This is a genomic window from Streptomyces sp. CB02400 (genome assembly GCF_001905725.1).
GTDB classification, from domain to species: Bacteria; Actinomycetota; Actinomycetes; order Streptomycetales; family Streptomycetaceae; genus Streptomyces; species Streptomyces atrovirens.
Genome location: NZ_LIWB01000011.1, coordinates 169,526 through 225,133, shown reverse-complemented (window position 1 = coordinate 225,133; position 55,608 = coordinate 169,526). Strand labels below are relative to the sequence as shown.

The following is a 55,608-nucleotide window of genomic DNA, read 5'->3' as shown; positions in this document are numbered from 1 at the left end:
CTGCGGATCGGCGAGGAGGCCGCGGGCCGTCCGCCCGCGGCCCGCGCGGCGGCCCGGCTGCACGAGGCCCGCCGTCTGGACCACGACATCAGCGAGGTCGACGCGGACCTCCGGCAGGCGGAGGACAGCCTGCGGCTCAATCCGCGGGTGCGTGAGGGCCTGCTGCACCGGGTGGTGCTGCGCACCGGCCTCGACACGCTGGAGATCTGCACGGTGGTGCTGCGGGTGCTGGCCCGCACGCTGACCGACCTGGCCAAGGAGCGCGAGCCGGAGCGGCTGTTCGATCCGGAGACGGGCGCCGCCTTCGAGCAGCTGCTGTCCGAGATCGCGGACGCCGTGGTCAGCTTCTCGGTGCTGGTGACCACGAGCGTGAGCGCGAACGCCGAGTCGGCGGAGGAACGGCTCGCCTCCGAGCTGCGGCAGGCGGCCGCCACCCGCGACAGGCTGGCCCGGCTGCTCTTCGAGGAGGCCCGGCGCGACGCCCGCCAGTGGCAGTTGCTGGGCGCCGTGCTGACCGAGGTCAACCGCATCCTCGACGAGATGGACACCGAGCACCGCACGCGCCGGCTGTTCGAGGAGCTGGACCGGCACTCGCAGGAGCAGCGCGAGCGGCTGCCGCGGCTCACCCGGATACGGGAGCGGCTGCGCCGCAAGCGCGGCGGCGCCTCCCACCGTTCCAAGTGACGTACTCGGCCGGAGGCACCCGTGCGGCCGAGCCTCCGCGTCATCCGTCGCCGTCCGTGCGCTGCCGCTGCAGCGCGCGGGGGCAGGAGGCGGCGCTCGCCTGGGCGAGCAGTACGTGCATGCGCTCGGTGAGCTGCGAGACGTCGTCGGCGGGCGCGTGGAACGGCAGGCGTACGTCACCGTCCGCACGGAGGCGTTCGATGCGCAGGGTCAGTCCGTGCCGGTCGACGGCGAGCGGCTGGACGCGGACCGCGCCGTGCAGGCTGCCGTGGTCGACCAGCCGGGTCAGCCGTTCGACCGCGTCGGCGTGGCAGTCGGCGAGGTGGGTCAGCAGCCGGGCCTCGGCGGTGGCGAGCCGGTCGGGCTCGGCGGCGGCGAACTCGTCGACGTCGACGACCAGGGCGCCGGACGGCTGCCGCAGCACCACGCGCGTGGGCTGGAAGACGAGGTGGCCGTCCCGCGCGGCGAACCAGCCGGCCAGCCACAGCCGGGCGCGGATCCGGTTGCGCACGGGGACGGGTGCCACGTCGGCGAACTCCAGCACGGCGGACGGCTCGCCGCGGGGCGCGCAGATCGCGGCGGCGAGCAGGGCGCTGTCCTCGGGCACGTGCAGCAGCACCCGTCCGTCGTCGGTCACGCCGTGCGCGCCGACGAGCTCCTCCCGGGTGCCCTCCGCGGTCACCGCGCAGGACCATGCGGCGGCGAGCACCGAGCGGGCCCGTTCCGCCGCGCCGGGCGCGGCCGTCCAGCCGTGCGTGTCGTCAGCCATCCCCGAACCTCCTCTTAGGTAAGCCTTGCCTAACCTATCGAAGATCGGGGTGCGCGCCAACCGGGTGGCATGACCTTCACGAGACCTTTCAGGGCGCGAGGACGCCCAGCAGGGCGCGCGCGCACAGGTCGCGCACCTGCTCGCGGTCCGGTTCCGGGCCGCGCAGCCACTCCAGGCAGACCGCCGTGGTGAAGGCCAGCCAGCCGCGCACGGCGAGCCGGGTGTCCGGCCGCGCCTCGAAGACGGGACCGAACTCGGGATCCGCGGCGAGCGCCGCCAGGATCTGCCGCTCCTGCGCGGCCAGCGCCCGCTGGTAGACCCGGCGCACCGCCTGGTCCCCCGCCGCGTCGGCACGGTGGAAGGCGCGGTAGCCGTGCGCGTGGGCCTCGACGTACTCCAGGTACGCGTCGAGACCCGCCGTGAGCTGCTCGCGCACCGGGACGCCGGGGACCGCCGCCGTCATCCGCAGCATCCGCTCGCTCTCCCGCTCCACCACCGCCGCGAAGAAGTCCCGCTTGGTCGGGAAGTAGTGGTAGAGCAGCCCCCGGGAGACCCCGGCGATCTCGGCGACCTGCTCGATCCACACATCGTCGTAGGGACTCTCCGAGAACAGCCGCGCACCGACCGACAGAAGCTGCTCCCGGCGCTCCGCGGTGCTGAGCCGGCGGCGCGTGCGCCCGCCCTGGTTCACGGCCATCCCCGCACTTTACTTGACGCCCGTTCAGCGGCAGGACCAGACTGAACCCGCCTTATTGAACTCGCGTACAACACGTCAGCATGTCACCCTCGCGCGCCGGGTCGAAGGAGATCGCGTCATGGCGGAGACGACGACACGGGCCGTACTGCCGAAGGGGTTCCGCAGCGCGGAACACGGCTGGCCGGAACTGCACCGCATCCCCCACCCGCCGTACCGCCTGCCGCTGCTCGGCGACGTCCTCGGGGCGAGCAGGCGCACGCCCGTGCAGGACTCGCTGAAGTACGCCCGCCGGCTGGGGCCGGTCTTCCGGCGGAGCGCCTTCGGCAAGGAGTTCGTGTTCACCTGGGGTGCCGGGCTGGTGGCCGACCTGGCCGACGAGTCGCGGTTCGCCAAGCACGTCGGGCTGGGCGTCGCCAATCTGCGGCCGGTCGCCGGCGACGGGCTGTTCACCGCGTACAACCACGAGCCCAACTGGCAGCTCGCGCACGACGTGCTGGCCCCCGGGTTCAGCCGGGAGGCCATGGCCGGTTACCACCCGATGATGCTGACCGTGGCGGAGCGGCTGACGGAGCACTGGGACCGTGCGGCGGCCGGGGGACGGTCGGTGGACGTGCCCGGGGACATGACCAAGCTGACGCTGGAGACGATCGCGCACACCGGGTTCGGGCACGACTTCGGGTCCTTCGAGTGGTCCCGTCCGCACCCGTGCGTCACGGCGATGGTCGGAACGCTCAGCCACGCCCAGCGGCTGAACAGCGTTCCCGCGCCGCTGAGCCCGCTGCTGCTGCGCCGGGCGGGGCGACGGAACGCGGCCGACATCGCGTGTCTCAACCGCATCGTCGACGAGGTGGTCCGGGTTCGGCGGGCCGGGGGTGGCGGAGGCGGGGACGGAGACCTGCTGGACCGGATGCTGGAGACCGCGCATCCGGAGACCGGGGAGCGGTTGTCGGCGGAGAACGTCCGCCGGCAGGTGATCACGTTCCTGGTCGCCGGTCACGAGACCACCTCGGGCGCGCTCTCCTTCGCGCTGCATTACCTTTCCCGGCATCCCGATGTCGCGGCCCGTGCCCGTGCCGAGGTGGACCGCGTCTGGGGCGACACGGTGGCGCCCGGGTACGAGCAGGTGGCCAAGCTGCGTTATGTGCGCAGGGTGCTGGACGAGTCGCTGCGGTTGTGGCCGACTGCGCCGGCCTTCGCCCGGGAGGCTACGCGGGACACGGTGCTGGGTGGGGAGCATCCGATGCGGCGGGGGGCGTGGACGCTGGTGCTGACACTGATGCTGCACCGGGACCCCGAGGTGTGGGGGGTGGATGCGGAGCGGTTTGATCCGGCGCGGTTCGAGGCGGGGGCGGTGCGGGCTCGGCCTGCGCATGTGTTCAAGCCGTTCGGGACGGGGGCTCGGGCGTGTATCGGGCGGCAGTTCGCGCTGCATGAGGCGGTGCTGGTGCTGGGTTTGTTGCTGCGGCGGTACGAGCTGCGCCCTGACCCCGCCTACCGTTTGCGCGTGACCGAGCGGCTCACGTTGATGCCGGAGGGGCTGCGGCTGCATCCGGAACGGCGGGGGTGAGCACGGGGTTCCAGGTCTCAGGTGCGTTGGGGTGGGGCGGGGGTGGGTCTGCGCGGCCCGGCGCTTGCGGGGTGCCGTCACGCCCACCCGTGCCGCCCCAGCGGCACGACTGCCCGCGGGAACGGCGGGCACGACTGCCCGCGGGAACGGCGGGCACGACTGCCCGCGGGAACGGCGGGCACGACTGCCCGCGGGAACGGCGGGCACGACTGCCCGCGGGGACGCGGCATGCGGCTGCCCGCGGGGACGGCGGGAGGTCCCCGCGGGAGCGGCGGGGGTGTCTGCGGGAGTGGTCAGTCCTTCGGTGGCTCCAGGTGGGTGAGGCGGTTGGGGTCGGTCAGGATGTACATGCCTGTGATGTGGTTGTCGGTGATGGTGACGGACATGATCGACCGGATGCGGCCGTCGACCACGCTGAGCAGGCCCAGGGAGTCGTTGACCAGGGCCATCCGGCCGTCCGCGGTGTAGCGGGCGAACATGATCGCCGACTCGGCGACCGTCTTCGCGCCCCGGAGGACCTTGGATCCGGCCACGCCCCGGACCAGTGCGCCCGCGTCCGCCCGCAGCACCACGTCCGGGTGGAGGACGGCGACCAGCGCCTCGAAGTCACCACCGCGCGCGGCGGCCATGAACGCTTCGAGGACCTGCTTCTGCCGGCCGAGGTCGGGGTCGGACGGAGGGGTCGTGTCCCGTACCCGGCGGCGGGCCCGGCTGGCGAGCTGCCGGGTCGCGGCCGGGCTGCGCTCCACCACCGGGGCGATGTCGTCGAACGGCACGGCGAACATGTCGTGCAGGACGAACGCCAGCCGCTCGTCGGGCTCCAGCGTCTCCAGGACCACCAGCATCGCCACGCCCACCGAGTCGGCGTGCAGCGCCTCCTGTTCCGGGTCCACCTGGGAGAGGGGTCTGATCACCGGGTCCGGGACGAACGTCTCGTCCATCGGCTGCTCGCGGCGCGCGGTGCGCGAACGCAGCAGGTCCAGGCAGATCCGGCCGGTCACGGTGGTCAGCCAGCCGCCGAGGTTGCCGATGTCGTCGGTGTCGGTGCGGCCCAGCCTCAGCCAGGCCTCCTGGACGGCGTCCTCCGCCTCGGTCAGCGAGCCGAGCATGCGGTAGGCGACCGCCTTGAGATGCCCGCGGTGCTCCTCGAAGCGCTCCGCCAGCAGTTCCTTGTCCACGTTCACGGGGCTCACCGGGAGAACACCTCGAAGGCGACCGCGGGCCGGTTCCCGAACCGCTTCCCCGTCTCCTCGGCGAAACCGGTCAGCAGACCGCGGGCGTACGCCTCCGGGTCCTCGTCGGTCAACGCCTCGATGTAGGTCCGGTGTTCGAGCAGCGACGCGACCGCACGCTCCAGCCCGTCCGTCGCGTCCACCGCGTGCGTGGGGCTACTGGAACCGGCGACCGCCACCCAGCGGACGCCGTTCCAGGGTTCGAGGCCCCGCTCGGTCAGCTCCGGGAAGATCCAGCGGTTGCCGGCGTCACCGGCCGCGTCGAGCGTGGCCCGCCCGACGGCCACGTGGTCCGGGGTGTTCCAGTAGGTGCCGCCCCAGGTGTCCCGGTGGTTCAAAGTGATCACCAGCTCGGGCCGGTACCGGCGGATCGCGGCGGCGATGTCCCGGCGCAGCGCGGGGCCGTACTCGACGACCCCGTCCGCGTGGTCGAGGAAACCGACCTCCGAGACGCCGACCACGGCCGCGCTCGCCCGCTGCTCCCGCTCCCGGAGCGGGCCGCACTTCGCCGGCTCCAGGGTGTCGATGCCCGCCTCGCCGCGGGTCGCCAGGACGTAGGAGACCTCACGGCCGGCGTCGGTCCAGGACGCGATCGCCGCCGCACAGCCGTACTCGAGGTCGTCCGGGTGGGCCACCACGGCCAGGGCGCGCTGCCAATCGCCGGGCATGGGTGGGAGTTGACTGATCGTCGGCTCGGTCATGCCCGCAGACTAACCCGCCGCACCGACATCCCACCGGGCCCGCGCCCGGCCCCGGTCTCACACCTCGTCGCGCACCAGGGCGAGCAGCCGGTCCAGGACGCGGGGACCACCGGCCCGGACGCCGTCGTGCTCGAACTCGTCGGTGACCCAGGTGCGCAGGCCGCGGATCGCGCGGGCCGTCCTGAGGGAGTGGGCGGTGTCGACGTACATGTCGTCGTGGTAGACGGCCGCCGCGACCGGGACCTCGTTGACGGCGAGGCGCGCCGGGTCGTACAGGGGCGCCCAGTCGGTGCGCGCGGCGAGCAGTTCGGCGGTCTCGCGCAGCGGGCGCAGCGCGGGGTCGCAGTCGAACATCCACGGGTGGATGGTCTCGCCGGTGAACAGCAGCGGCTCGTCGCCGGCGAGCGTCTTGGCCGCGTCGAACCGCGGGAACTCGGCCCGCACGCGCTCGGCGGACCAGGCGGTGGGCCGGGCGTCCTGGCCGTAGATCGCCTCGTGGACGAGTGCGTACAGCGGGTGTCCGGCGTACGACAGCAGGCCCTGCGCCTGCTCCTGGAAGGCGTCGGAGAGTTCGTGGCCGCCCGGGGTGCGGACGAAGGCGTCCTCCAGGAGGAAGTGCAGCTTGTGGCTGCCCTCGCTGCCGCCGAGCATGATGCCGAGGGACTGGAACGCCTCGACGGTGAACCGGTAGCCGTTCGGGAGGACGACCTCGTGGGTGAGGAGGTGGTCGGCGATGCGGCGGGCTCGTTCGACGTCCTGCGGGTAGCGGGCGTAGTGCGCGGCGACCTTGCGCTCGATGCGCGGGTAGGCGGCCCGGTAGACGTCGTCGGCGTGGGCGTCGAGGGAGGGCAGTCCGCCGGTGATCAGGGCGGTGTCCAGGCCCTCGGGGGCGGTGGAGAGGTAGGCGACGGTGCAGAAGCCGCCGAAGCTCTGGCCGAGGACGGTCCAGGGGGCGCCGCCGGTCACCTCGGGGCGGATGGCCTCGCAGTCCCGGACGATCGAGTCGGCGCGGAAGCGGGTGAGGTGGTCGGCCTGCTCGGCGGGGCCGCCGCGCAGCGGGAGCGTCTGCCGGTTGGCGGGGGTGGAGTGGCCGGTGCCGCGCTGGTCGAGGAGCAGGACCCGGTAGTCCTCCAGGGCCCGGCCGAGCCAGGCGGGCTTCCCGACGAAACGGTTCGCCCCGAAGCCGGGGCCGCCCTGGAGGTAGAGCAGCCAGGGCAGGTCCTGGCCGGCCTTGTCACTGGCGACGACCTCGCGCGCGTACAGCTCGATCGTCTCCCCCGAGGGGTTGTCGTGATCGAGGGGCACGGTGAACCGGCGGTCGGTGAGGACCACTCCGGGCTGGCGGTAGCTGACGGACAACGGGGCTCCAGGGACGAACGGATTGTCGGATCGTGACCCAGTTCAGCACATGTTCGTCCGGCCAACGAGTCCAGGATCATGGAATTTTGCTGAATACCCGTCAGCGGGCCGCCAGGCTGGAGCGCCGGACCACCAGTTCCGGGCGGAGCACGACCCGGCGGTGCTCGTGCGGCTCGGCCGCGTTCTCGCTCTCGGTCTCCTCCAGCAGCAGCTCGGCCGCCAGGGCGCCCATGGTGACCGCGGGCTGCCGCACCGAGGTCAGCGGTACGGCGGCCGCGGCGGCGAACTCGATGTCGTCGTAGCCGACGATCGCGAGGTCGTCGGGGACGCCGACGCCGGCCGCGTACATCGCCTGGAGCACACCGAGGGCGAGCAGGTCGTTGGCGCAGAAGACGGCGGTGGGCCGGTCGGCGAGTCCGAGGAGGCGGGCGCCCGCGTCGCGGCCTGCGGCGACGTCGAGCCGTTCGGTGGGCAGTTCGCGCAGGCAGTCGGGGCCCAGTCCGGCCTCGGCGAGGGCGTTCAGGGCGCCGGTGCGACGGTCCCGGACCTGGTTCAGTCCGGGCGGGCCGCAGACGTACGCGATGGAGCGGTGCCCGGCGTCGACGAGGTGCCGCACGGCCAGCGCGCCGCCCGCCACGTCGTCCACGGAGACCGAGCACTCGGTGGTGCCCTCGGCGACCCGGTCGACCAGCACGAAGGGGATGCCGTGCCGGCGGAACGCCTCGATGTTGCGGCCGGTGGCGTCCGCCGGGGTGAGCAGCACGCCCCGCACCCGCTGCTCGGCGAAGAGGGAGAGGTACTCGGCCTCCTCACCCGGGTTCTGGGCGCTGTTGCAGACCATCACGCCGAGCCCGGCCTCGCGCGCGGCGCGTTCGGCACCGCGCGCGACGTCGACGAAGAACGGGTTGCCCATGTCGAGGACGAGCAGGCCCATGATGCGGCTGCGGCCGGCGCGGAGCTGACGGGCGGACTCGCTGCGCACGTAGCCGAGCCGGTCTATGGCGGACAGCACCCGGGCCCGGGTCTCGGCGGCGACCGTGTCCGGGCGGTTGATCACGTTGGAGACCGTGCCGACGGATACTCCGGCGACGCGGGCGACGTCCTTGATACCCACCGACTGGGCCATCGGGCAGGGACCTCCAGGGAGAGGGGCGGCGCGGCGGGCCATCACACTACCGGCACCGGCCGCCCCGGAGCGGACACGGTCAGGTGGGCAGACGGAAGTCGACGACGTGCAGGGGCGAGGGTGTCGTACCGGTGGACTTCTCCTGGTACATGACCGACAGCACCCCGTCCTGGGCGACGCGGGTCTCGTCAATGACCACCTCGCCGAAGGCGTTCAGGCCGGCGCCGTCGTACAGCAGCTTCCAGTCGGTGTGCCCGGAGGCCGCGGAGGCGGCGGCGATACGGCCGTAGGGGAACACGGCGTAGGCGTTGTCGTACCGGTCCAGGACCAGTTTGGTGCGCTGGCTGGAGTTCAGCGGGACGGGGATCTCGGTCTTCCGCCAGCCGCCGGCGGCGGTGCGGCGGACGTGGAAGGCGCGGCCGTTCGCGGTGCGGTCGGCGACGTAGTCCGTGGTGCACTGGCCGAAGCGGCCGGGGACGTAGGAGATGATCGCGTGCGGCCGGCCGGCGGAGTCGGTGAACTGGCTCTCCTGGTTCATCAGGGAGTGGTCCGGGTTCAGCGGGTCGACGACCAGTCCGGCGTCGGTGACGGAGACCCGGTCGGAGCCCCCGGTCCTGCCGACGACGGTGCCCGCGTCGTTGCGCCAGGTGCGGCCGCGGTCGTCGGAGTAGACGTAGCCGGTGTCGTGGTTGGTGATGCCGCCGCCGCTGCACATCACGGCGCCGTTCTGCTCGCGCCAGGTGAAGAAGGAGTGCAGGCGGCCGTTCCGGTCGTAGTCGATGCCGTGCAGGTACATGTTGCGGGCGGTGGAGGAGCCGTGCTCGCTGCTGTACGTGCCGGTGGAACCGGTCCACTCCCCCAGCGCGGTCCACCGGCCGCCGTCGTACTCGGCGAGGGCGTTGCGGCCGTTGCCGGAGACGCCGGCCCGGTAGCTGAGCTGGAGCCGGCCCTCGGGGGTGGCGACGAACTGCGGGTAGGTGAACCGCGAGGTGAGGGCGAGGCCGTCGAGCGTGGACTGCGGGGCGCCGAAGCGGCTCGCGGTCCAGCTCAGCCCGGTGGGATCGTCCAGGAGCCCGGCGACGGACTTCACGTAGGTGAAGCCGTCGCTGTGGGAGTCCATGTTGAGGTGCAGACGGCCGTCGGTCTTCGAGACACCCATGGAGATGACGTTGTGGGAGTCGTCGTAGCGCAGGGTGTGACCGACCCGCACGGTCTGCCAGCTGCTCGCGCCGAGGACGCGGCGGCCGACGACGGCGTTGCGGTCGGCGGTGTACCAGGCCGCATATTGGTGGCCCTTGTAAGTGAGCAGGCCGTTCTTCTGGAACGCGTTGTTGTTGACCAGGCCGTCGTAGGACACGAAGAAGACGGCCCGGCTGTCGAGCGTGGTGCTGCCGGTGCGGGTGACCGACGGGCCGGGCGCGGCGGCCCGTGCGGTGCCGGCGGCGAGGGCGGGGGCCGCCGCGGTGCCGAGGAGCGCGCCGGCCAGAAGAGTACGTCGTCTCATCGCGGGCTCCTTCGTCAGGCGAGGTGGAAGACCTCGGTCAGCGGTTTCATCGCCTCGTCCGGCCGGGAGCCGTCGAGGGACTCGAAGAAGGGGGACATCTCGGCCTGCCAGCGGGCGTTGACCTCGGTGGCCTCCATGCCGGCCTTGGCCGCCTCGAAGTCCTCGGTCTCCAGGTAGCCGACGAGGAGGCCGTCGTCGCGCAGGAAGAGGGAGTAGTTGTGCCAGCCGGTGGCCGAGAGCGCCTCGCACATCTCGGGCCACACGGCGGCATGGCGTTCGCGGTACTCGGCGATCCGGTCCTGTCGGACCTTGAGCAGGAAACAGACGCGTTGCATGAAGTACCGCTCCTTCTGGGGGAAGTGGGGATCAGAAGTCGAACTGGTCGATGTTCTCGGCGTTGAAGACGGTGGGCTTGCCGAGGTTGATCACGCCGTCCTTGCCGATGGTGTACTCGCCCATCGCGCCGGCCTTGAAGGTCTCGCCCTCCTTGCCGGTGATCTGGCCGGAGGACAGGGCGACGGCGGTGCGCGCGGCCAGCTCGCCGAGCTTGGCCGGGTCCCAGAGCTCGAACGCCTCGACGGTGCCGTTCTTGACGTACTTGCGCATGTCGTTGGGGGTGCCGAGGCCGGTCAGCTTGACCTTGCCCTTGTACTTGGAGCCGGACAGGTACTGGGCGGCGGCCTTGATGCCGACGGTGGTCGGGGAGATGATCCCCTTCAGGTTCGGGTACTCCTGGAGCAGGCCCTGGGTCTGCTGGAAGGACTGCTGGGCGTCGTCGTTGCCGTAGGCGACCTTGACCAGCTTCATGTCCTTGTACTTGGGATCCTTGAGCTCGTCCTTCATGAACTCGATCCAGGCGTTCTGGTTGGTCGCGGTCTGCGCGGCGGACAGGATCGCGATCTCGCCCTTGTAGTCGATCTGTTCGGCGAGCAGCTGCACCTCGGTGCGGCCCAGGTCCTCGCCGCTGGCCTGCGAGACGAAGGCGTTGCGGCAGTCGGGGGTGGTGTCGGAGTCGTAGGTGACGACCTTGATGCCGTTCTTCATGGCCTGCTTGAGCGCGGTGCACAGGGCGCCGGGGTCCTGCGCGGAGACGGCCATGGCGTCGACCTGCTGCTGGGTCAGGGTGTTGACGTAGGAGACCTGTCCGGCGGTGTCGGTGGCGCTGGAGGGGCCGACCTCCTTGTAGGTGGAGCCCAGTTCCTCGACGGCCTTCTCGCCGCCCTTGTCGGCGGTGGTGAAGTAGGGGTTGTTGACCTGCTTGGGCAGGAAGCCGACGGTCAGCCCCTTCTTGGTGGCCGCGTTGGGGTCGGCCTTGCCGGCCGAGGCGGCGGCACCACCGCCCTCGTTCTTGACGTCCTCCTTGGTGGTGCCGCCACAGGCGGTGGCGGCCAGGGCGAGCGAGGTGACGGCGGCGAGTGCCGCACAGGTACGGCGGAGGGATGCCTTGCGCATGGTGGGTTCCTTAAGGGACGGGACGAGAGAGGGTTTCAGGAGGTCGGGGTGGGCGCCTTGGACACCGGTGGCGCGGCGGCCGACCGGCGTCCGGCGCGTGCGACGGCGATCTGCCGGGCGACACGGGGACCGAGGACCGACAGGACCAGCAGCACACCGGTGACGACGATCTGGGACTGCGCGGACACGTCCTGCAGGCTCATCACGTTCTGCAGTGCGCCGAGCAGGAAGACACCGGCGATCGCGCCGCCGAGCGTCCCCTTGCCGCCGTCGAAGTCGATGCCGCCGAGCAACACCGCCGCCACGACGGAGAGTTCGAGGCCGGTGGCGTTGTCGTAGCGCGCACTGGCGTAGTGCAACGCCCAGAAGACACCCGTGAGGGAGGCCATGAGCCCCGTCAGGACGAACAGAACCAGCTTCTGCCGCTTGACGCGGATGCCGGCGAACCGCGCCGCCTCCTCGCTCGCGCCGATCGCGAACAGCGACCGGCCGAACGGGGTGGCGTGCAGGGCGACGACGGCGATGGCGAGCAGCACCAGGAAGGGCAGGAGGGCGTACGGGACGAAAGTGTCGCCGATGCGTCCGGCGGCGAAGTCCAGGTACTGGGTGGGGAAGTCGGTCACCGCGTCGGAGCCGAGCACGATCTGTGCGATGCCCCGGTAGGCGGCCAGCGTGCCGATGGTGACGGCGAGGGACGGCAGCCCGAGGCGGGTCACCAGCAGGCCGTTGACCAGACCGCAGACGACACCGATCACGAGGCAGATCGGGATGATCGTCTCGATGGCCATGCCCTGGTTCCACAGGGCGCCCATCACCGCGCCGGACAGGCCGGCCGTGGAGGCCACGGAGAGGTCGATCTCGCCGGAGACCACGAGCAGGGTCATGGGCAGGGCGATCAGCGCGATCGGCAGGGTGTTGCCGATGAGGAACGACAGGTTGAGCGCGTTGCCGAAGCCGTCGACGGTGGTGAAGGACAGCAGCAGGACGACGACGAGCAGGGCGCCGACGACCGTGTCCCAGCGGACGGCGCGCGTCAGGGACTCAGGCATGGCGGGCGTTCCTCTTCTTCAGGGCCAAGGCCACGCGCAGCGCGACGATCCGGTCGACCGCGATGGCGAGGATGAGCAGGATGCCGTTGATGGCGAGCACCCAGACGGAGCTGACGCCGAGGGCGGGCAGCACGCTGTTGACGGAGGTCAGCAGCAGCGCGCCGAGAGCCGCGCCGTAGACGCTGCCGGAGCCGCCGGTGAAGATCACGCCGCCGACCACGACCGCGCTGACGACGGTGAGTTCGTAGCCGTTCCCGGTGCCGGAGTCGACGTTGCCGAACCGGGCCAGGTACAGGGCGCCCGCGAGGCCGGCGAGGGCGCCGCAGAAGGTGTACGCGGCGAGGATCCTCTTGCGGACGGGGATGCCGGCGAGCCGGGCGGCCTCCGGGTTGGAGCCGAGCGCGTACAGCTCGCGTCCGCTGCCGAAGTGCTTGAGGTAGTACGCCGTCGCCACGAGGACCGCGAGCGCGATCAGCGCCAGATACGGCACGGCCGAGATGCCGCCGGAGCCGAAGTCGACGAATCCGCCGGGGAGGTCGGCGGCAGTGATCTGACGTGAGCCGACCCAGATGGAGTCGATGCCGCGGATGATGTACATCGTGCCGAGGGTGACGACGAGCGCGGGGACCTGGCCGAGGCTGACGAGCAGGCCGTTGAGCAGTCCGAAGCCGATGCCGAGCAGGACGGCGAGGGCGATGGCGACGACCGGGTTCCCGCCGTCCTGGAGGTAGACGCCGGCGGCGAAGGCGCTGATGCCGAGGGTGGAGCCGACGGACAGGTCGACGTTGCGGGTGATGACGACCAGGGACTGGCCGGTGGCGACCAGGACCAGGATGGTCGCGTTCAGCAGCAGGTCCTTGATGCCCTGTTCGGACAGGAACTCGCTGTTGCCGGCCTGGGTGACGGCGATCATCACCAGGAAGACGACGAGGATGGCGAGTTCGCGCATCTTGAAGACGCGGTCCACCAGCCGGGTGGCGCCTGCCTTCGGCGCCTCGGCGACGGGGGCTTCTTCGGGAGCGGCGACCGTCATGCGGCGGCCCTCCCCGTGGCTGCGGCCATCACGGTTTCCTCGGTGGCGTCGGTGCGGGGGATCTCGGCGGCGAGCCGGCCCTCGTGCATCACCAGCACGCGGTCGGCCATGCCGAGGATCTCGGGCAGGTCGGAGGAGATCATCAGGACGGCCACGCCGTCGGCGGCGAGCTGCGACAGCAGCCGGTGCACCTCGGCCTTGGTGCCGACGTCGATGCCGCGCGTGGGCTCGTCGACAATCAGCACCTTCGGCCCGGTGGCGAGCCACTTGGCGAGGACGACCTTCTGCTGGTTGCCGCCGGACAGGGTGTTCACCGTGTCGGCGATCCGGGCGTACTTGACCTGGAGCTTGACGGCCCAGTCGAGGGAGCGGCTGCGTTCGGCGCCGCGGTCCATCAGGCCGGCCTTCACGGTCGTACGGAGTCCGGTGAGGCCGATGTTGCGCTCGATGGACATGTCCATCACCAGGCCCTGGGCGCGCCGGTCCTCGGGTACCAGGGCGAGGCCCGCGGCCATGGCCGTGGACGGGGCGCCGTTGGTGAGCCTGCGCCCGTCGACCTCGACCTCGCCTGCGTCCCAGCGGTCGACGCCGAACACGGCGCGGGCCACCTCGGTGCGTCCGGCGCCGACGAGTCCGGCCAGGCCGACGATCTCACCGCGCCGCACGTCGAAGGAGACGTCGGTGAAGACGCCCTCGCGGGTCAGCCGGCGCACGCTCAGGGCGACCTCGCCCGGCGTCACGTCCTGCTTGGGGTAGAGCTCCTCGAGGTCGCGGCCGACCATGCGGCGGACCAGGTCGTCCTCGGTCATGCCGTCCAGCGGCTCGCTGGAGATCCAGGCGCCGTCGCGGAGCGTGGTGACCCTCTGGCAGATCTCGAAGATCTCCTCCAGGCGGTGGGAGATGAACAGCACCGCGGCGCCCTGTTCGCGCAGGGTGCGCACGACGCCGAAGAGGCGGGCGACCTCGCTGCCGGTGAGGGCGGCGGTGGGCTCGTCCATGATCAGGACGCGGGCGTCGAAGGAGAGCGCCTTGGCGATCTCGACGATCTGCTGGTCGGCGATGGACAGGCCGCGGGCCGGGCGGTCCGGGTCGAGGTCCACGCCGAGCCGCTGCATCAGGGCGGCGGTGGCGTCGTGGGTGGCGCGGTGGTCGATCCGGCCGAGCGCCTTCCGGGGCTGCCGGCCCATGAAGATGTTCTCGGCGATCGACAGGTCGGGGAAGAGCGTGGGCTCCTGGTAGATCACGGCGATGCCGGCGTCGCGGGCGTCACCGGGACCGTGGAAGACGACGGGGGCACCGTCGAGCAGCACCTGGCCGGTGTCCGGCCGGTGCACTCCGGCGAGCGTCTTGATGAGGGTCGACTTGCCGGCTCCGTTCTCGCCGGCGAGGGCGTGCACCTCCCCGGGGAACAGCTCCAGGGAGACGTCCCGCAGTGCGCGGACCGCGCCGAAGGACTTGGAAATGCCCTTCAGCGCGAGAACCGGGGCCGGACCCGTGTCGGACGGGTGGGTCATGAGGGCTCCTCGACGACGCCGGTGGGAGGCCCTCGCGACGTCGTGAAAGGTTTCAACTGGGTTGCCGGGACGTTAGGCGCGCGACGCATGTCACGTCAATGGGTCCCGGTCGAAAAACTTTCGAGAGCTTCAGGTCTCGGCCTGGTCACGGAGGACGGTCTTCGCCGGAGGGGTTGACACCCCTTCGGGAGACCCATAGCTTCCCGTTCTGAATCGTTTCACTCAGTGGTCGTTACGACCCGATGTCACAGGAGCCCTGACGTGACCGAGCTCGCCGCGGTGAAAGCCGCTCTCAAGACACAGGCCGTGGAGACGCCGTCCTGGGCGTACGGGAACTCGGGGACCCGGTTCAAGGTGTTCGCACAACAGGGCGTCCCCCGCACTCCGCAGGAGAAACTGGACGACGCGGCCCAGGTGCACGCGTTCACGGGTGTCGCGCCGACCGTGGCGCTGCACATCCCGTGGGACAAGGTCGAGGACTACGCGGCGCTGGCCAAGCACGCCGAGGACCGCGGGGTGAGGCTCGGCGCGATCAACTCCAACACCTTCCAGGACGACGACTACAGGCTCGGCAGCATCTGCGCCCCGGACGCGGCGGTGCGCAGGAAGGCCGTCGACCATCTGCTGGAGTGCGTCGACATCATGGACGCGACCGGCTCCAAGGACCTGAAGCTGTGGTTCGCCGACGGGACGAACTACCCCGGACAGGACGACATCCGCGCCCGGCAGGACCGGCTCGCCGAAGGGCTCGCCGAGGTGTACGAGCGGCTCGGGGACGACCAGCGGATGCTGCTGGAGTACAAGTTCTTCGAGCCGGCGTTCTACACGACGGACGTGCCGGACTGGGGCACCGCTTACGCGCACTGCCTGAAGCTGGGGCCGAAGGCGCAGGTCGTCGTCGACACGGGCCACCACGCTCCGGGGACCAACATCGAGTTCATCGTGGCGACGCTGCTGCGGGAGGGGAAGCTCGGCGGGTTCGACTTCAACTCGCGGTTCTACGCGGACGACGACCTGATGGTCGGCGCCGCCGACCCGTTCCAGTTGTTCCGGATCATGTACGAGGTGATCCGTGGGGGTGGGTTCACTCCCGAGGTGGCGTTCATGCTGGACCAGTGCCACAACATCGAGGCGAAGGTCCCGGCGATCATCCGTTCCGTCATGAACGTCCAGGAGGCCACGGCCAAGGCGCTGCTGGTTGACCAGGCGGCGTTGGGTGAGGCTCAGCGGGCGGGGGACGTGCTTGAGGCGAACGCCGTGTTGATGGACGCGTACAACACGGACGTGCGTCCGCTTCTTTGTGAGGTCCGGGGGGAGATGGGGTTGGACCCCGAGCCCATTGCTGCCTATCGGCGGTCCGGGTGGGCGGAGAAGATCGTTGCCGAGCGGGTTGGTGGGGAGCAGGCCGGTTGGGGGGCGTGAGCGTCTGCCGGGTTCCTGTTCGTCGCGGGCTGCCGGCCGTCTGTGGCTGGTCGCGCCCGCGCGGCGGTGGCCGCAAATTCAACACAGCCCCGCGCCCCTTCTTTACTCACCCTCTTCTGAGAAGGAACTGAAGTTCATGGCAACCAACGCCGAAGCTGCCGCTCTGCTCGCTCGATCGCACCGGCTCGGTGCTGATCCCCGTAACACCAACTACGCCGGTGGCAACACCTCCGCCAAGGGCACCGAGACCGACCCCGTCACCGGGGGTGATGTCGAGTTGATGTGGGTCAAGGGGTCCGGGGGGGATCTCGGGACGCTCGCCGAGGCGGGGCTGGCCGCGTTGCGGCTGGATCGGCTGCGGGCGCTCGTCGACGTGTATCCGGGGGTCGAGCGTGAGGACGAGATGGTCGCCGCGTTCGACTACTGCCTGCACGGCAAGGGGGGTGCGGCGCCCTCGATCGACACCGCGATGCACGGGCTCGTCGACGCCGCGCACGTGGATCATCTGCACCCCGACTCCGGCATCGCGCTCGCCTGTGCCGCCGACGGCGAGAAGCTGACCGCCGAGTGCTTCGGCGACACCGTGGTGTGGGTGCCGTGGCGGCGGCCCGGTTTCCAGCTCGGGCTGGACATCGCCGCCGTGAAGGAGGCCAACCCCCAGGCCATCGGGTGTGTGCTGGGCGGGCACGGCATCACCGCGTGGGGTGACACCTCCGAGGAGTGCGAGCGGAACTCGCTGCACATCATCCGCACCGCCGAGGCGTTCCTCGCCGAGCGCGGCCGGCCGGAGCCGTTCGGGCCGGTGATCGAGGGGTACGAGGCGCTGTCCGAGGAGGAGCGGCGGGAGCGGGCCGCCGCGCTGGCGCCGTATGTGCGGGCCGTCGCCTCGCAGGACCGGCCGCAGGTCGGGCACTTCGACGACTCCGACGCCGTACTGGACTTCCTGGCCCGCGCCGAGCACCCGCGGCTGGCCGCGCTGGGGACCTCCTGCCCGGACCACTTCCTGCGCACCAAGGTCCGGCCGCTGGTCCTGGACCTGCCGCCGTCCGCCCCGCTGGACGAGGCGGTCGCCCGGCTGAAGGAGCTGCACGCGGCCTACCGCGAGGAGTACGCCGCCTACTACACGCGGCACGCGGAGGCCGACTCCCCCGCGATGCGCGGCGCCGACCCGGCGATCGTGCTGGTGCCGGGTGTGGGCATGTTCAGCTTCGGCAAGGACAAGCAGACCGCGCGCGTGGCCGGCGAGTTCTACATCAACGCGATCAACGTGATGCGCGGGGCCGAGGCGGTCTCCACGTACGCGCCGATCGAGGAGTCGGAGAAGTTCCGCATCGAGTACTGGGCGCTGGAGGAGGCCAAGCTCCAGCGGATGCCGAAGCCCAAGCCGCTCGCGACGCGGGTAGCTCTGGTGACGGGTGCGGGCAGCGGGATCGGCAAGGCGATCGCCCAGCGGCTGGTGGCCGAGGGCGCGTGTGTCGTCGTGGCCGACCTGAACGGGGAGAACGCCGAGCGGGTCGCCGAGGAGCTGGGCGGCTCCGACAAGGCCGTCGCCGTGACCGTCGACGTCACCTCCGAGGAGCAGATCGCCGGTGCCTTCAAGGCCGCCGTGCTCGCCTTCGGCGGGGTCGACCTGGTGGTGAACAACGCCGGGATCTCGATCTCCAAGCCGCTGCTCGAGACGTCCGCGAAGGACTGGGACCTCCAGCACGACATCATGGCCCGCGGTTCCTTCCTCGTCTCGCGCGAGGCGGCCCGGGTGATGACCGCGCAGGAGCTGGGCGGGGACATCGTCTACATCGCGTCGAAGAACGCCGTGTTCGCCGGCCCCAACAACATCGCCTACTCGGCGACCAAGGCCGACCAGGCCCACCAGGTGCGCCTGCTCGCCGCCGAGCTGGGTGAGCACGGCATCCGGGTCAACGGCGTCAACCCGGACGGTGTGGTGCGCGGTTCCGGGATCTTCGCGGGCGGCTGGGGCGCCAAGCGCGCCGCCGTGTACGGGGTGCCGGAGGAGAAGCTGGGCGAGTTCTACGCCCAGCGGACGCTGCTGAAGCGCGAGGTGCTGCCCGAGCACGTGGCGAACGCCGTGTTCGCGCTGACCGGCGGCGACCTCACCCACACCACCGGACTGCACGTCCCGGTCGACGCCGGCGTCGCCGCCGCGTTCCTGCGATGAGCGCCGTGAAGTCCTACGCCGCGGTCGACCTCGGCGCGTCCAGCGGGCGCGTCATGGTCGGCCGCGTCGGCCCCGACAGCCTGGAGCTGACCGAGGCCCACCGCTTCCCGAACCGGCCGGTGCGGGTGCCCGAGGGGCTGCGCTGGGACGTGCTGGGGCTGTACGCCGGGGTGCTGGACGGGCTGAAGGCGGCCGGCGCGGTGGACTCCGTCGGCATCGACAGCTGGGCCGTGGACTACGGGCTGCTGGACGCGGACGGGGCGCTGCTCGGCAACCCGGTGCACTACCGCGACAGCCGTACCGACGGGATCGCGGAGAAGGTGTGGGCGACCGTGCCCGCCGAGGAGCTGTACGCGGCGACCGGTCTGCAGTACGCGCCGTTCAACACGCTGTACCAGTTGACGGCGGCCCGTGAGTCGGCCCAACTGGCGCGGGCCCGGCGGCTGTTGCTGATTCCGGATCTGCTGACGTACTGGCTGACCGGTGAGCAGGGCACGGAGCTGACCAACGCCTCGACCACCCAGCTGATCGACCCGCGCACCCGCGACTGGGCGCACGGGGTCGCGGAGCGGCTGGGCATCGACCTCTCGCTGTTCGCGCCGTTGCGGCAGCCGGGGGACGCGGCCGGGGTGCTGCGGCCCGAGGTGCTGGAGGAGGCCGGGCTGGCCGGGCCGGTCCCGGTGACGGCGGTCGGCTCGCACGACACCGCGTCCGCGGTGGCCGCCATCCCGGCGGACGGCGAGCGGTTCGCGTACATCTGCACCGGCACCTGGTCGCTGGCCGGCCTGGAGCTGGACGCGCCGGTGCTCACCGAGGAGAGCCGGGCCGCCAACTTCACCAACGAGCTGGGGCTGGACGGCACGGTCCGCTATCTGCGCAACATCATGGGCCTGTGGCTGCTCCAGGAGTGCGTACGGGCCTGGGGGCAGCCGGATCTGGGCGCACTGCTGCTCGACGCGGCCAAGGTGCCGGCGCTGCGGTCGGTGGTGGACGCCGGGGACGCGGCGTTCCTCGCACCGGGGCGGATGCCGGAGCGGATCGCCGAGGCCTGTCGGGACTCGGGGCAGCCCGTGCCGGCCACGCCCGCCGAGATCACCCGCTGCATCCTCGACTCGCTGGCCCTGGCCCACCGCAAGGCCGTCGAGGATGCGCAGCGCCTCGCCGGGCAGTCGGCCGACGTCGTGTACATCGTGGGCGGCGGCACCCGCAACGCCCTGCTGTGCCAGCTCACCGCCGACGCCTGCGGGCTGCCGGTGGTGTCCGGGCCGACGGAGGCGGCGGCGCTGGGCAATGTGCTGGTGCAGGCCCGTGCCCACGGCCTGGTCGGCGACCTGGCCGGGATGCGGCGGCTGCTCACCCGCACCCAGCTGCTGACGCGGTACGAACCGCGCGGCGGTACGCAGCGGTGGCAGGCGGCGCAGGCCCGGCTCGCCCGGGGCTGACGGGGTCTCCCCCGGGGCCCCCGCTCCCCCACTACCCTGCATTCACCCGATGATCGATTCACTAGGAGCCGCGATGCGTGTCGCACTGTTCCTGACCTGTGTCAACGACACGCTCTATCCGGACACCGGGCGCGCCGTGGTGAAACTCCTGACCAGGCTGGGCGTCGACGTCGACTTCCCGATGGCGCAGACCTGTTGCGGTCAGGCGCACTACAACACGGGCTACCGGCACGAGGCCGAGCCGCTCGCCCGGCACTTCTCCGATGTCTTCGGGGAGTACGAGGCGATCGTGACGCCGTCCGGGTCGTGCGGGGCGATGGTGCGGGAGCTGTATCCGCGGATGGGTGAGCGGGCCCGGGCGGAGGGCCGCGGGGACACCCTCGCGGCGACGCTGGCGCCGGTGGTGCCGAAGACGTACGAGCTGACGGAGTTCCTGGTGGATGTGCTGGGGGTGACGGACGTCGGGGCGTACTACCCGCACAAGGTGACCTACCACCCGACCTGTCACGGGCTGCGCGGGCTGGGCCTGGGCGAGCGGCCCCTGCGGCTGCTGCGGGCGGTGAAGGGGCTGGAGCTGGCCGAGCTGCCGGGCGCCGAGGAGTGCTGCGGCTTCGGCGGCACCTTCGCGCTGAAGAACTCCGACGTCTCGGCGGCGATGGGCACCGACAAGGTGCGCAACGCCGAGTCGACGGGCGCCGAGGTGCTGTGCGCGGCGGACAACTCCTGTCTGATGCACATCGGCGGAACGATGACCAGGCTGCGGACCGGGATGCGGCCGGTGCACATCGCGGAGATCCTGGCGAGCACGGAGGAGGAGCCGGCCGTATGAGCGGAACGTTCGTAGGCATGCCCGCGTTTCCCGCCGCCGCGCGGGACGCCGTGCGCGACACCACCCTGCGCGGCAATCTGCGGCACGCCACGCACACCATCCGGGCCAAGCGGGCGGGCGCCGTCGCGGAGGTGTCCGACTGGGCCGAGCTGCGCGAGGCCGGCAAGCGGATCAAGGACCACACGCTCCTTCATCTCGACCGCTACCTCGAGCAGTTGGAGGAGTCGGTGACGGCGGCGGGCGGCACCGTGCACTGGGCCACGGACGCCGACGAGGCCAACCGGATCGTCACCGAACTGGTGAAGGCGACCGGTGAGTCGGAGGTCGTCAAGGTCAAGTCGATGGCCACGCAGGAGATCGGGCTCAACGAGGCCCTGGAGGCGGAGGGCATCGCCGCCTACGAGACCGATCTCGCCGAGCTGATCGTGCAGTTGGGCAAGGACCGGCCCTCGCACATCCTGGTGCCGGCGATCCACCGCAACCGCGGGGAGATCCGGGAGATCTTCGCCCGCGAGATGAGCGAGTGGGGCCGCCCCGCCCCCGAGGGGCTGACGGACACGCCCGCCGAACTCGCGGAGGCGGCGCGGCTGCACCTGCGGGAGAAGTTCCTGCGCGCCAAGGTGGGCATCTCCGGCGCCAACTTCATGGTCGCCGAGACCGGCACGCTGGTGGTGGTGGAGTCCGAGGGCAACGGGCGGATGTGCCTGACGCTGCCCGAGACGCTGATCTCGGTCGTCGGCATCGAGAAGACCGTGCCGACCTGGCGGGACCTGGAGGTGTTCCTGCAGACCCTGCCGCGCTCCTCGACCGCCGAGCGGATGAACCCGTACACGAGCACCTGGACCGGCACCACCGACGAGGACGGGCCGCGCGACTTCCACCTGGTCCTGCTGGACAACGGCCGCACCGACACCCTCGCCGACGAGGTGGGCCGGCAGGCGCTGCGCTGCATCCGCTGCTCGGCCTGTCTGAACGTGTGCCCGGTGTACGAGCGGGCCGGCGGCCACGCCTACGGCTCGGTCTATCCGGGCCCGATCGGCGCCATCCTCAGCCCTCAACTCCGGGGCACCGGGAGCGAGATCGACGCGTCCCTGCCGTACGCCTCGTCGCTGTGCGGGGCCTGCTACGAGGTGTGCCCGGTCGCCATCGACATCCCCGAGGTGCTGGTGCACCTGCGGGAGCGGGTGGCTCAGGGCGGGGAGGTGACCCGGGGCGGCAACAAGGTGGTGCTCAAGCCGGCCAAGGGGCACGCCGCCGAGCGTGCCGCGATGCGCGCCGCCCGCTGGGCGTTCGCGCACCCCGGAGCCCTGCGCACCGGCCAGCGGCTCGCCTCGCGCACCCGCCGCCTCCATCCGCGCACCCTGCCGGGACCCGGCCGGGCGTGGAGCGGGACCCGGGACCTGCCGCCGGTGCCGGCGGAGCCGTTCCGGGACTGGTGGCAGCGTACGCGGGGCGGGAAGGGAGCGGCCAAGTGAGCAGCAGGGAACGGATCCTGGGCCGGGTGCGGCGGGCCCTCGCCGACGTACCGCGCGACGACACCCCGTACGAGCGGGCGGTCGCCCGTGACTATCTGCGCGAGCACGGTGAGCGCACCGTCGAGGAGACGGTGGATCTTCTCGCGGAGAACCTGGCCGACTACCGGGCCATCGTGCACCGTACGGACGTGGCCGGGCTGGCCGGTGTCGTCGCCGGGCTGCTCGCGGCGCGCGGCGCGTCGTCGGTGCTGGTGCCGCCCGGTCTCGACGAGGGCTGGCTCGCGTCGACGGAGGTGACGCGGGTGGCGGACCTGGCGGAGAGCACCCCGCGGGAGCTGGACCGGGTCGACAGTGTGGTCACCGCCTGCGCGGTCGCCGTCGCGGAGACGGGCACGATCGTGCTGGACGGCTCCCCCGACCAGGGCAGGCGCCGCATCACCCTCGTCCCCGACCACCACATCTGTGTGGTCCGCGTCCCGGACCAGGTCGTCTCCTCCGTCCCCCAGGCGCTCGAACGCCTCGACCCGGCCCGCCCGCTCACCTGGATCTCCGGCCCCTCGGCGACCAGTGACATCGAACTCGACCGGGTGGAGGGCGTGCACGGACCGCGCGCCCTGGAGGTCGTGCTGGTCGGGTGAGCCCCCTCGGGGGGTGTCCCTGACTACACCCCCCGATACGGGTTCTGCGCCCAATGTGGTGCGGCCGTCTCCTCCGTAGCGTCTTCGGCATGGCACAGGACGTGCCGGACGGAGGAGATGACGATGTTTCGCAACGGCGCACGACGCGACCACGACTCGGGACCCGCCCCCGAGGCACTGCGCCTGGTCAAGGTCACCAAGTCCTACGGGACGGCGGACAGCGCCGTGACCGCCCTCGACGGGGTGACGCTCGGGCTGGCCCGGGGCACGTTCACCGCGGTGATGGGGCCGTCCGGCTCGGGCAAGTCGACGCTGTTGCAGTGCGCGGCGGGTCTGGACCGGCCGGACAGCGGGATCGTGCGGGTCGACGGGACCGAGCTGACGGGCGGCGGCGAGGCGGAGCTGACGAAGTTCCGGCGCGGGCGGATCGGGTTCGTCTTCCAGCAGTACAACCTGCTGGAGACGCTGACCGTCGCGCAGAACACCGTGCTGCCGCTGAAGCTGGCCGGCAGGCGCGTGGACCGGAGGCGGGCGCGGGAGATCCTCACCGCCGTCGGCCTCGGCGACCGGCTCGGGCACCGGCCCGACCAGCTCTCCGGCGGTCAGCGGCAGCGGGTCGCGATCGCGCGGGCGCTGGTCACCGAACCTCGGGTGATCTTCGCGGACGAGCCGACCGGTGCCCTGGACACGCGCAGCGCGCGGGAGGTGCTGCGGCTGCTCCAGGAGGCGGTGCGGGTGCACGGGCGGACCGTGGTGATGGTGACGCACGACCCGGTCGCCGCCTCCTACGCCGACAGTGTGCTGTTCCTCGCGGACGGCCGTCTCGCCGGCCGGATGGACGCGCCGACGGCGGACGCGGTGGCCGAACGGCTGGCGCACCTGGGCGACGACACGATGGCGGGGGTGTGAGCCGTGTTCGTACTGGCCCTGCGGTCGATCCGGCAACGGCCCGGACGGTTCCTCGCGACGCTGCTGTCCGCCTTCCTGGGCGCGGCGATCATCATGACGTTCAACTCGATGCACGACACGGCCGGGCAGCCGGGCGTGGACCCGGTGAGCTCCGACACGCTGGGCACGGCGGCCGGCGTGGTCGGCGGGTACGGCACGCTGCTGGTGTTCTTCGCCGTCGCCTCGACGCTGACGGTGAACGTGCGGCAGCGGGCGGCCGAGCTGGAGCTGCTGCGCTGCTCGGGGGCGACCCCGGCGCAGATCAAGCGGATGGTCGTGGGCGAGGCGGTGGCCGTGGCCCTGGTGGGCGCCGCGCTGGCGATCGGCCCGGCGATGCTCGGCGGGCGGGTGCTGCTGGACATGTTCCAGGACGGCGGCCAGGTCGCGCGGTCGGTCGAGTACTCCTTCGGGCCGATCGCACTGGTCTCCGGCGTGAACATCACACTGCTCGCGGCGGCGGGCGCCGCGTTCCTCGCCGTGCGGCGGGTGACGCGACGCCGCAAGGAGCGTGCCGGGGCCCGGCGGTTCCTGGCCTATGGGGCGCTGGCCGCCGGTGCCACCGGGGTCTGCTCCACCTTCTTGTTCTCCGCGACGGACGAGATGCTGATGGCGCCGCCCGCCCAAGGGGCGATCATGCTCTCGGTGGGGTTCGCGCTGCTGGCGCCGCGGCTGCTGAAGGGTCTGCTCGACCGGCTGGTGCTGAGCGGGGCGAGCGGGTGGCTGGCCGTGCGGAACCTTCGGCAGCGAGCCGGGGAGCTCGCCGGGATCCTGGTGTCACTGATCATGTTCACGGCCGTGTCCACGGCGACGCTCACCATGCAGGCGGTGGAGAGCGACGCCGTCGCGGCCTCGGGTCTGGTGAAGTCGGTCGACGCGAAGAACCTGGAGACGCTCAACCTCACGGTCGTCGGCATCATCGCCGTCTTCGTCTGCGTCATGCTGGTCAACTCGCTGTACGCCGCCACGACCTACCGCTCCCGTGAGTTCGGGCAGCAGCGTCTGGCGGGGGCCACTCCGAGGCAGGTGCTCGGCGTGGTGGGTGCCGAGGGCGCGATCCTCACGGTCGCGGGGGTGTTCTTCGGCACGATGGCCGCGCTGGCCGGGGTCGTCCCGTTCACGGTCGTCCGCACCGACGGGGTGCTGCCGGACCAGTTCCTCGGCACGTGGCTCGCCATGGTGTCGGTGACCGCGGCGGCGACCCTCGGCACCAGCCTGGTCACGGCCCGGCGCGTGCTGCGCACGCCGGCGGTACGGGCGGTCGCGCCGGCCGCGTGACCCCTGCCCGGTCACCAGGGGCGTCCGCCGCGGCGGGCGCCCCTCGGCTGTTTCCCGCGGCCGGGGAACGGGCCCCGGCCGGCCGGTGTGCCGGACTAGTCGGCCTTGGCGTAGTCCTGGGCCATGCCGCCCGCGAAGTCGTGCACCACGACCTGGTCGTCGCCGACGACCCACGCGTCGTGGCCCGGTGCGCAGACGAAGACGTCTCCGGGGCCGACCTCCTGCTCCGCGCCGTCGTCCATGCGGATGTGCATACGGCCCTGGACGACATAGCCGTTGTGGTGGATCTGGCAGCTTTCCGTTCCCGCGATGGGACCGACGGACTCGGACCAGCGCCACCCCGGCTCGAAGGTGGCCACGGCGAAGTCCAGCCCTGTCATATGGACGGCTTCCAGGTGTCCCCTGGGGAAGTCGCGCCTCTCGTCCGGCTTGTCCAGCGTCTTGATCTCGAGCATGACCCTGTTCCCTTCCGACCGTCGCCCTGCGCGGCCGGGTCCGGTCTCCGTCCGCCTCACACGGCACCGGCGGGGGCCGGGCCCCACCACTCCATCGTCCGTCCGTCCACTCGGGGCCGCCATTCGGGTGAAGTCGGCAGGTCAGTCGCCCGGACCGCAGAGCCGGGCGAAGCGGTCGGCGTCGATGTTGCCGCCGGACAGGATCAGGCCGACGCGGGGCGGGAGAGGGCCCGCGCGGCCGGTGAGCAGTGCGGCGAGCGGGGTGGCGCCGCTCGGCTCCAGGACGATCTTCAGCCGCTCGAAGGCGAACCGCATCGCGTCCCTGATCTCGTCGTCCCCGACCAGCACGATCCCGTCCAGGAGCCGCCGGTTGAGGGAGAACGTCAGCTCGCCCGGGGTGTGCAGGGCCTGGCCGTCGGCGATGGTGCGCGGGACGGGGATGCTGACGCGCCGGCCTGCCTCCAGGGACCTCTTGGTGTCGTCCCCGGCCTCCGGCTCCACGCCGATCACCCGGGTCTCGGGGTGCAGGCCCTTGACCGCGGTGGCGCTTCCGGCGATCAGTCCCCCGCCGCCGACCGGCGCGAGCAGTACACCCAGCTCCCCCGTTTCCTCGACGAGTTCGAGGGCCGCCGTGCCCTGCCCCGCGATGATGTGCGGGTGCTCGTAGGGCGGTACGAGGGTCAGGCCCCGCTCGGCGGCGAGGGCCTCGGCGATGGCGACCCGGTCGCCGGTGTACCGGTCGTAGGTGACGATCTCGGCGCCGTACCCCTCGGTGGCCGCCCGCTTCGACGGCGGGGCGTCCTCGGGCATGACGATGACGGCGGTGGTTCCCAGCTCCCGGGCGGCCAGGGCGACGGCCTGGGCGTGGTTCCCGGAGGAGTAGGCGGCGATGCCCCGGGACAGCTCGTCGGGGGTGAGCCGGGAGGCCGCGTTGTAGGCGCCGCGGAACTTGAAGGCGCCCACGCGCTGGAGGTTCTCGCACTTGAGGTGCACCTCGGCGCCGGCGAGCGCGTCCAGGGTGCGGGAGCGCAGGACGGGCGTGCGGTGTGCGACGCCCTTGAGGCGCTCGGCGGCGGAGCGGACGTCGTCGAGGGTGACCGGCGGGGTGGTGGTCGTCACGTGGTGCCTCCGGCGGGGGTCGGGTCGGTCGTCGTCCTGGACCGGGAGAGGTAGCTGTAGGCGGAGGCGCGGGAGATGCCGAGCCGGCCGGCGACCTGCTCGACCGCGCGCCGCACGGCGAAGACACCGCGGGCGTCCAGGTCCCGGAACAGCCGCAGCCGTTCCTCGCGGTCGAGCTGGGCCCAGCCCCGGTGCTGCCGCAACTGGTGGGCGTCGACGATCGCCTCGACCACGGAGTCGATGTCATTGCCGAAGGCGGTCGTCGGTGGTTCGGCGGAACCGGTGCCGAGACCGGCGAGGGCGCCGAGCAGGGTGTGCGCCTGGCCGACGGCGGTGGCGTCGACGTTGACGCACAGGGCGCCGAACACCGCTCCCGCGGAGTCCCGCAGCATCATCGTGGAGGACTTCACGAGGGTGCCGGTCCCGGTCCGGGTGACGTAGTTGAGCTCGTCGGCGGCCTCGTCGCCGCGGGCCAGCATCCGCATGCCGATCTCGCTCATCGCCCCGCCCACCGTCCGCCCGGTCACGGAGCCGGCCACGGCGACCACCGATCCCTCCGGGCGGCGGTAGTCGTGCAGCACCACCTCGCAGACCGGCCCGAACGTCGCGGCGATCCCGTCGACGAGCGGCGCCAGTGCGGCGAGGATCGCGTCCCGCTCGGCGTCCCGGCCCTGCGCGGCCACCATGAGCACACCTCCCGTCCTCTTTCCTTAGACTACACGTCCAGGTACTGGATTCTCAGTCCAGAGCAGTTTTCCGTACGGCCGTGTCCACCTCCTCCGCCTCGGTGACGAGGGCGGCGAGGGCCGTCCGCGCACGGGCGACCCGGGAACGGACGGTGCCGACCGGGCAGCCGCCGAGGGCCGCCGCCTCCGTGTACGGCAGCCCGAGCAACTGCGTGAGGACGAACGCCTCGCGCCGCTCTTCCGGCAGCCGGTCCAGCAGGTCGAGCAGCACGATCCCGTCGTCGAATCCGGGCAGCCCGCGCGGCTGCGCCCGTTCCACGGTCAGCTGCCAGTCGGAGACATCCGCCGTCCGGGGCCGTACGGCCGTGTACCGGTGGCTGTCGGCCACCGCGCGGCGGGCGATGGCGAGCAGCCAGGTGCGTGCCGAGGAACGTCCCTCGAACCGGTGCAGGCTGCCGAGTGCCCGCAGGAACGTGTCCTGGGTCAGATCGTCCACCGCCTGCGGGTCGGCACACAGCCGGGCGACGTAGCGGATGACGTCACGGTGCAGGGCGCGGACGAAGCGGTCGACGGCGTCGGAGTCACCGCCGCGGGCGGCCAGCGCCCAGGCGGTCGCCGTGTCGTCGGTGGGTCTTCCGGCAGGGGTGGGCAGGGTGGAAGTGATCACCTGAGGTCCTTCGCGGAGGAACCGGGAACCGCGGGCGTGCGCGGGCCCGGCTGCGGGGGTACGGCCGCGGGCGGTACGCGGAACAGGGCTGTACCGGCACACGGCCGGAGCCCGGGGCGCGCAGGGGCGGCCCGGGGTGTCACCGGCTGCCGTCAGGCGGCAGCGGCCCCGGCGGGCGGACCGCGTGAGGTGATCGCGTGGACGAGGAGGAGGAGACGCGGCGCGCGGTGCGAGCGGCGGCGCCGACGGACGCGGAGGGCCGGACGGCGCGGCGGCACCGGCGTGAGGAACAGCGGCCGCGCCGGGGCGGCCAGCCATCCGCCGACGGCCCGCAGCACCCGGAACACCGCCCGCTCGCCGTACCCGAGCCACAGCCCGCACAGCAGTGCGGCCAGCAGGTGGGCGGCGAGCATGCCGGCGGAGGAGTCGCCGGAGGGCGCCGTGTGCCCCTCCATGCCCGTGCTCGCCCCCGTGGGCATGGGCATGGTGTGCATGCCGTGCGGCATCGCTCCCGTGTCCATGGAGCCGGCGGAAGGGCTCACGAGCGAGAAGGCCGAATGCATAACCGTCTGGGCGGCGACGGCGACGGCGGTGATCAGCGGCAGTCCGCGCTCACGCCCCGCGAGCCCCCAGCCCACGGCACCGGTCACGATCCAGCCGGCCGCCAGCGTCCAGAGGGGAACGTGGTCGCCGGACATCATGACGTGCCCCAGGGCGGCGAGCACGACACAGACGGCCGCGAACACCGCGGCCCGCCCCGTGCGAGCACCCCACCCAGCAGTCATGGCCCCTCATCGTCGCACTCCGGGCCCCAACAGGTCACCCGTGGATACGGTTCCTCCCGCGCTCGCAATTCATTCCCGGACATGTGATCCAGGACACCATTCGAGCGGCCGGAATGGGAGGGAAACGGAAGGGCCCGGCCGGCCGCGGTCCCGTACGGGGAATCGGGAACCGCGGCCGGCCGGGCCGGTCAGGGGTGGGGCGGGTGGGGTCAGAGGCTCGTCTCTCCGGCGAGGCCGAAGAAGTCGTGCCACTTGCGTCCGTCGACGAAGCCGTCCGTGCCGTTGGACACGTTCACGTAGACGTCGGCCAGGTCGTTGTGGGTGAAGGCGACGATGTCGTCCAGGCCGTCCCCGTCGACGTCGCCGACCGCCGGGAACTGGGCCCAGGGCGCGAAGTCGTCGTGCCACTTCCCGCTCGTGCCGAAGGTGCCGCCGTCCGAGAGGGAGACATACACGTCGGCCGTGCCCTCGCGGGAGAACGTGATGATGTCGTCGATGCCGTCGCCGTCGAAGTCGCCCACCGCGGGCACCTCACGGCCGGGGGCGAAGTGGTCGTGCCACTTCTGGCCCGTACCGAAGGAGTCGCCGTCGGAGGCGGCGACATACACGTCCGCGTTCGTGCCGTGGGTGAAGGTGACCGCGTCGTCCTTGTCGTCGCCGTTGAAGTCACCGGTGAGCGGCGTCTCCCCGGCGGGGGCGAAGTGGTCGTTCCACTTGCCCCCACCGGTGAACGCGGTGCCGTCCGAGGGGACCGCGTAGACCTCCGCGGCGGTGCCGCGGGTGAACGTGACGATGTCGTCCTTGCCGTCACCGGTCACATCGGTCGGTGAACCGCCGAGCATCAGGCCACCGGCGTCGCCGTAGTGGACCTCGAGCTCCGCGATGGAGGTGAAGGTCTTCTCCCCGCCCGGCCGTCCGACGATCCGCACGCCGTCGCCCGCCGTCGGGTCGAAGGAGAAGGTGTATGTCCGGTGCGCGCCCGCGGAGTTGCCGTACGGATACTCGGGCCCCACGCGCTGCCCCGACACGTCCACCCACCGGTTGTCGCGCCGTACCTGCACCCTCAGGTCACCGGCGAACCAGCCGCCGTCCGCGAACATGTCGCCCGTGGTGTAGGTGACCTTGTTCATCATGTACTGGCGCGGCCAGGTGTAGCCCCACCAACTGGCGTCCTTGCGCTCGTCGTTCCAGTCGTCCTCGCTCTGGTCGCGGTTGCCGTCGGCGTAGAAGGCGTCCTTGCCGAAGTGGGTGGCCCGCTGGATCGGCACGGTGCCGGGTTCGCGGGCGAGGTCGCGGCCCGGGTCGGCGGCGTTGCCGGGAGTGGTGTCGCGGCGCGGCTCCAGGCTCAGCTTCCGCAGGGAGAAGGTGTACGCGTAGTGGTCGCCCTGCGGGTAACCGCCGCCGCAGGGGCAGACGTTGGACTGGAGCCACATCGACTTGCCGTCGGCGCTGATGTACTTCGACGGGATCGTGGTCGCGTAGCCGCCGTGCTTGGAGTGGGTCCAGGGGTAGCCGCCGAAGTCCTTGGTCGCGAAGTGCTTCCAGGGGCCCCAGGGGGTCGGGGACTCGTAGAACTCGAAGGTGTACTCGGTCCACGAGGTGTAGATGTAGCGGTTCAGCGGCTTGTTGTAGACGACGCCGCCCTGGCTGAGGACCGTCATGTCGCGTGCCCGGCCGGGGGTGAGGACGTTCTGGTAGACGCGCCGGTCGTCGTGGAGGACGGGCTCGCGCTGCGAGATCTCCGTGGACCAGACCGGGTTGCCGGAGGTGTCCGTGCCGGACATGTACTGCCAGGCGTTCTCGTCCATGACGGAGTTCTTGTGGACGCGGGCCAGGTACAGGTCGACGGGGTCGGGGACGGTGTTGTCGAAGGAGTCCCGCCAGTTGTGGTCCAGGCCGTAGGCGTAGACGTAGTCGTCGGGGGCGTTGGCGTAGTTCTTGCCGCAGTCCAGGAACATCACCGTGGTGAAGACGCCGCCGCCGAACATCGGCCGGTTGCGGTCCCAGGTCCAGGTGCGGCCCTTGTCGGTGGACCTGGCGATCGTCGCGGCGGGGGCGTCGTTGAAGTCGTGCGCCAGGTCCTGCACCGCGAGGTAGAGGTCTCCGTTGACGCAGGCCATGCCGGTGGGCTTGCGGTTGTGGCCCGCGCTCCATATCTGGCCGACGTCGGTGGAGAGCTGTGATCCGGTCAGGGTGCCGGGCATGCCGGAGATCTTCGCGACTCCGATGTCGCTGAAGTCGCTGCCGAAGCCGGTCCCGTCGCCGTAGGCGGCGTACACGTTGTCGTCGTCGGACCAGCAGTTGGGCCAGAGGTCACCGTGGTCCCGGTTGTCGCCGGCCGCGGGCGCGCCGACGGTGGCCGCCGGGTCCACGGCGACGGTCGAGAAGAAGTCGCTCGCCGGAGGCGAACCGGCGGCGGCCGTCGCCTGGGTCTCCGCGGTCCGTACGGCGTCGTACCGGTCGCGGCCGAACTCGGCGGCACGACCGTCAGCACCGTGCCGAGGACGAGCAGGGCCGTGGCCATGGCACGGCCCACGGCTCCTGCCGGTCTGGGGGGTTGAGCGGATCTGCGCATCGACTGTGCTCCCGGTGGACTCGGACCGGCCGGCGTTTAGAAATCGATTTCAGCGGACGGTACTAGGGAACTGTGGGGGCGTCAACCGCGTTGGTGAAGAAGGAAGTTCGGTGAAAAAGGGGCTGATGCACCACATTCATCCGGTCACTCGACGCCTCCCGGGCGGGCGTACTGCAATCGATTGCACCATTTCACCGTGGAGGGACAGTGGACGACTCCCTCCAGTTCCGCTCCAGGAAGGGAGAAATCCATTTCAGTGACAGCGTCGCCGGGCGACGGCCGACGGGCACCGTGGGCCGGGACGCCGGGGCCTTGTCCCCCGAGCGAGCTACGGGCAAGTGTCCACTGTGCGGTGACGATTCCCGGCCGCCGGATCCGTAGCGTCCGTCACGACACGCGGCGCTGGGCCGCGGGTCCGACGAAGGAGTTCTCGATGAGAGTGGTCTGGCAGATCCTGGCCGTGGCGGCGATCTCCGCCATAGGCGGACAGAGCGTGAACGCGGTGCGGGACAACCCGTGGCTCACGTTCGCCCTCGGGACGCTGACCGCCGTGCTCGCGGTGCTGGTCTACCGGTGGGTGGTGGGGCGGACCGAGCGCCGGCCGGTCACGGAGCTGGACCCGGCCGGTGCCGCGCCGGCGCTCGGCCGGGGGACGCTGATCGGCCTCGTGATGTTCGGGATGGTCATCACGAACCTCTTCACCTCCGGCAACTACGAGGTGCACGGCCTGGGTTCACTGAGCGGAACCGCCGGGCTGTTCGGCTTCATGGCCGCCGCCGCCGTCACCGAGGAACTGCTGTTCCGCGGGGTGCTGTTCCGGATCGTCGAGGAGTACCTGGGAACCTGGATCGCGCTGGCGCTGACCGCGCTGCTGTTCGGCGCTGCGCACCTGCCCAACCCGGACGCCACGGTGTGGGGCGCCTTCGCCATCGCGATCGAGGCCGGCGGCATGCTCGCCGCCGCGTACGTCGCCACCCGCAACCTGTGGGTGCCGATCGGTGTGCACTTCGGCTGGAACTTCGCCGCGGGCGGCATCTTCAGCACCGTGGTCTCGGGCAACGACACCGAGCAGGGACTGCTGGACTCCACGACGTCGGGCAACAAGTGGATCACCGGTGGTGACTTCGGCCCGGAGGGGAGCGTGTACTCGGTGCTGTTCGGTGTGCTGCTGACGATCGGGTTCCTGTGGCTGGCCCACCGGCGCGGCAATCTGGTGCCCCGCCGTCGGCGCGCGGAGCGGGCCGACGCCACCGCTAGACTGCCCCGGTGACCGCTCCCCACCGGCTCCGGGAACTGTGGCACCGGCTGGACGTCACCGTCAGGGACCTTCTGCTCGGGTTGCTCGTCCTCTCCATGTCGCTGCTGCCGGCCTTCCAGAACCACGGAACGCTCGTCGGCGGCGTGCCGGAGCGTCCCTTCGACACGCTCGCCTTCGTGGCGGTGGCCCTCCAGGCCCTTCCGCTCGCCGTGCGCCGGCGGTGGCCGGCCGTCTGTCTCGCCCTGGTGGTGGCCGGGTTCGCCCTCGACCAGCTCCGCGGCTACCACTCCCCCGCGGGCACCGCGCTGCCCATCGCGCTGCTGAGCGCCGGGGCGTATCTGGAGCGGTACCGGCGCACCGCCGCGGCCCTGTGCACCGTCGCCTACGTGGCGCTGACGGTCGCGTTCCACCGGTTCGGTCCGGGCGAGCCGGTGAGCGAGTTCGTGACGTTCTACCTGGCGGCGGCCCTCGCGTGGGGCATCGGGGCGTGGCTGCGCTCCACCCGGGTCGCGGAGGCCGAGCGCCGGCACCGCGTCGCCGAGGACTCCCGCGCCGCCGAACGCGCCCGGATCGCCCGCGAGTTGCACGACGTGGTGACCCATCATGTGACGGCCATGGTCGTGCAGGCCGAGGCGGCCCGCTATCTGACCGCCGCACCCGACCGACTGGACCAGACGCTGACCGCCGTCACCGACACCGGCCGACGGGCCATCACCGACCTGCGGCACCTGCTCGACCTGCTCAACCCCGACCACGGCCCCGAGGCCAGGACACCGCCCGTCGGCCGGCTCCTCACGCTCGTGGAGCAGACCCGCCGGGCCGGGCAGCCGGTGAAGTTCACCGAGGAGGGCACGCCGGCGCCGTCGACCGGCAGCGCCGACCTCGTCGCCTACCGGGTCGTGCAGGAGGCCCTGACGAACGCCCTCAAGTACGCCCACGGCGACGCCACCCGGGTCGAGGTGCGGCACAGCGAACGGCAGATCACCGTGGAGGTCGGCACGGACGGTTCCGGCACCCCGGTGTCCTCCTCCCCCGGCGGGAGCGGCCGGGGCCTGGCGGGCCTGCGGGAGCGGGTCGACGTCCTGGGCGGCGACTTCAGCGCGGGGCCGGAGGCGGGCGGCGGCTTCGTCGTACGGGCCCGCATACCGACGGGGAACGCGGCATGACCGCACCGATCCGGGTCCTGGTCTGCGACGACCAGATGCTGATCCGCACCGGCCTGGTGACCATCATCGACGCCCAGCCCGACCTGGAGGTGGCCGGCGAGTGCGGCGACGGGCAGGCCGCCGTCGACCTCGTCGGCCGGCTCCGTCCGGACGTCGTGGTGATGGACGTGCGCATGCCGGTGCTCGACGGCATCGAGGCCACCCGCCTGCTGGCCGGTGCGGGGGTGCCGCATCCGGTGAAGGTGCTCGTGGTGACGACGTTCAACCTGGACGAGTACGTCTACGAGGCGCTGCGCGCGGGGGCGAGCGGGTTCCTGCTCAAGGACGCGCCGCCGTCCCAACTGCTCCACGGGATCCGGACCGTGGCCATGGGCGCGGCACTGCTGGACCCGGAGGTGACCCGCCAGCTCGTGGGCCGGTACGCCGCCCGGATCCGCCCCGCCGAGGGCGGGGCGCCGCGGGACATCCCCCTGACCCCCCGCGAGCTGGAGGTCCTCCGCCTCATCGCGGACGGCCTGTCCAACCGCGAGATCGCCGCGGCCCTGCTGATCAGCCAGGAGACCGTGAAGACCTTCGTCTCCCGCATCCTCACCAAACTCGGCCTGCGCGACCGCGTCCAGGCGGTGGTCTACGCCTACCGCCGGGGCCTGGCGACCTGACCGGTCGCGGTGCGCCGGGGCCGCGGCCTCGGACGAAGCGGCCGGCGGGCCGGCCTCAGAACTGGCCGGCGACGCCGATCACCCGGTAGACGCACACCAGGACGACGGCCGCGCAGACGGCCTTGGACAGCGGGCGCCGGGAGAGCGCCGTCACGGCCACCGCCGCCGACACCACGGCCGTGCCGACGCACAGCAGCGCGCCGAAGGTCCCGTCGTCGTCCTGCCGTCCGGGGAACGCCGCCGGGTTGTCCGCCTCGACCGTCATGGCGAAGCTGAACAGCGTCAGGAACGCCGCCACCGCGTAGAGCGCGGCGGCACCCCAGGACTTGGCGACGGAGGACGTTCGCGTCGTGGTCATCGAAGCGGTCCCTCCGGCATTCCCTGTCCGTCGACGACGAGCCGCCCGTACTCCTGCGGAGCGGTGTCCGTCACACAGTAGTCCGGACCACCGTTGTGGTACGACCCGATGTCCTCACACCAGTGCTGGTCAGGAACGCGTCCCAGGCGGAATACGGGACCGTCCGGGTCCGTTGTCGGCCTCGAAGGAGGTCAGAAGTGGACACCACGTACTACGACCACGGGACGCCGGCCGAGCGCTGGGAGCGCGCCGAGATGTTCTTCGACGCCAAGGACTACGCCGCCGCCGCGCGCGTTCTCGGCGGGCTGGTCGAGGAGGTGCCGGAGCAGACCGGGCCGCGGCTGCTGCTGGCGCGCGCCTACTACCACTCGGCGCAACTGCGGCGCGCGGAGGCGGAGCTGAGGGTCGTCGTGGAGCGTGACCCGGTGGAGCACTACGCCCGGCTGATGCTGGGGCGCACCCTCCAGCGGCAGGGGCGGGACGACGAGGCCCGGCCGCATCTGCGGATCGCCGCCGCGCTGGGCGGCTCCTTCGAGGAGGAGTGAGGGCGGACCGGTGCCCGGTTCCCCGCGACGGGGAACCGGGCACCGCGCGTCACCGCGCCGCCGTGCCGCTTCCGTACGTCCGCCGTCCCCGGCGGTGGGCCACCTCCCCGAGCACGATGTCGACGGCGAGGAACGCCGCCAGGGGAATGCCGAGGAGCGGGACGAAGTAGCCCAGGACGGCGATCGCCGCCAGCAGGGGGACGAGTACGTACGGCGGTACCTGCTGCCAGGCCCCGCGCGGGATCGGCCGGCCGAAGGCGGAGCCGCGGCCCCGCTGCCACCACATGCGGTAGCCCCACAGGATCAGCAGGATCAGGGTGAGGGCCAGCGCCATCAGGGCGATCTGGTTCACCAGGCCGAACAGGCTGCCGGTGTGCAGGTCGATGCCCCAGCGGGTGAGTTTCGCGAGGACCGGATAGTCGTCGAACCGCAGGACGTCGGTGACCGCGCCGGAGGCGGGGTCGACGGCGACCGAGTCCTGCTTCTCGGGCCAGCTGCGCTGGATCTGCCGCACGACGTACGCGGACTTCTCGTCGGCGGGCGGCACGATCTCCACCGGATCGCCCAGACCCTCGGCCCGTGCCGCCGCGAGGACCTTGTCCAGGCCGACCCCGTGCGCCGCGTCACCCGCCGTGCCGCCGGCCGCGTCGTGGCCCGCGTGTTCGCCGGCCGCCGCGGCCGACACCGAGGGGGTCTCCTGGCCGAGGGAGGTGCGCAGCTCGCCGATGTTCGCGCCGGCGTAGGTGGACCAGGTCAGGCCGGTCGCCGAGAGGAAGATGAAACCGGCCGCGACCCAGACGCCCACACCGCCGTGCAGGGCCAGTGTGCGGCGCCGCCCACTGGTGCCGCGCAGCTTGCGCAGGGCGCGGCGCCGGGAGAACCACAGCACCAGTCCCCCGCCCGCGATCACCCACAGCCAGCTTGCGGCGAACTCGCTGTAGAGACGGCCCGGTTCGCCGAGGTGCAGATCGCGGTGGAACTCGTCGATCCAGGTGCGCAGGGGCAGCGCGCCCGAGGAGCCGTACTGTTCCAGTTCGCCGCGCACCTTCGCGGTGTACGGGTCGACAAATACGGCCAGGGTGTGGTCGGGGTCCACACCCGGTATGCCGGACAGCATCACCCTCGTGGTGGCGTCCGCCTCGGGTGAGGGGCGTACGGCGGAGATCGTGCCCTCGGGGTGGGCCTCGCGGGCGGCGGCCACCTGCGCGGAGACGGGCAGTTTGCGGTCGCCGACGGGGACGGTCAGCTCATGGTCGTAGACGATCTTCTCGGCCTGGAACGAGGCGGCGTACAGCAGGCCGGTGAGGGCGGCGACCAGGAGGAACGGCGCGACCAGGACTCCCGCGTAGAAGTGCAGGCGCAGGACGAGGGGGCGCAGGCCGGCCCAGGCGCTCTTCGCGGGTGCGGGTTCGGGGGCGGGGGGTTTCGGTGCCTCGTCCGTGGGGGTCGAGGGAGCGGTGGTCATCGGTGGGGTTCTCCCGGAGACGTCTTGGCGGGCGGAGTGGTGGTGCAGTAGTCGGGACGGCGGGGCGTCCGGTTCCCGGGAGACGCGTGTGACCTGCGCCACACGTGAAAGGCGTGCGATCCTGACGGGATGGGAACTCCGGACGATCGCGCGCCCCTGGCCGAGCGGGTCGAGCAACTGCTCTCCGCGGAAGGGCCGTTGACCATCGTCGCGGCCGGTGACCCGGTGCTGCGCGGGGGTACCGAACCGTACGACGGGCAGTTGGGGCCCGCGCTGCTGGCCCGGTTCGTGGCGGCGCTGCGGGTCACCATGCACGCGGCGCCGGGTGTCGGGCTGGCCGCGCCGCAGGTCGGGGTGGGGCTGCGGATCGCGGTGATCGAGGATCCGGCACCGGTCCCGGAGGAGGTGCGCATCGCGCGCGAGCGGGTGCCGCAGCCGTTCCGGGTGCTGGTCAATCCGGTGTACGAGCCGGTCGGCACCCGGCGGGCCGGGTTCTTCGAGGGGTGCCTGAGCGTGCCGGGGTATCAGGCGGTGGTGGCGCGGCCCGCCGAGGTGCGGCTGAGGGGGCAGGACGAGTACGGGCGGACGCTGGACGAGGTGTTCACCGGGTGGCCCGCGCGGATCGTGCAGCACGAGACGGACCATCTCGACGGCACGCTGTACCTCGACCGGGCCGAGCCGCGCTCGCTGTCGTCCAACCGGTTCGTGATGGAACGCTGGTCGCAGCCGACGACGGAGCGGGCGGCCCGGGAACTGGGCTTCGGGTTGCCGTGACCGCGCCCCGGTCCTCCGTCGGGCCGGGCCTCCGGCCGTCGTCTCCGGGAGTGGTTCGCCCCCGCCGCCCCCTCCCGACCCTGGGGCTGCGCCCCAGACCCCCTTCGGCCCTGGACGGGCCTTGTCCTCGAATGCCGGACGGGCCGGAAGGGGGTGGAGGGGCTGGAGGGGGCTCAGGCGTCGCGGTGGGCCTCCAGGAGGCGGAGCCAGATCTCGCTGATCGTCGGGTAGGACGGGACCGCGTGCCACAGGCGGGCGATGGGGACCTGGGCGGCGACGGCGATGGTCGCGGAGTGGATGAGTTCGCCGACGCCGGGGCCGACGAGGGTGAGGCCGCGCAGGATCTCGTCCTCGAGGTCGACGATCATGCGGGCGCGGCCCTTGTAGCCGTCGGCGTACAGGGCGGCGCCGGAGACCGAGGACAGGTCGACGTCGACGGCGCGGACGCGGTGGCCCGCCCGCTGCGCCTCGGCCAGGGAGAGGCCGACGGAGGCCGCCTCCGGGTCGGTGAAGACGACCTGGGGGACGGCGGCGTGGTCGGCGGTGGCGGCGTGCGCGCCCCAGTCCTCCGCGGGTACGGGCTCCCCGGCGGCCCGGGTGACGATGGCGGCGCCCGCGATCCGGGCCTGGTACTTGCCCTGGTGGGTGAGGAGGGCCCGGTGGTTGACGTCGCCGACGGCGTACAGCCAGTCGTGGCCGGTGACGCGGAGGCTGTCGTCCACGGTGAGCCAGGAGCCGGGCTCCAGACCGATCGTCTCCAGGCCGATGTCCTCGGTGCGCGGGGCGCGGCCGGTGGCGAAGAGGATCTCGTCGGCCTCGATCCGGTCACCGTCGTCGGTGACGACCAGGACCGTGCCGTTCTCCCTGGTCACCGACTTCACGGAGGTGCCGGTGCGGATCCGGGCGCCGGCCTCGGTGAGCGCCTCGGCGACCATCTCGCCGGCGAACGGCTCCATGCGGTTCAGCAGGCCCCCGCCGCGGACGAGGACGGTGACCCGCGAGCCGAGGGCCTGCCAGGCGCAGGCCATCTCGGTGGCGACGACCCCGCCGCCGACCACGACCAGCCGGTCGGGCACGGACTGCGCGCTGGTGGCCTCGCGGCTGGTCCAGGGCCGGACCTCGTCGAGTCCGGGCAGGTCGGGCAGCCGGGCGCGGCTGCCGGTGCAGACGGCGACGGCGTGCCGGGCGGTGAGGACCCGCCTGCCGCCGTCGGCGTCCGTGACGGTGACGGTGCGCGGGCCGGTGAGCCGTCCCTGGCCGCGGTACAGGTCGGCTCCGGTGCCCTCCAGCCACTGGACCTGGCCGTCGTCCTTCCAGTCGGAGGTGAAGGAGTTCCGGCGGGCGAGTACGGCGTCGGCGTCCAGGGGCCCCTGGACGGACCGGCTCAGGCCGGGGACGCGGAGGGCGTCGGCCCGGGCGATGACCGGGCGCAGCAGGGCCTTGCTGGGCATGCACGCCCAGTAGGAGCACTCGCCGCCGACCAGCTCGCTCTCCACGACCGCGGTGGTGAGCCCGGCGGCGCGGGTGCGGTCGGCGACGTTCTCGCCCACGGGTCCGGCGCCGAGCACCACGACGTCGTAGGCGGTTGATTCCGGTTGCGTCGATTGCGTTTCCGTCATGGCGTCAGTCTGGTGGGTGGTGTGCGCTGTGGCCACATGGGTAGGGGCGCGGAATACGTGACCGGCCGGCCGTGTTGTGCCGACGGCCCGACCCGACACCAGGAAGAGGGAACGCGCGATGAGCAGCACCGTGGAGCTCACCAAGGAGAACTTCGACCAGACGGTCACGGACAACGGGTTCGTACTGATCGACTTCTGGGCGGCCTGGTGCGGTCCGTGCCGCCAGTTCGCGCCGGTGTACGAGAAGGCGGCGGAGGAGAACCCGGACCTGGTGTTCGGCAAGGTGGACACCGAGGCGCAGCCGGAGCTGGCCGCGGCCTTCGGTATCCAGTCGATCCCGACGCTGATGATCGTGCGTGATCAGGTGGCCGTGTTCGCCCAGCCGGGTGCGCTGCCCGAGGCCGCTCTGACGGATGTCATCGGGCAGGCGCGCAAGCTGGACATGGACGATGTCCGCAAGCAGATCGCCGAGCAGCAGGCGCGGCAGGGGGAGGCGCCGGGCGCCTGAGACGGCCGTGGCGCGGGGCCAGGGTGGGAGTGGATTCGCCCCCACCGTCCCTTCCCGTCCCTGGGGGCTCCGCCCCCGGACCCCCTTCGCGCCCACGCGGCGGAGCCGCATATCGGCACGGCCCCGCGCCCCTGGAGGGGCGCGGGGAACTGCGCGATCAGCCACGACGGGCCCACACCTGAAGGTCAGCTCGACTCGCGTCGTACCACCGACGCGCCCAGTACCTTGTGGGCCTCGGGGGCCGTGGCCGGGTCGCGTACCGCGCGGTCGACCAGTTCGGCCAGTTCGCGGCCGGACGGCAGTTCCAGGTGGACGGTGCTCAGGCGGGGGCGCAGCAGCCGGCCCAGCATCAGGTTGTCGGCGCCGATGACGGCGGTCTCCTCCGGGATGCGGACACCCTCGTCCTGGAGCGCTCGCATCAGCAGCATCGCGTACTCGTCGTTGTACGTGAACACGGCGTCGAGGTCCAGCTCGCGCCAGCGGGCGGCCAGCCGGGCGGCGGCGCCCTCGTCGTGCGCCAGCGGCAGCTCGGTGACCGTGGCGTCGGTGCCGCGCAGGGCGGCGCGCACGCCGGCCAGGCGGGGCGCGGAGAACGCCTCCAGGCCGGGCTCTCTCGGGACGACCACGCCGATCCGGCGGCGGCCCCGGTCGAAGAGGTGGGCGCCGGCGCTGTGCCCGACGACGTCGTGGTCCATGAGCAGGGTGTGCGCACCGTCGACGGGCTCGGGGCCGAGGGTGACGACGGCCCGCGCCCCGGAGCGTTTGAGCACCTCGACGCCGCGCGGGCTCAGTCCGGAGCCGGGGACCAGGACCGCCACGGGCCTCAGCTCGGCCCAGGCGCGGGCGGCCTCGTCGTCGTGCAGGCCGACGGTGCCGTACTGCACGACCGTGTAGTCGAGGCGGGCGAGGGAGCTCTGGAGATCGTTGATGAACTGGCTGTAGAGCGGTCCGACGGGGAAGGCGGGCGCGGGCATCAGGACCGTACGGCTGTGTCCGGCGCGCAGGCTGCGGGCCGCCGCGTGCGGCACGTACCCGAGTTCCTTCGCGGCCTCGCGGACCCGGCGGCGGGTGGGTTCGCTGATCCGGACGGCACCGGCGTTGTTCAGGACGTAGGAGACGGTCGCGCGCGAGACGCCGGCCAGGCGGGCCACATCGGCACTCGTGGGTACGGAGCGCGTCGGTGCGGGGGACGCGGGCGCGGGCGTGTTCGTTATCTGCACCATGACGTACGGCATCCTTGCAGAAGCCGTAACCGGGCCGTCGGCCGGGGGAGTTGATACACCGTCAGTGGGCGGACGCCGGGCCCGTCACCCGGTCGACCAGGTCCAGCCAGGCGGACTCCAGCCGCTCCGGCGGCATGCCGCACTGGCGTATCAGGTGGTGGATCAGGGCGGGGTCGAGCTGGGCCATCAGCGTGTGGGCGAGGACCTCGCAGTCCGCGTCCGGGACCGCCTCGCGCAGCAGCAGGGTCACGTGATGGCGCAGGACGCGGCGGGGCGGGCTGGTGAAGCGGCGGCCCGCTTCCGGTTCGGCCGCCAGTTGCAGCTCCAGCTCCTCGGCGGAGCGGCGGAGCATCGCGAGGCCGAAGGCGCGCAGCCGCTCGGCCGGGGGCGCGCCCGGCCCGAGCGGCGGGGGCCCGGTGAGGAAGGCGGCCTGGAACTTCTTCTCGGAGTGGTCGAGGAGCGCGGTGAGCAGACCGGTGCGGTCGCCGAAGCGGCGGAAGACCGTCCCCTTGCCCACGCGGGCCGCCGCCGCGACCTCCTCCATGGTGATGCTGTCGGCCCCGCGCTCGGCCACGAGCAGCGCGGCCGCCTCCAGCAGGCGGGCCCGGTTGCGCGCGGCGTCGGCGCGCAGGCAGGGCTCGTCGGGGTCGATGCCGAGTTGCAGCAACTCCTGCGGCTGTACGGGGTCCTGGGATGCCGGGACGGGCGGCGGCGCGGCGGACATGAAGCCAGCGTAAAGCATCGGGAAGAAACTGGACCGCGGTCCGGTTAAGATGCTACAAACAAGAAGCGGACCCCGGTCCGGATTGTTTCGGCAATATTTCAGCGCCCCCCCTGGAGTTTCCCCATGTCTGTTCGCATCCTCGCCCTCGTCGGCAGCCTTCGGGCCGGTTCGCACAACCGTCAGCTCGCCGAGGCCGCGGTCAAGCTCGCTCCCGCGGGTGCCGATGTGGCGCTCTACGAGGGGCTCGCGGAGATCCCCTTCTACAACGAGGACATCGACGTCGAGGGCGCCGTGCCGGCCGCCGCCGCCAGGCTGCGCGAGGCCGCCGCGGGCGCCGACGCGCTGCTGCTCTTCACGCCCGAGTACAACGGCACGATGCCGGCCGTCCTGAAGAACGCCATCGACTGGCTGTCCCGTCCCTACGGCGCCGGCGCCATCAGCGGCAAGCCGGTCGTCGTGATCGGTACCGCCTTCGGCCAGTACGGCGGTGTGTGGGCGCACGACGAGGCCCGCAAGTCCGTGGGTATCGCGGGCGGCAAGGTGATCGACGACATCAAGCTCTCCATCCCCGGCTCGGTGACCCGCTTCGCCGAGACCCACCCGGCCGACGACGACGAGGTCGCCGCCCAGCTGACCGAGGTCATCACCCGCCTCCACGGCCTCGCCGGCGAGCCGGCCGCGGCCTGATTCTCCTCGCCCCCGGGGGCGCTGCCCCCGGACCCCCGCTCCGCAAACGCCGGAGAGGCTGGAAGTCAGCCCCTCCGGCGTTTGCGGAGCGCGAAAACCCCTCAACGGCTCAGGCAGCCGCCGACGCGGACCGTCCGTCGCGGTGGATCGGCGTTCGCGAGCCCGTCAGGGGAACCCCCGTGCCGCCCCGACGAGCGGCGACGATCTCCGCCGCGATGGACAGAGCCGTCTCCTCCGGAGTACGCGCACCGAGGTCGAGGCCGATCGGAGAGCGCAGCCGGGCCAGCTCCCGCTCCCCCACACCCGCCTCCCGCAACCGCCGCTCCCGGTCGGTGTGGGTGCGCCGGGAACCCATCGCGCCGACGAACGCCACCGGCAGCCCCAGAGCCACCTTCAGCAGCGGTACGTCGAACTTCGCGTCGTGGGTGAGGACGCACAGCACCGTACGCGCGTCGGTCTCCGTGCCCCGCAGATAGCGGTGCGGCCAGTCGACCACGACCTCGTCGGCCTCCGGGAAGCGGGCCCCGGTCGCGAACACGGGCCGCGCGTCGCACACCGTGACGTGGTAGCCGAGGAACTTGCCCACCCGCACCAGCGCCGCCGCGAAGTCGATCGCCCCGAAGACGATCATGCGGGGCGGCGGCACCGAGGACTCCACGAACAGGGTCAGCCCGCCGGGGCAGTACGACCCGTCCTCAGCCACGGCGACCGTGCCGGTGCGGCCGGCGTCCAGCAGGGCCCCGGCCTCCCCGGCCGCCGTCCGGTCCAGCTCGGGAACCCCGCCGAGGCCGCCCTCGTACGATCCGTCCGGATGGACGAACAGGGCCCTGCCGAGGAGTTCCGCCGGGCCCTCGACGACCCGGGCGAGCGCCCCCGGCCCGCCCCGCAGGACGGCCGACAGCGCAGCCCCGAGCACCTGCCGGGCGGGGACCTGCGCGCCGACCGGGGTCACCATGATGTCGATGACCCCGCCGCAGGTCAGGCCGACGGCGAAGGTGTCCTCGTCGCTGTAGCCGAACCGTTCGACATGGGTCTCGCCGTCCGCGAGCGCCCGGGCGCACAGTTCGTACACCGCGCCCTCCACGCACCCGCCGGACACCGAGCCGATCGCCGTGCCCTCGCTGTCGACGGCGAGGGCGGCGCCGGGGCCGCGCGGCGCGCTGCCGCCCACGGACACCACCGTGGCCACGGCGAACTCCCGGCCCTCGGTCAGCCAGCGGTGCAGCTCGCCGGCGATGTCAAACACCCGTTCCTCCTGCCCGCAGTACCCGGTCCGGACGGATGGGCAGGTCCCGGTGCCGTACGCCGGTCGCGTGCCAAACCGCGTTGGCGACGGCCGCCGCCGCGCCCACGATGCCGACCTCGCCGATGCCCTTGATGCCGACGGGGTCGTCGGGGTCCGGGTCGTCGACCCAGTCCGCCTCGACCGTCGGCACGTCGGCGTGGGTGGCGACGTGGTAGCCGGCCAGGTCGGCGCCGTAGAGGCCGCCGGAGACCCGGTCCCGGACCGCCTCCTCGTGCAGGGCCATCGAGATGCCCCAGGTCATGCCGCCCACGAGCTGACCGCGCGCGGTGAGCGGGTTGACGATCCGGCCCGCGGCGAAGATGCCGAGCATCCGCCGCACCCGCACCTCGCCGGTGGTGACGTCCACGGCCACCTCGGCGAACTGCGCCCCGTAGGAGAGTCGTTCCTTCTGGGTGAGGGCGGCGATGGCGGCGGTGGTGTCGGACCGTACGGTGAGGCCCTCCGGCGGCACGGTGCCGCCCGGGACGAGCCGTTCCCGCAGCTCCTCGGCGGCGGCCGTGACCGCCCAGGCCCAGGAGCGGGTGCCCGCGGAGCCGCCGGCGATCATCGCCGGGCCGAAGTCGCTGTCGCCGATGTGCACCCGGACCCGGTCGGTGGGCACCCGCAGCGCGTCGGCGGCGACCAGGGTGAGCGCCGTACGGGCCCCGGTGCCGATGTCGGCCGCGGAGATCCGCACGGTGAAGGTGCCGTCCGGCTCCGCCGTCACCGCGGCCGTGGACGGCATGGCGCTCGCGGGGAAGGACGCCGCGGCCGTGCCCGTGCCGAGCAGCCAGCGCCCGTCGCGGCGCACGCCGGGGCGCGGGTCGCGGCCGGCCCAGCCGAAGCGGCGGGCGCCCTCCCGGAAGCAGGCGGCGAGGTTGCGGCTGCCGAACGGCAGCCCGGAGACCGGCCCCCGCTCCGGGTCGTTGCGCAGCCGCAGCTCGACCGGGTCGACACCGCACTTCTCCGCGAGCTCGTCGAGCGCGCACTCCAACGCGAACGAGCCCGGCGCCTCGCCCGGCGCGCGCATCCACGCCGGGGACGGCACGTCGAGCCGTACGACCTTGTTCTCCGTGCGGTGGGCGTCGGCGTCGTACAGGGACCGCGCCACGCCCGCGCTCGGCTCGACGAACTCCCAGACCGTGGACGTCTGGTTCAGCGAGCGGTGCTCCAGGGCGCGCAGCCGGCCGTCGGGTCCCGCGCCGAGCCGGACCCGCTGGACGGTGGGGCTGCGGTAGCCGGTGAGGGTGAACATCTGACGGCGGGTCAGCACGACCCGGACCGGCCGCTGCAGCTCGGTCGCCGCCATCACGGCGGACACCTGGTGGACCCGTACGCCCTTGCTGCCGAAGCCGCCGCCGACGTGGTCGGAGCGCACCCGCACGGCGGACGGGTCCAGCGAGAACATCCGCGCGAGCTCGTCGGCGACCCAGGTGGTGCCCTGGTTGGAGTCGACGACCTCGAGCCGGCCGCCGTCCCACAGGGCGGTCGCCGCGTGCGGCTCCATCATGCCGTGGTGCTCCTCGGGCGTGGTGTACTCGGCGTCCACCACATGGGCACAGGCGGCGAATCCGGCCTCCAGGTCGCCCTTCTCCGTCACCGCGGGCATGTGTCCGTCCGCCGCGTAGGCGTCCGGGCGGTCGCCGGAGAGCGCGACGTCGTGCGGCTCCTGCTCGTAGGTGACGACGAGCCGCTCGGCGGCCTCCCGGGCCTGCTCGGACGTCTCGGCGACGACCAGCGCGACGGGCCAGCCGGCGTACGGGACCCGGTCGTTCTGGAAGACGGCGGCCGTCGGGTCCGGCGGAACGCCCAGCATTCCGATGTAGTCGATGTCGAGGCGCGGGGCGTTCCCGTGGTGCAGGACGGTGAGCACGCCCGGCATGCCGAGCACGGGTCCGGTGTCGACGGACAGGATCCGGCCGCGGGCGACGGTGGACAGCACCAGCCAGCCATGGGCGAGATCGGCGAAGGGTATCTCGCCGGCGTACCGGGCGGCGCCGGTGACCTTGTCGCGGCCCTCGACGCGGGTGTGCGCGGTGCCGACGGCGCCCGTCGTCGTGGCGCCGGTCGTGGCGGTGGTCATCGGGCGGCCTCCTCGGCGAGTTCGGAGAGCACGGCCACCACGAGGTTGCGCATGAGGGTCACCTTGTATCCGTTGTCGGGCAGCGGCCTGGCGGCCGCGAGTTCGGCGTCCGCCGCCGCCGCGAAGTACTCCGCGGTGGCCGGGGCGCCGTTCAGTACACGTTCGGCGGCGTGGGCCCGCCAGGGCCGGGACGCCACGGCCCCGAGGGCGAGGCGGGCCTCGCGCACGACTCCCCCGCTGACGTCGAGGGCGGCGGCGACCGAGCCGATCGCGAAGGCGTACGAGGCGCGTTCGCGGACCTTGCGGTAGCGCGAGCGGGCGGCGACCGGCGCGGGCGGCAGGGTGACGTGGGTGATGAGCGCGCCGGGCGGCAGGGCGGTCTCCCGGTGCGGGGTGTCGCCCACCGGGAGGTAGAAGTCGGCCAGCGGCAACTCCCCCGGTCCGTCGGCGGTTTCGTAGGAGACGACCGCGTCGAAGGCGGTCAGCGCCACTCCCATGTCGGAGGGGTGGACGGCCACGCAGTGGTCGGAGGCGCCCAGAACGGCGTGGTTGCGGTGCTCGCCCTCGACGGCGGGGCAACCGCTGCCGGGCGCACGCTTGTTGCAGGGCTTGGTCACATCGGTGAAGTAGCCGCAGCGGGTGCGCTGGAGCAGATTGCCGCCGACGGTGGCCATGTTGCGCAACTGCCCGGAGGCACCGGCGAGTACGGCCTCGGTGAGGGCGGGGTAGTTCCGGCGGATACCGGGGTGCGCGGCGAGGTCGCTGTTGGTGACGGTGGCGCCGATGCGCAGTCCGCCGCCGTCGGCCGGCTCGATCCGGTCCAGCGGGAGGGCGCGGACGTCGACCAGCCGGGCCGGGCGCTCCACACCGTTCTTCATCAGGTCGACGAGGTTGGTGCCGCCGCCGAGGTAGCGGGCGTCGGGGTCGGCGTCGAGCAGCGCCACCGCGCCGGAGACGTCGTCGGCGCGCCGGTAGTCGAACTCCCTCATGCCGCGGCCTCCTCGGTCTCGCTCCGGTTCTCCGCGGCGGCGCGGGCGACCGCCTCGACGATCTGCACGTACGCGCCGCAGCGGCACAGGTTGCCGCTCATGCGCTCCCTGATCTCCTCGGGGGTCAGGGGAGGCGGTCCCGCCTCGGGGCGCACGTCCCCGGTGGCGGCGCTGGGCCAGCCCGCCGCGTGCTCCTCGATGACGGCGACGGCCGAACAGATCTGGCCGGGGGTGCAGTAGCCGCACTGGAAGCCGTCCAGGTCGAGGAAGGCCTGCTGCACCGGGTGCAGCAGGTCCCCGTCGGCCAGGCCCTCCACGGTGGTGATCTCGCGCTCGTCGGACGCGACGGCCAGTTGCAGACAGGACACGGTGCGGCGGCCGTCGACCAGGACCGTGCAGGCGCCGCACTGTCCCTGGTCGCAGCCCTTCTTGGTGCCGGTCAGGTCGAGGCGCTCGCGCAGGGCGTCGAGCAGGGTGGTGCGGTGGTCGACGGACAGCGTGTGCTTCTCGCCGTTGATGTTCAGGGTGACGCTGCTGGACGTCGAGGGGGCCATGAGCAGCCTTCTTTCACGGATCTGGAAGGCGGAACGAGTCGATGACATGGGGCTGTACGGAATGTGGGGCGTTCGGGACCATGCGGAGGAGGGGGACGGGCCGGGAACACACCGGTCATCGGGGGGCATGCCACCGGGTGTCCCGCGCCGTCCGTGTCCGCCGATACGATGGACCCGAAGCGGACAGCTGTCCGTTACCTCCGAAAACGTAGTGGACAGCTGTCCGGTTAGCAAGGACGGGTTTCGGTCACGGCCCGGGAGGAGGACCAGTGGGACACAGGAAGGAAGCGTCCCCGTGCGCGCGGACACCGCGGAGCACGGCGGCACCCCTGCGCTCGGACGCGCAGCGCAACCGCGAGCGCATCCTGGAGGTGGCCCTCGCCGAACTCACGCGCTCGGCGGACACCCCGCTGAGCGTGATCGCCAAGAAGGCGGGCGTCGGTCAGGGCACGTTCTACCGGAACTTCCCCAGCCGTGAGGCACTCGTCCTGGAGATCTACCGGTACGAGATGCGGCAGGTGGCGGACAGCGCGGCGCAGTTGCTGAGCACGCGGGAGCCCGACCGCGCGCTGCGCGAGTGGATGGACGGGCTGGCCCGCTTCGCCATGGCCAAGGCCGGGCTGGCCGACGCCATCCGGCAGGCCACCAGCGGACCGGGGAGCCCGGCGAAGCCGGGGCACAGCCCGGTGACCGAGGCGGCGGAACTCCTGCTGCGCAGTTGCGAGGAGGCCGGATCCATCCGCCCGGGGGTGACCGCGGACGACCTCGTCCTCGCCATCGGCGGCCTCTGGCAGCTCGACCCGGCCGAGGACTGGCAGCCGCGCGCCACCCGGCTGCTGGACCTGGTCATGGACGGGCTGCGGGCGGGGGCTCCGGGGCGGTGAAGCGCCGGCCTGAACGCCGGTCCGCCGGTGGACGGCCCCTGCCGGCGCCTCCCCCGGCGGCCCTGTACGGACACCCCCGACGGTCCCGTACGAACGCCCTCCGACAACCCCGCACGGACGCCCGCGCGGCATGGACGCCGTCCCTCGCTCTCAGGCGACCGCCGTAGGGGCCAGCTCGCGCAGTTCCCGCAGGGCGGCGGAGACCGCCGGGCGGGCGTGGCTGCCGCCGCGGGTGCAGGTCAGCAGTCTGCGGTGCGGGTTGCCGGTGCAGCGCACACGGGTGATCGGCAGGTCCGGGGCGAGGCGGGCGAGGCGCGGGATCAGGGCGACGCCGAGGCCGTGGGCGACGAGATGGGCGGTGACGTTCCAGTCGCAGGCGTGGTGGGCGACGTCCGGGGAGAAGCCGGCCGCGCCGCACGCGGCCAGCACATGCGGCCGACAGGGACTGTCCGGCACCGGCACGATCCACGGCTCGCGCGCCGCCTCGGCGAGGTCGGTCCGCTCGCGCCCGGCCAGCGGATGCCCCGCCGGGACCACCAGGTCGAACGGGTCGTCCAGCAGCGGCTGCTGGTCGAACCGCGTGTCGCTCAGCGGCGGGTTGTACGGGGTGGACTCGACGACGGCCAGATCGATGGACCCCTCGAAGAGCAGGTCGAAGCTCCGCGTCACCTCCTCCTCCGCGATCCGCACCGACAACCGCGGATGACGCTTCCCCAGCCGGGCGGCCATCGGCGCCAGCAGCACGGAGATCGCCACCGGGAACCCTGTGACTCGCAACACCCCGGCCGGGGCGCCGTGGTCGGCGCGCAGGTCCAGTTCGGCCTGGTCCCAGCGCGCCTGGATCGCGTCGGCGTGCGCCAGCAGGCTCTCGGCGGCCGGGGTGAGCCGTACCCCGCGCCCCCGCGGTTCCAGCAGGTCGACGTCCAGGTCGCGGGCGAGCTGACGGATCTGCTGGGAGGCTGCGGACGGGGTGAAGTGCAGCGCGCGGGCGGCCGCGGTGACCGTGCCGTAGTGGGCGACCGCCCTGAGGACGTGCAGCCTGCGCAGGTCAATCATGAAGTCCACGCTTAACGATGGCGTGCACAAAGTCAACCTGGACGTGCACGGAGGGGACGAAGCACCCTTGCTGTGTCGCGACAATCGACAGTGCACCCACGTGATCGAGGATCCAAGGAGTCACCATGACCAGCACGACCGGCGCCACGGGCACGACCGGCACGTTCTGCCCGTACTGCGGGTGGCCGGACGACGCCGAGCCGTTCCAGGTGGTCTCCCGGCACGGCACCGCGGCGGGCAGCACGGTGTGGACCCGCTGCGGCTGCGGTTCGCTCCAGGTCCGTGCCGTCGACGACCGCGGCGCCCGCATCGTCTCCCGCATCGTCTCCCGCAGCAGGCCCGCGGACGCTCCGTGGAGCCGGGCCGGCCGGTGAACGGCCGGGGCGGGGCGGCCGTTGACAGCCGCCCCGCCCCGGCCTTACTAATCGAGGCCGGAGCAGGCAGGAGGCGCGGACGTGCACGAACCCCCCTTGTCCGGGGTCACGGTGGTCAGTGTGGAGCAGGCGGTGGCCGCGCCCTACGCGACCCGGCAACTGGCCGATCTCGGTGCCCGTGTGATCAAGGTGGAGCGGCCGGGCGAGGGGGACTTCGCGCGCCGGTACGACACGACGGTGCACGGCCACTCCAGCTACTTCGTGTGGATCAACCGCTCCAAGGAATCCCTCACGCTGGACCTGAAGGATCCGCGCGGCCGGGCGATCCTGCACGGGCTGCTCCGGGACGCCGACGTGTTCGTGCAGAACCTCGCGCCGGGCGCCGCCGACCGCCTCGGCCTCGGCACCGACGAGCTGACCCGCCGCTACCCCCGGCTGATCCCCTGCACGATCTCCGGGTACGGCACGAGCGGCCCCTGGGCCGACCGCAAGGCGTACGACCTGCTGATGCAGTGCCAGACCGGGCTGGTGTCGCTGACCGGGACCCCGGAGGAGACGGCCCGTACCGGGATCTCCGTCGCCGACATCGCCGCCGGGATGTACGCGTACAGCGGTGTGCTCACCGCCCTGTACACCCGCGCGACCACCGGCACGGCACACCCGGTGGAGGTGTCCCTGTTCGAGGCGCTCGCCGAGTGGATGGGCCAGCCCGCCTACTACACCCGCTACGGCGGCGCCCAGCCCCCGCGCCTGGGCACGCAGCACGCCACCATCGCCCCGTACGGCACCTACCGCGCCGCCGACGGACGCGAGGTGCTGTTCTCCGTCCAGAACGAGCGCGAGTGGGCGGCCCTGTGCGCGGAGTTCCTCGGCCGGCCGGAGCTGACCGACGATCCGCGCTTCGCCACCAACTCCGACCGGGTGGCCCACCGCGAGGAGCTGAACGCGGTCATCGCCGGACGCTTCGCCCGCGCGGACGCCGATGAGCTGCTCGAGGAGCTGGAGGCGATCGGCATCGCCTGCGCCGGGGTCAACGACGTCGCCGCGTTCCTCGACCACCCGGTCCTCGCCGCCCGCGACCGCCGACGCGAGGTGGCGGTACCGGGCGGAACCGTGGAGGCACTGCTGCCACCCGCCGACTTGGCGGGCCTGCCGACCCGCATGGACCCGGTACCGGCCGTGGGCGAGCACACGGAGGCGATCCTGACGGAACTGGGCCGCTCCCCCGAGGAGATCGCGGCACTGCGCGCGGACGGAGTGGTCTGAGCCCCGGCCGGAACCTGCCCGACGACCAGGCCGGAGGAGACCGGCGACGCCTCGCAACAGGACTGGGCCGCTCCCCCGAAGAAATCGCGGCACTACGCGCGGACAGGGTCGTCTGAGCCCCGGCCAGAACCTGCCCGGCGACCAGACCGGAGAAGACCGGCGGCGTCTCGCGGCCGGACGGAGCGGGGTCCGGTGCGTGCGGCCGCGAGGCGGAGGAGTACGTCGACGCGCTGGGGTTCCCTCCCGCGCGAGCGCAGTCGGGCGTGGGGAGTCGGCGACCGGCGACGACGGCGCGGCCGGGCGTGCCGGATCCCGCGCCCCCGGATGATCCGCCGGACGGGCCCTACCGGGGCTGCCTCTGGTGCAGCGCGTCCAGGACGTCGTCGTCGGTCAACTGGTCGAACTGCTCGTACCACTGGCCCACGGCCATGAACGCGGCCGGCTCGTGCAGACACACCACCTCGTCGGCCTCGGAGCGCATCAGCGCGACGCCCTCCGTCGAGCCGACCGGAACGGCCAGCACGAGGTGTCCGGGGTCCTGTGCCCGCAGGGCGCGCAGCGCGGCACGGGCGGTGGAGCCGGTCGCCAGCCCGTCGTCGACGACGATCACGGTCCGTCCGCGCAGGTCGAGAGGCGGACGGCCCTGGCGGTAGCGCTGTTCACGGCGACGCAGCTCGGTGCGCTCGCGCTCGACGACGGGCGCGAGGTCGGCCTCGTCGATGCCCAGCCGCCGCAGGGCCTCCTCGTCGAGAAGCGGCACCCCGTCGCCGGCCATCGCGCCGACGCCGAACTCCTCGTGGAAGGGGGCGCCGATCTTCCGTACGACGAGGACGTCGAGCGGGGCGTCCAGTGCCCCGGCGACCTCGACGGCCACGGCGGCACCGCCGCGGGGCAGGGCCAGCACGACGGGGTCGGGCAGGGCTCCCTCGTCCTGCCTCTCCCGCAGTCGTGCGGCCAGTTCGCGGCCGGCCTGCCGGCGATCACGGAACCGCATGGCGGATGCACTCCCTCCGCACCGGAGACGGCACCTGAAGTACCTGGTCCGCACCCGTGTACCCCGCTCTCCGGCACTCGAAGCGCCCGGTGCCCGGCATGGGTGCGCGGTCGTCGGGCAGGCGAGTTCCATGGTCGGTGACACGAGCGACTACGGGCAGGCGCGGCGGCCGGACGAGAGCGGGCACCGGGCGGTGGCGCAGGAGGACGAGTTCCGGATCGAGGCGTGGGCGGCGAGCCGGGAGAACTGTCTGGCGGAGGCGGTGGCGGCGATGGTGGAGTGCTCCGCCGACGTCTCCGGGGTGCGGCCGACGGGCGTCGGCCGCGTCCGGCTGGCCGGGGCCAGTGACGACGATCTGCTGGCGGCGCTGCTGGACGAGATCCTGTACCGGCTGGAGGAGTACGGCCAGGTACCGGTCGACGTGGAGGCGGACGAGACCGACGACGGTCTCGACATACGCCTGGCGGTGGCCGCGCTGACGGACGTACGGGTCACCGGCCGGATGCCGACGGCCGTGGCCTGGGAGGAACTAAGGATCCACCCGGGCCCGTACGGCTGGACGTGCGCGCTCACGGTAGACGGGTGACAGCAGAATCAGCCTCTCTGGGGGTGCCCCTTCCGGGGGAGTTCGAGGAGCGGGGGTCCGGGGGCAGAGCCCCCGGGATGATGGGGTCCCCCCGCTCGAGCGAAGCCGAGAGTGGGGGAGGGCAGGGGCGGCGGGGGCGCGAGAAGAATCCGCGCTCAGTGGGTGGGCGCTCAGTGGGTGGGCGCCGCCGCACTGATGTCCGCCAGGGCGGAGTGCGGATCCTCCGTCGCGGCGAGATCCCCGAGGCTCACCACCCCCACCGGACAGCCACCCCGTTCCACCACCGGAAGCCGCCGAACGGCATACCGCCGCATCAACTCCACGGCGTGATCGGTGGTGTCCTCGGGATCGAGGGTCACCAGAGGCGGACGCGTACACAGGGAACCGACCGTCGTGGCCTCCGGATCGCGCCCCTCGGCAACACCCCTCAGCACGATGTCACGGTCGGTGAGCACACCGAACAGATCACAGTCGTACGCGACGAGGACATCGCCGATGTCCTGCTCGCGCATCAGGCGCGCGGCCCGCGCCACCGTCGTCATGGGCTCGACGGACGCGGTGTCCGCGGACATCACGTCCCGTATCCGCGTGGTCATGGGCACCTCCCGGTACGTGGCCGGCCTGGACTCCCCGTGTCCGTCGCGTAGCCCGCTGCGCGCCGCGTAAACCGACCGGGCGAGGACGGGCGTGTGAAGCACACCCGCCCTCGCCCGGCTATACGGCTACACGGCTCCGGGAACCTCCTCGGTGACGCCGTTCAGCGGCGAGGCCGGGTCGGTGCCGTACGGGAGGGTGATGGCCTCGAGGCCGTGGCCCGCCGGGTCCCGGAAGTACACGCCGCGACCGCCGTCGTTGCGGTTGATGCGGCGGGGGTGCCTGCCGTGCGGATCGGCCTGAACGGGGATCCCGGCGTCCACGAGCCGGGTGAGGATCGCGTCGAACTCGTCCTCGGAGACGAGGAACGCGTAGTGCTGCGCCGGGATGTCGATGTCGACGGTCGCGAAGTCCAGGGTGACTCCGTTGGCGGTCGTCACCGGCAGGAACATTCCGGCCGGTTCCCCGACCTCCAGGCCCAGGACGTGGGCGAGGAAATGGGCGGACTTCTCCCGGTCACGGGTGAGAACGATGGTGTGGTTGAACTCGACTGACACGATGGCAATGCCTCCACGGGCATCCGCGGCGCCTCCATGCCTCACCCAGCCGGTGACCGACACGCGATGCCGCGCCGAAGATCCTAGACAGCGGGGCCGACGGCTGTCGAGCCGTTGACCGGGACGACGGCGGGCGGGTGTCAGGCCGGGGCGTCGTGCCCGCCCTCGGCCGCGGCGGCCTCGTCCACGCGGTCGGCCACCCAGGCCAGGAAGTCCCCGACCGCCGCCCCGGGCAGCGCGAGCGCGGACTCACGGGGACGTTCGAAGCTGCGCAGCGCGTCCGTGATCAGTGGCCGGAACTCCGCCTCCGCGGCGGCGACGATCCCGGCCGCCCCGCGCTTCGCGAACCAGTGACCGGTGCGGCAGTACACCACCGAGCGGCAGCCGTTGAGCACCCGGTTGTCGGCCGTGTGCCCCTCTCCCCCGGCGTGTTCCCGCACGGAGGCGCGGAGCGCGGCGAGCACGTCGGCCCGCTCAGGTGCGGCGATCACGTCCCGTACCGGCCCGCCGAACAGCGGGAGGCCGGCCTGGTGGGCGACGGAACGGTCGAGGACGTACCAGAACGCGGGCGCCTCCCCGGGGTCGTGGCTGACCCGCTCGGGCAGTGACGGTCCGGTGTTGAGGTCCATGAGGTACCCCGCCCCGCCGGACGGGCGGCCGGCGAAATCGGCCGGGTAGACGACCAGTTCCAGTCCGGCCGCGGGGCAGGCCAGGGCGGGGTGGGCCAGCGCCCCGGCCAGTTCGGGCAGGGCACGCCGGGGAAGGGAGCGGTCCACCACGACGGTCACGTCGATGTCGCTGCGTCCGTGCCGGTAGTCGCCGAGCGCGAGGGATCCGACGGCGAGGACGCTCACCAGGTGGGGGCCGCAGACGGCGCGCGTGCGGTGGACCAGCTCGTCGAGGTAGGGGCGGACCTCGCGGGGCGGGACGGGGGTACGGCTCATGGGACCAGTGTCGGCCCGCGGATCCGCGGCGCGGCGCGTCAGTTCCACAGTTCGTCGCTGTCGCACACCCGCGCGCCCATGTTGCGTTCCATCATCCGCAGGGCGGCGTCCGCGAGGTCGGCGTGGATGTGGGCGACGGCGTCACGGGGGACGGTCACGTCGAAGTGGCGGATGTGCGCGTCGAGCGACGAGTACAGGATGCACTGCTCCGTGACCTGGCCGCACAGCACGAGCCGGTCGATGCCCTGCTGGTTGAGCAGATAGCCCAGGGGGGTCTCGAAGAAGACCGAGTGCCGTGCCTTGACGACGAAGAGCGAGGAGTCGTCCGGCAGCAGCGGTTCCACGAGGCGCGCGTGCGGTCCCGACAGGGCCTTGTCGAGCAGCTCACCGTGGTGGGAGCGCCATTCGCCGAAGTTGTCGTTGACGTAGATCACCGGCACGTCCCGGCGCCGCGCCCGTTCCAGCAGGGCGGAGACGACCGGTACGACCGACTCGGCGGACGGGATCAGATGGTCGGCGTCCGCATGGTCGTAGGTGTTGATCATGTCGATGACGATCAGCGCGGTCTTGCCCATGTCCCCCGGGTTCCACCCGCACAGGGGGGTCAGACATGTTTACTTGCGCGCGACCGTGACGGCTGGGAGCGGAGGCGTACGACGGCCGTCCCCCGAAGGTCCGCCCGCAGGGGCCTCGTGTGCCGGGGCCGAGAGTCATCAGGGCCGTCCGGCCCTAGCCCGGCGGGGGTCCGCCGCCGACGATGGAGGAATGATCCACAGCGATGGTTTCCGGTCGCTCGACCGCCAGGAGTGCCTGCGCCTGCTGGCCAAGGTGCCGGTCGGTCGCGTCGTCTACACCCGGCAGGCGCTGCCCGCCGTCCTCCCCGTCAACTTCGCCCTGGACACGGACACCTCCGTGGTGCTGTGCACCTCCGCCGCGTCCGATCTGGTCCGGGCGATCGACGGCGTCGTGGTCGCCTTCGAGGCCGACGACTTCGACGCCGGGAGCCGGTCCGGCTGGAGCGTGGTGGTCACGGGCCGGGCGGCCGTGGTGACCGACCCGGCCGAACACGAACGCCTGCTGCGGACCGGGCCCCGCTCGTGGATGCCGATGCACGACGGGGTGTTCGTCCGGATCGAGGCCGAAATGGTCACGGGCCGGGAACTCACGGGGCTGCCCGAGCCGGGCTGAACCGGTGACCGCGCACGCGGCGCGACTCCGGCCGGGGCCCGGACGCGGCCACGGCCCGCGACGGGCCCGTCGATGCCGGGTCCCGCGAT

The 55,608-nt window shown here is 72.5% G+C and carries 55 protein-coding genes (1 of these 55 running past the window's edge); 22 read left to right on the top strand and 33 right to left on the bottom strand.

Features of this window, described 5'->3' with window-relative positions:
• A protein-coding gene (locus AMK33_RS25585) for an FUSC family protein (protein ID WP_073935296.1) crosses the window boundary here: on the top strand, positions 1–684 show its 3' portion. Its footprint begins 552 nt before the window's first position; only the last 684 of its 1,236 coding nucleotides appear in the window; its start codon lies off the left edge, out of view; the stop codon is at positions 682–684.
• Positions 685–724: 40 nt separating this feature from the next.
• On the opposite strand, the gene AMK33_RS25580 is transcribed toward AMK33_RS25585, so the two are convergent.
• Entirely contained in the window at positions 725–1,453 is a 729-nt protein-coding gene (locus AMK33_RS25580; RefSeq protein WP_073935295.1) for a DUF2470 domain-containing protein, read from the bottom strand.
• Between the two features lie 88 nt (positions 1,454–1,541).
• Entirely contained in the window at positions 1,542–2,150 is a 609-nt protein-coding gene (locus AMK33_RS25575) for a TetR/AcrR family transcriptional regulator (RefSeq protein ID WP_073935294.1), read from the bottom strand.
• Between the two features lie 118 nt (positions 2,151–2,268).
• Between AMK33_RS25575 and AMK33_RS25570 the strand changes: the two genes are divergently transcribed.
• Positions 2,269–3,717, top strand: coding sequence for a cytochrome P450 (locus AMK33_RS25570; RefSeq protein ID WP_073935293.1), 1,449 nt, complete (start codon positions 2,269–2,271; stop codon positions 3,715–3,717).
• 293 nt (positions 3,718–4,010) lie between these two features.
• Here the strand turns inward: AMK33_RS25570 and sigJ are convergent, their stop codons facing one another.
• From sigJ to AMK33_RS25520, 10 genes are all read right to left on the bottom strand, one after another.
• Complete coding sequence (gene sigJ, locus AMK33_RS25565; RefSeq protein ID WP_383460664.1) at positions 4,011–4,910, bottom strand: RNA polymerase sigma factor SigJ; 900 nt, start codon at positions 4,908–4,910, stop codon at positions 4,011–4,013.
• Entirely contained in the window at positions 4,907–5,650 is a 744-nt protein-coding gene (locus AMK33_RS25560; RefSeq protein ID WP_073935292.1) for a PIG-L deacetylase family protein, read from the bottom strand. Before AMK33_RS25560 ends, sigJ begins: the two co-directional genes overlap by 4 nt.
• A gap of 57 nt (positions 5,651–5,707) precedes the next feature.
• Positions 5,708–7,009 carry an alpha/beta fold hydrolase gene (locus AMK33_RS25555; protein ID WP_073935291.1) on the bottom strand — a complete coding sequence of 434 codons (1,302 nt, stop codon included), beginning with the start codon at positions 7,007–7,009 and terminating at the stop codon, positions 5,708–5,710.
• A gap of 100 nt (positions 7,010–7,109) precedes the next feature.
• Complete coding sequence (locus AMK33_RS25550) at positions 7,110–8,135, bottom strand: LacI family DNA-binding transcriptional regulator (protein ID WP_073935290.1); 1,026 nt, start codon at positions 8,133–8,135, stop codon at positions 7,110–7,112.
• Positions 8,136–8,214: 79 nt separating this feature from the next.
• Positions 8,215–9,639: a BNR repeat-containing protein gene (locus AMK33_RS25545; RefSeq protein WP_073935289.1), complete on the bottom strand. Its 1,425-nt coding sequence runs from the start codon at positions 9,637–9,639 to the stop codon at positions 8,215–8,217.
• 14 nt (positions 9,640–9,653) lie between these two features.
• Complete coding sequence (locus AMK33_RS25540; RefSeq protein ID WP_073935288.1) at positions 9,654–9,974, bottom strand: L-rhamnose mutarotase; 321 nt, start codon at positions 9,972–9,974, stop codon at positions 9,654–9,656.
• A 31-nt stretch (positions 9,975–10,005) separates the two neighbouring features.
• Positions 10,006–11,091 (bottom strand): rhamnose ABC transporter substrate-binding protein, encoded by a 1,086-nt coding sequence (gene rhaS, locus AMK33_RS25535; RefSeq protein ID WP_073935287.1) that lies wholly within the window; start codon positions 11,089–11,091, stop codon positions 10,006–10,008.
• A gap of 35 nt (positions 11,092–11,126) precedes the next feature.
• The gene (locus AMK33_RS25530) at positions 11,127–12,140 is read right to left on the bottom strand and encodes an ABC transporter permease (RefSeq protein WP_073935286.1); all 1,014 of its coding nucleotides are present in this window, start codon (positions 12,138–12,140) and stop codon (positions 11,127–11,129) included.
• Positions 12,133–13,173: an ABC transporter permease gene (locus AMK33_RS25525; RefSeq protein ID WP_073935285.1), complete on the bottom strand. Its 1,041-nt coding sequence runs from the start codon at positions 13,171–13,173 to the stop codon at positions 12,133–12,135. Before AMK33_RS25525 ends, AMK33_RS25530 begins: the two co-directional genes overlap by 8 nt.
• Positions 13,170–14,687 (bottom strand): sugar ABC transporter ATP-binding protein, encoded by a 1,518-nt coding sequence (locus AMK33_RS25520; protein ID WP_073935284.1) that lies wholly within the window; start codon positions 14,685–14,687, stop codon positions 13,170–13,172. Before AMK33_RS25520 ends, AMK33_RS25525 begins: the two co-directional genes overlap by 4 nt.
• A gap of 261 nt (positions 14,688–14,948) precedes the next feature.
• On the opposite strand from AMK33_RS25520, the gene rhaI reads away from it, so the two are divergent.
• The 8 genes from rhaI to AMK33_RS25480 all read left to right on the top strand — a co-directional run bounded on the left by rhaI (position 14,949) and on the right by AMK33_RS25480 (position 24,892).
• Positions 14,949–16,109, top strand: a complete 1,161-nt coding sequence (gene rhaI / locus AMK33_RS25515; RefSeq protein ID WP_073935283.1) for an L-rhamnose isomerase — start codon at positions 14,949–14,951, stop codon at positions 16,107–16,109.
• A 136-nt stretch (positions 16,110–16,245) separates the two neighbouring features.
• Complete coding sequence (locus AMK33_RS25510) at positions 16,246–18,285, top strand: bifunctional rhamnulose-1-phosphate aldolase/short-chain dehydrogenase (protein ID WP_073935282.1); 2,040 nt, start codon at positions 16,246–16,248, stop codon at positions 18,283–18,285.
• On the top strand, positions 18,282–19,727 hold the full coding sequence (locus AMK33_RS25505) for a rhamnulokinase (RefSeq protein ID WP_073935281.1): 1,446 nt from the start codon (positions 18,282–18,284) through the stop codon (positions 19,725–19,727). Before AMK33_RS25510 ends, AMK33_RS25505 begins: the two co-directional genes overlap by 4 nt.
• A 73-nt stretch (positions 19,728–19,800) precedes the next feature.
• The gene (locus AMK33_RS25500) at positions 19,801–20,556 is read left to right on the top strand and encodes a (Fe-S)-binding protein (protein WP_073935280.1); all 756 of its coding nucleotides are present in this window, start codon (positions 19,801–19,803) and stop codon (positions 20,554–20,556) included.
• The gene (locus AMK33_RS25495; protein WP_073935279.1) at positions 20,553–22,031 is read left to right on the top strand and encodes a LutB/LldF family L-lactate oxidation iron-sulfur protein; all 1,479 of its coding nucleotides are present in this window, start codon (positions 20,553–20,555) and stop codon (positions 22,029–22,031) included. Before AMK33_RS25500 ends, AMK33_RS25495 begins: the two co-directional genes overlap by 4 nt.
• Complete coding sequence (locus AMK33_RS25490) at positions 22,028–22,669, top strand: LutC/YkgG family protein (RefSeq protein ID WP_073935278.1); 642 nt, start codon at positions 22,028–22,030, stop codon at positions 22,667–22,669. Before AMK33_RS25495 ends, AMK33_RS25490 begins: the two co-directional genes overlap by 4 nt.
• 123 nt (positions 22,670–22,792) lie before the next feature.
• The gene (locus AMK33_RS25485) at positions 22,793–23,578 is read left to right on the top strand and encodes an ABC transporter ATP-binding protein (RefSeq protein ID WP_201263082.1); all 786 of its coding nucleotides are present in this window, start codon (positions 22,793–22,795) and stop codon (positions 23,576–23,578) included.
• Positions 23,579–23,581: 3 nt separating this feature from the next.
• The gene (locus AMK33_RS25480; RefSeq protein WP_073935276.1) at positions 23,582–24,892 is read left to right on the top strand and encodes an FtsX-like permease family protein; all 1,311 of its coding nucleotides are present in this window, start codon (positions 23,582–23,584) and stop codon (positions 24,890–24,892) included.
• A 95-nt stretch (positions 24,893–24,987) separates the two neighbouring features.
• Here AMK33_RS25480 and AMK33_RS25475 read toward each other — a convergent pair whose 3' ends face one another.
• The 6 genes from AMK33_RS25475 to AMK33_RS40565 form a co-directional block, all read right to left on the bottom strand.
• Positions 24,988–25,347 (bottom strand): cupin domain-containing protein, encoded by a 360-nt coding sequence (locus AMK33_RS25475; protein ID WP_073935275.1) that lies wholly within the window; start codon positions 25,345–25,347, stop codon positions 24,988–24,990.
• Between the two features lie 141 nt (positions 25,348–25,488).
• Complete coding sequence (locus AMK33_RS25470) at positions 25,489–26,466, bottom strand: threonine ammonia-lyase (protein WP_073935274.1); 978 nt, start codon at positions 26,464–26,466, stop codon at positions 25,489–25,491.
• Entirely contained in the window at positions 26,463–27,152 is a 690-nt protein-coding gene (locus tag AMK33_RS25465) for a helix-turn-helix transcriptional regulator (protein ID WP_073935370.1), read from the bottom strand. The genes AMK33_RS25470 and AMK33_RS25465 overlap by 4 nt, the downstream gene beginning before the upstream one ends.
• Before the next feature lie 52 nt (positions 27,153–27,204).
• Positions 27,205–27,819: a sigma-70 family RNA polymerase sigma factor gene (locus tag AMK33_RS25460; RefSeq protein WP_073935273.1), complete on the bottom strand. Its 615-nt coding sequence runs from the start codon at positions 27,817–27,819 to the stop codon at positions 27,205–27,207.
• A gap of 152 nt (positions 27,820–27,971) precedes the next feature.
• A complete protein-coding gene (locus AMK33_RS25455; protein ID WP_201263081.1) occupies positions 27,972–28,604 on the bottom strand; it encodes a hypothetical protein in 633 nt (210 codons plus the stop codon).
• A gap of 209 nt (positions 28,605–28,813) precedes the next feature.
• A complete protein-coding gene (locus AMK33_RS40565; protein WP_235618195.1) occupies positions 28,814–30,976 on the bottom strand; it encodes an FG-GAP-like repeat-containing protein in 2,163 nt (720 codons plus the stop codon).
• A gap of 636 nt (positions 30,977–31,612) precedes the next feature.
• Here AMK33_RS40565 and AMK33_RS25440 point away from each other — a divergent pair.
• The 3 genes from AMK33_RS25440 to AMK33_RS25430 are packed head-to-tail and all read left to right on the top strand — an operon-like array spanning position 31,613 to position 34,262.
• Positions 31,613–32,449, top strand: a complete 837-nt coding sequence (locus tag AMK33_RS25440; RefSeq protein ID WP_073935271.1) for a CPBP family intramembrane glutamic endopeptidase — start codon at positions 31,613–31,615, stop codon at positions 32,447–32,449.
• Entirely contained in the window at positions 32,446–33,603 is a 1,158-nt protein-coding gene (locus tag AMK33_RS25435; protein WP_073935270.1) for a sensor histidine kinase, read from the top strand. Before AMK33_RS25440 ends, AMK33_RS25435 begins: the two co-directional genes overlap by 4 nt.
• The gene (locus AMK33_RS25430) at positions 33,600–34,262 is read left to right on the top strand and encodes a response regulator (protein ID WP_073935269.1); all 663 of its coding nucleotides are present in this window, start codon (positions 33,600–33,602) and stop codon (positions 34,260–34,262) included. Before AMK33_RS25435 ends, AMK33_RS25430 begins: the two co-directional genes overlap by 4 nt.
• 55 nt (positions 34,263–34,317) lie before the next feature.
• Here the strand turns inward: AMK33_RS25430 and AMK33_RS25425 are convergent, their stop codons facing one another.
• A complete protein-coding gene (locus AMK33_RS25425; protein WP_073935268.1) occupies positions 34,318–34,620 on the bottom strand; it encodes a hypothetical protein in 303 nt (100 codons plus the stop codon).
• A gap of 197 nt (positions 34,621–34,817) precedes the next feature.
• Between AMK33_RS25425 and AMK33_RS25420 the strand changes: the two genes are divergently transcribed.
• Positions 34,818–35,165 carry a tetratricopeptide repeat protein gene (locus tag AMK33_RS25420; protein ID WP_073935267.1) on the top strand — a complete coding sequence of 116 codons (348 nt, stop codon included), beginning with the start codon at positions 34,818–34,820 and terminating at the stop codon, positions 35,163–35,165.
• A gap of 49 nt (positions 35,166–35,214) precedes the next feature.
• Here the strand turns inward: AMK33_RS25420 and AMK33_RS25415 are convergent, their stop codons facing one another.
• Positions 35,215–36,630, bottom strand: coding sequence for a PepSY-associated TM helix domain-containing protein (locus AMK33_RS25415; RefSeq protein ID WP_073935266.1), 1,416 nt, complete (start codon positions 36,628–36,630; stop codon positions 35,215–35,217).
• Positions 36,631–36,759: 129 nt separating this feature from the next.
• On the opposite strand from AMK33_RS25415, the gene AMK33_RS25410 reads away from it, so the two are divergent.
• Positions 36,760–37,404 carry a peptide deformylase gene (locus tag AMK33_RS25410; protein WP_073935265.1) on the top strand — a complete coding sequence of 215 codons (645 nt, stop codon included), beginning with the start codon at positions 36,760–36,762 and terminating at the stop codon, positions 37,402–37,404.
• Positions 37,405–37,577: 173 nt separating this feature from the next.
• On the opposite strand, the gene AMK33_RS25405 is transcribed toward AMK33_RS25410, so the two are convergent.
• A complete protein-coding gene (locus tag AMK33_RS25405) occupies positions 37,578–39,023 on the bottom strand; it encodes a dihydrolipoyl dehydrogenase family protein (RefSeq protein WP_073935264.1) in 1,446 nt (481 codons plus the stop codon).
• Between the two features lie 118 nt (positions 39,024–39,141).
• Between AMK33_RS25405 and trxA the strand changes: the two genes are divergently transcribed.
• Positions 39,142–39,531 carry a thioredoxin gene (trxA, locus tag AMK33_RS25400; RefSeq protein WP_073935263.1) on the top strand — a complete coding sequence of 130 codons (390 nt, stop codon included), beginning with the start codon at positions 39,142–39,144 and terminating at the stop codon, positions 39,529–39,531.
• A gap of 185 nt (positions 39,532–39,716) precedes the next feature.
• Here trxA and AMK33_RS25395 read toward each other — a convergent pair whose 3' ends face one another.
• Both AMK33_RS25395 and AMK33_RS25390 read right to left on the bottom strand, forming a co-directional pair.
• A complete protein-coding gene (locus AMK33_RS25395; protein ID WP_107425208.1) occupies positions 39,717–40,754 on the bottom strand; it encodes a LacI family DNA-binding transcriptional regulator in 1,038 nt (345 codons plus the stop codon).
• A 61-nt stretch (positions 40,755–40,815) separates the two neighbouring features.
• On the bottom strand, positions 40,816–41,478 hold the full coding sequence (locus AMK33_RS25390; RefSeq protein WP_073935369.1) for a TetR/AcrR family transcriptional regulator: 663 nt from the start codon (positions 41,476–41,478) through the stop codon (positions 40,816–40,818).
• A gap of 123 nt (positions 41,479–41,601) precedes the next feature.
• Between AMK33_RS25390 and AMK33_RS25385 the strand changes: the two genes are divergently transcribed.
• Positions 41,602–42,165 (top strand): NAD(P)H-dependent oxidoreductase, encoded by a 564-nt coding sequence (locus tag AMK33_RS25385; RefSeq protein WP_073935261.1) that lies wholly within the window; start codon positions 41,602–41,604, stop codon positions 42,163–42,165.
• Between the two features lie 109 nt (positions 42,166–42,274).
• Here AMK33_RS25385 and AMK33_RS25380 read toward each other — a convergent pair whose 3' ends face one another.
• Genes AMK33_RS25380 through AMK33_RS25365 form a run of 4 tightly spaced genes read right to left on the bottom strand, consistent with a single transcriptional unit; the run spans position 42,275 to position 47,076 of the window.
• On the bottom strand, positions 42,275–43,411 hold the full coding sequence (locus AMK33_RS25380; RefSeq protein WP_073935260.1) for an XdhC family protein: 1,137 nt from the start codon (positions 43,409–43,411) through the stop codon (positions 42,275–42,277).
• Positions 43,404–45,533, bottom strand: coding sequence for a xanthine dehydrogenase family protein molybdopterin-binding subunit (locus AMK33_RS25375; protein WP_073935259.1), 2,130 nt, complete (start codon positions 45,531–45,533; stop codon positions 43,404–43,406). The genes AMK33_RS25380 and AMK33_RS25375 overlap by 8 nt, the downstream gene beginning before the upstream one ends.
• Positions 45,530–46,522 carry an FAD binding domain-containing protein gene (locus AMK33_RS25370; protein WP_073935258.1) on the bottom strand — a complete coding sequence of 331 codons (993 nt, stop codon included), beginning with the start codon at positions 46,520–46,522 and terminating at the stop codon, positions 45,530–45,532. The genes AMK33_RS25375 and AMK33_RS25370 overlap by 4 nt, the downstream gene beginning before the upstream one ends.
• Entirely contained in the window at positions 46,519–47,076 is a 558-nt protein-coding gene (locus AMK33_RS25365; protein ID WP_073935257.1) for a (2Fe-2S)-binding protein, read from the bottom strand. Before AMK33_RS25365 ends, AMK33_RS25370 begins: the two co-directional genes overlap by 4 nt.
• 269 nt (positions 47,077–47,345) lie before the next feature.
• On the opposite strand from AMK33_RS25365, the gene AMK33_RS25360 reads away from it, so the two are divergent.
• Positions 47,346–47,960: a TetR/AcrR family transcriptional regulator gene (locus AMK33_RS25360; RefSeq protein ID WP_073935256.1), complete on the top strand. Its 615-nt coding sequence runs from the start codon at positions 47,346–47,348 to the stop codon at positions 47,958–47,960.
• 150 nt (positions 47,961–48,110) lie between these two features.
• Here the strand turns inward: AMK33_RS25360 and AMK33_RS25355 are convergent, their stop codons facing one another.
• On the bottom strand, positions 48,111–49,016 hold the full coding sequence (locus AMK33_RS25355) for a LysR family transcriptional regulator (protein ID WP_073935368.1): 906 nt from the start codon (positions 49,014–49,016) through the stop codon (positions 48,111–48,113).
• Positions 49,017–49,141: 125 nt separating this feature from the next.
• On the opposite strand from AMK33_RS25355, the gene AMK33_RS25350 reads away from it, so the two are divergent.
• Positions 49,142–49,390, top strand: coding sequence for a hypothetical protein (locus tag AMK33_RS25350; RefSeq protein ID WP_073935255.1), 249 nt, complete (start codon positions 49,142–49,144; stop codon positions 49,388–49,390).
• Between the two features lie 81 nt (positions 49,391–49,471).
• Positions 49,472–50,656 (top strand): CaiB/BaiF CoA transferase family protein, encoded by a 1,185-nt coding sequence (locus tag AMK33_RS25345; protein ID WP_073935254.1) that lies wholly within the window; start codon positions 49,472–49,474, stop codon positions 50,654–50,656.
• A gap of 343 nt (positions 50,657–50,999) precedes the next feature.
• On the opposite strand, the gene AMK33_RS25340 is transcribed toward AMK33_RS25345, so the two are convergent.
• Positions 51,000–51,650: a phosphoribosyltransferase gene (locus AMK33_RS25340; RefSeq protein ID WP_073935253.1), complete on the bottom strand. Its 651-nt coding sequence runs from the start codon at positions 51,648–51,650 to the stop codon at positions 51,000–51,002.
• A 130-nt stretch (positions 51,651–51,780) separates the two neighbouring features.
• On the opposite strand from AMK33_RS25340, the gene AMK33_RS25335 reads away from it, so the two are divergent.
• On the top strand, positions 51,781–52,236 hold the full coding sequence (locus tag AMK33_RS25335) for an archease (RefSeq protein WP_073935252.1): 456 nt from the start codon (positions 51,781–51,783) through the stop codon (positions 52,234–52,236).
• Between the two features lie 170 nt (positions 52,237–52,406).
• Here the strand turns inward: AMK33_RS25335 and AMK33_RS25330 are convergent, their stop codons facing one another.
• The 4 genes from AMK33_RS25330 to AMK33_RS25315 all read right to left on the bottom strand — a co-directional run bounded on the left by AMK33_RS25330 (position 52,407) and on the right by AMK33_RS25315 (position 54,906).
• On the bottom strand, positions 52,407–52,832 hold the full coding sequence (locus AMK33_RS25330; RefSeq protein WP_073935367.1) for a CBS domain-containing protein: 426 nt from the start codon (positions 52,830–52,832) through the stop codon (positions 52,407–52,409).
• 126 nt (positions 52,833–52,958) lie between these two features.
• Entirely contained in the window at positions 52,959–53,387 is a 429-nt protein-coding gene (locus AMK33_RS25325; RefSeq protein ID WP_073935251.1) for a VOC family protein, read from the bottom strand.
• Between the two features lie 140 nt (positions 53,388–53,527).
• Positions 53,528–54,331, bottom strand: a complete 804-nt coding sequence (locus AMK33_RS25320; RefSeq protein WP_073935250.1) for a nucleotidyltransferase domain-containing protein — start codon at positions 54,329–54,331, stop codon at positions 53,528–53,530.
• Between the two features lie 38 nt (positions 54,332–54,369).
• Complete coding sequence (locus tag AMK33_RS25315) at positions 54,370–54,906, bottom strand: cysteine hydrolase family protein (protein WP_073935249.1); 537 nt, start codon at positions 54,904–54,906, stop codon at positions 54,370–54,372.
• Positions 54,907–55,096: 190 nt separating this feature from the next.
• Between AMK33_RS25315 and AMK33_RS25310 the strand changes: the two genes are divergently transcribed.
• Positions 55,097–55,519, top strand: a complete 423-nt coding sequence (locus AMK33_RS25310; RefSeq protein WP_073935248.1) for a pyridoxamine 5'-phosphate oxidase family protein — start codon at positions 55,097–55,099, stop codon at positions 55,517–55,519.
• Positions 55,520–55,608: the final 89 nt, after the last annotated feature.

Bases quoted from the DNA above. Each gene is read 5' to 3' on its own strand.
- AMK33_RS25580 (WP_073935295.1), bottom strand. From the start codon at position 1,453: ATGGCTGACGACACGCACGGCTGGACGGCCGCGCCCGGCGCGGCGGAA.
- AMK33_RS25575 (WP_073935294.1), bottom strand. From the start codon at position 2,150: ATGGCCGTGAACCAGGGCGGGCGCACGCGCCGCCGGCTCAGCACCGCG.
- AMK33_RS25570 (WP_073935293.1), top strand. From the start codon at position 2,269: ATGGCGGAGACGACGACACGGGCCGTACTGCCGAAGGGGTTCCGCAGC.
- AMK33_RS25560 (WP_073935292.1), bottom strand. From the start codon at position 5,650: ATGACCGAGCCGACGATCAGTCAACTCCCACCCATGCCCGGCGATTGG.
- AMK33_RS25550 (WP_073935290.1), bottom strand. From the start codon at position 8,135: ATGGCCCAGTCGGTGGGTATCAAGGACGTCGCCCGCGTCGCCGGAGTA.
- AMK33_RS25545 (WP_073935289.1), bottom strand. From the start codon at position 9,639: ATGAGACGACGTACTCTTCTGGCCGGCGCGCTCCTCGGCACCGCGGCG.
- AMK33_RS25540 (WP_073935288.1), bottom strand. From the start codon at position 9,974: ATGCAACGCGTCTGTTTCCTGCTCAAGGTCCGACAGGACCGGATCGCC.
- rhaS (WP_073935287.1), bottom strand. From the start codon at position 11,091: ATGCGCAAGGCATCCCTCCGCCGTACCTGTGCGGCACTCGCCGCCGTC.
- AMK33_RS25530 (WP_073935286.1), bottom strand. From the start codon at position 12,140: ATGCCTGAGTCCCTGACGCGCGCCGTCCGCTGGGACACGGTCGTCGGC.
- AMK33_RS25525 (WP_073935285.1), bottom strand. From the start codon at position 13,173: ATGACGGTCGCCGCTCCCGAAGAAGCCCCCGTCGCCGAGGCGCCGAAG.
- AMK33_RS25520 (WP_073935284.1), bottom strand. From the start codon at position 14,687: ATGACCCACCCGTCCGACACGGGTCCGGCCCCGGTTCTCGCGCTGAAG.
- AMK33_RS25510 (WP_073935282.1), top strand. From the start codon at position 16,246: ATGGCAACCAACGCCGAAGCTGCCGCTCTGCTCGCTCGATCGCACCGG.
- AMK33_RS25505 (WP_073935281.1), top strand. From the start codon at position 18,282: ATGAGCGCCGTGAAGTCCTACGCCGCGGTCGACCTCGGCGCGTCCAGC.
- AMK33_RS25500 (WP_073935280.1), top strand. From the start codon at position 19,801: ATGCGTGTCGCACTGTTCCTGACCTGTGTCAACGACACGCTCTATCCG.
- AMK33_RS25495 (WP_073935279.1), top strand. From the start codon at position 20,553: ATGAGCGGAACGTTCGTAGGCATGCCCGCGTTTCCCGCCGCCGCGCGG.
- AMK33_RS25485 (WP_201263082.1), top strand. From the start codon at position 22,793: ATGTTTCGCAACGGCGCACGACGCGACCACGACTCGGGACCCGCCCCC.
- AMK33_RS25475 (WP_073935275.1), bottom strand. From the start codon at position 25,347: ATGCTCGAGATCAAGACGCTGGACAAGCCGGACGAGAGGCGCGACTTC.
- AMK33_RS25465 (WP_073935370.1), bottom strand. From the start codon at position 27,152: ATGGTGGCCGCGCAGGGCCGGGACGCCGAGCGGGACGCGATCCTCGCC.
- AMK33_RS25455 (WP_201263081.1), bottom strand. From the start codon at position 28,604: ATGACTGCTGGGTGGGGTGCTCGCACGGGGCGGGCCGCGGTGTTCGCG.
- AMK33_RS25440 (WP_073935271.1), top strand. From the start codon at position 31,613: ATGAGAGTGGTCTGGCAGATCCTGGCCGTGGCGGCGATCTCCGCCATA.
- AMK33_RS25430 (WP_073935269.1), top strand. From the start codon at position 33,600: ATGACCGCACCGATCCGGGTCCTGGTCTGCGACGACCAGATGCTGATC.
- AMK33_RS25425 (WP_073935268.1), bottom strand. From the start codon at position 34,620: ATGACCACGACGCGAACGTCCTCCGTCGCCAAGTCCTGGGGTGCCGCC.
- AMK33_RS25415 (WP_073935266.1), bottom strand. From the start codon at position 36,630: ATGACCACCGCTCCCTCGACCCCCACGGACGAGGCACCGAAACCCCCC.
- AMK33_RS25410 (WP_073935265.1), top strand. From the start codon at position 36,760: ATGGGAACTCCGGACGATCGCGCGCCCCTGGCCGAGCGGGTCGAGCAA.
- AMK33_RS25405 (WP_073935264.1), bottom strand. From the start codon at position 39,023: ATGACGGAAACGCAATCGACGCAACCGGAATCAACCGCCTACGACGTC.
- trxA (WP_073935263.1), top strand. From the start codon at position 39,142: ATGAGCAGCACCGTGGAGCTCACCAAGGAGAACTTCGACCAGACGGTC.
- AMK33_RS25395 (WP_107425208.1), bottom strand. From the start codon at position 40,754: ATGGTGCAGATAACGAACACGCCCGCGCCCGCGTCCCCCGCACCGACG.
- AMK33_RS25390 (WP_073935369.1), bottom strand. From the start codon at position 41,478: ATGTCCGCCGCGCCGCCGCCCGTCCCGGCATCCCAGGACCCCGTACAG.
- AMK33_RS25385 (WP_073935261.1), top strand. From the start codon at position 41,602: ATGTCTGTTCGCATCCTCGCCCTCGTCGGCAGCCTTCGGGCCGGTTCG.
- AMK33_RS25375 (WP_073935259.1), bottom strand. From the start codon at position 45,533: ATGACCACCGCCACGACCGGCGCCACGACGACGGGCGCCGTCGGCACC.
- AMK33_RS25370 (WP_073935258.1), bottom strand. From the start codon at position 46,522: ATGAGGGAGTTCGACTACCGGCGCGCCGACGACGTCTCCGGCGCGGTG.
- AMK33_RS25365 (WP_073935257.1), bottom strand. From the start codon at position 47,076: ATGGCCCCCTCGACGTCCAGCAGCGTCACCCTGAACATCAACGGCGAG.
- AMK33_RS25355 (WP_073935368.1), bottom strand. From the start codon at position 49,016: ATGATTGACCTGCGCAGGCTGCACGTCCTCAGGGCGGTCGCCCACTAC.
- AMK33_RS25350 (WP_073935255.1), top strand. From the start codon at position 49,142: ATGACCAGCACGACCGGCGCCACGGGCACGACCGGCACGTTCTGCCCG.
- AMK33_RS25340 (WP_073935253.1), bottom strand. From the start codon at position 51,650: ATGCGGTTCCGTGATCGCCGGCAGGCCGGCCGCGAACTGGCCGCACGA.
- AMK33_RS25335 (WP_073935252.1), top strand. From the start codon at position 51,781: ATGGTCGGTGACACGAGCGACTACGGGCAGGCGCGGCGGCCGGACGAG.
- AMK33_RS25330 (WP_073935367.1), bottom strand. From the start codon at position 52,832: ATGACCACGCGGATACGGGACGTGATGTCCGCGGACACCGCGTCCGTC.
- AMK33_RS25320 (WP_073935250.1), bottom strand. From the start codon at position 54,331: ATGAGCCGTACCCCCGTCCCGCCCCGCGAGGTCCGCCCCTACCTCGAC.
- AMK33_RS25315 (WP_073935249.1), bottom strand. From the start codon at position 54,906: ATGGGCAAGACCGCGCTGATCGTCATCGACATGATCAACACCTACGAC.
- AMK33_RS25310 (WP_073935248.1), top strand. From the start codon at position 55,097: ATGATCCACAGCGATGGTTTCCGGTCGCTCGACCGCCAGGAGTGCCTG.